This window comes from Amycolatopsis sp. La24 (assembly GCF_029087445.1).
GTDB classification, from domain to species: domain Bacteria; phylum Actinomycetota; class Actinomycetes; order Mycobacteriales; family Pseudonocardiaceae; genus Amycolatopsis; species Amycolatopsis nivea.
Window position 1 is genome coordinate 57191 of record NZ_JARACH010000029.1, and the last position, 56803, is coordinate 113993.

Genomic DNA, 56803 nt, shown 5'->3' on the forward strand with positions numbered 1-56803 from the left:
GGCAGCAGTTCGCGGTACGCCTCGGTCATCCGCGCGATGACATCCGGTTCGAGCATCGTCGATCCGGTGCCGAGCAGTTTCGCGCCGCCGGTTTGCAGCCAGGAGAACAGATCCTGCTCGTCGGCCGTGGTGCCGGTGAGGATCCGGACTTCCCGGGCCGCGCCGTCCGCGACCGCTTCGCCGGGCCGCTGCGGCAGGAGATCTCCGTCGACCACCACCCGGTACGTCACGAGCGTGCCGAGCTGGGCCGTGACCCGTTGCTGCGCGGTCAAAATCTCCGTGACCGGCAGCGTGCGCAGGTCGCCATCGCCTAGTTCGGCCAGCACCGCCTCGCCGACTGCTTCCGCCTCGGCCGGAGTGTGCACGACGGAACCGACGCCGGTGCCGCTCTGCACGATCGCCTGGCTGAACAGCCCTTTCGCGGCCGGAACCGCCAGCAAGGTCCCCACCGTGCGGCCGCCGTTGGACTGCCCGGCGAGCGTCACGCGCCGCGGGTCGCCGCCGAACGCGGCCACGTTGTCGCGGACCCATTCCAGCGCCAGCACTTGGTCGTGCAGCGAGAGATTCCCGTCGGAAACGCCAGGCAGCCGGAGCATGCCGAGCACCCCGAGCCGGTACGCGACAGTCACGACGACCACGCCGCGGCGGGCGTACGCGGACGCGTCGAACTGGTGCGGCGCGCCCATCACCCCGCCCCCGCCGTGGATCCACACCAGCACCGGGTACGAACCGGGTGCTTCAGGCGCGTAGACGTTGACGTACAGGCAGTCCTCATCGCCGACGAAGCGTTTCCCGGTCACGTCGGGCTGCGGGGCCTTGGCCGCGAATTCCGTCGCGTCGCGCACCCCGGTCCAGGACACCGCCGGCACCGGCGGGCGGAACCGCAGCTCCCCCACCGGCGGCTCCGCGAACGGCACCCCCAGGAAAAACCCGACTCCGTCCCGCACCTCGCCGCGGACGGCACCGGCCCGCGTCTCCACCGTCGTCACGAACCGCAGCCTAACGCTGGCCCCCGCGCGTGCTCCGGGACCGCAGGCGATGATTGTCCGGTGGAAATCGCAGCGGAATTGGTGGCGCTGGTCCTGACGGTTCTCCTGGTGACCGTCGTCGCGCGCCGGATGGACTGGTCGGCTCCGCTGTGCCTGGTCGCGGTCGGCGTCGGGGTGTCGTTCATCCCCGGGGTGCCGCAGTACGAACTGGACCCGGAGATCGTCCTCATCGGGCTGCTGCCGCCGCTGCTGTACTCCGCGTCGATCCAGACGTCGCTCGTCGCGTTCCGCAAGCTGCGCGGGCCGATCGCGCTGCTGTCGGTCGGGCTGGTGGTGTTCACCGCGTTCGGCGTCGGGCTGGTCGCCTGGCTGGTCGTGCCGGGATTGCCGCTGGCCGCCGGGATCGCGCTGGGCGCGGTCGTCGCGCCGCCGGACGCGGTGGCGGCGAGCGTGGTCGCCCGGCGGGTCGGGATGCCGCGCAAGCTCGTCCGGCTGCTGGAGGGCGAAAGCCTCTTCAACGACGCCGCCGCGCTCGTCGCGCTGCGGACCGCGATCGCGGCGATCGCCGGCGCGATCAGCCTCTGGCAGGTCGGTCTCGACTTCCTCCTCGCGGCCGTCGGCGGGATCGTCGTCGGCTTCCTCGTCGGGCTGATCGTGACGTACGTGCGCGCGAAGCTGGAAGACACGATCACCGACACCGCGCTGTCGTTCGCGGTTCCCTTCGCGGCGTACCTGCTCGCTGAGGCGGTGCACGGATCCGGCGTGCTGGCGGTGGTCGTCACCGGGCTGATCCAGGGGCACCAGACGCCGCGGATCCAGTCCGGGCCGTCGCGGCTGGCCAGCAGGCTGAACTGGGAGACCGTCCAGTTCCTGCTGGAGAACATGGTCTTCCTGCTCATCGGCCTGCAGGTGCGGGGCATCCTGCACGAGGTCGGCAAGAGCGGGCTGTCGGTGTGGCAGCTCGCCGGGATCTGCGCCGCGGTGCTCGCCGCGACGATCCTCACGCGGATGCTCTGGATGGTCAGCATCGGCGTGGTGAAACGGCTCCTGAAAACCTTGGGCCTGGAACGCGGCAAGGTGTGGCCGTGGCGCTATTCCGCGGTGATCGCGTGGGCCGGAATGCGCGGCGTGGTCACGCTCGCCGCCGCGTTCGTGCTGCCCGCGGACACTCCGCAGCGCGCGGTGCTCGTGCTGGCCGCGTTCGTCGTGGTGGCCGGGACGCTCGCGGTGCAGGGCATGACGCTGCCGCCGCTGATCCGCCGTCTGCGGCTGCCCCGGCCGGACCCGGCGGAGGACGCGCTGCAGGAAGCCGCCGTGCTGCACGACATGACCCGCGCCGCGCTCGCCAAGCTGGAGGACCTGCGCCGCCCGGAAGACCCGCCCGAGGTGATCGAGCGGCTGCGCGACCGGTTGCAGGACCGGTCCGACTCCGCGTGGGAACAGCTCGGCAGGCAGAGCACTCTCGCGGAAACCCCCAGCGACGCCTACCGTCGACTGCGCGTCCAGCTGCTCGAAGCCGAACGCGACGTGTTCCTGAAGGCACGGGACCGGGGCAGTGCCGACGACGCGGTGCTGCGCCGCGTGCTGGCTCGCCTCGACATCGAAGAATCCATGCTCGACCGCGACGAGGAGGAACCCCCGGTGGCCGAACGCGAACTCAGCACGCCCGCCGCCACGGCCGGGTCCTGCAAGCACCTCAGCCACGCATGGCCGGACAAGGAGCCCAGCACCCGGGATTCCTGCGCCGAATGCGTCGAGGCCGGGATGACCTGGGTGCACCTGCGGATGTGCCTCAAGTGCGGGCACGTCGCGTGCTGCGACTCGTCGCCGGGCAAGCACGCCTCGCAGCACTTCCACGAAACCCTGCACCCGGTGATGCGCAGCTTCGAGCCGGGCGAGACGTGGCGGTGGTGCTTCGTGGACAAGCAACTCGGGTGAGCCGACCGGTTAGGGTCGGGGCATGAGCACGCCCGAACAGGAAGTCGAGTACCGCCAGCACCGCTTCAGCCCGCCCTCGGGCGCCACCGAGATTTTCCTGGTGCGCCACGGGGAATCGATGCCGCAACGGCTCAGCGAGCCGTTCGATCTCGTCGACGGGCAGGCCGACCCGGACCTCGCGCCGGAAGGCCGCGACCACGCCGCGCGCGTAGGCGAGCGGCTGGCCTCAGAACGCATCGAAGCGCTGTACGTGACCACGTTGCGGCGCACCGCGCAGACCGCCGCGCCGCTGGCGGAAAAGCTCGGCCTCACCCCGGCCGTCGAGCCGGACCTGCGCGAGATCAACCTCGGCGAATGGGAGAACGGGCTGTTCCGCAAGCACACCGCCGAGGGGCATCCGCTCGCGCGGAAGCTGTGGGAAGAACAGCGGTGGGACGTCCTGCCCGGCGCGGAATCCGACGAGGCGTTCGGCCTCCGGATCCGGGCCGCCATCACCCGCATCGCCGCGGCGCACCCGGACCAGCGGGTCGCGGTGTTCACCCACGGCGGCGTGATCGGCGAGGCGTTCGCGCAGGCGAGCCGCGCGCTGGAGCGGTTCGCGTTCCTGGGCGCGGACAACGGCTCGATCTCGCACCTCGTGGTGCACGGCGAGAACTGGCTGATCCGCGGCTTCAACGACCGGTCTCACTTGGCCGCCCCGCTCGGCTGAACCGACTCGTCGCGGCGGACGAACCCCGCCGCGACGAGCTGTACCGTCACCAGCACCGCGATCGCCTCCGCGGCCAGCAGCCCGATGAGCACCAGCACCTGCGTCGTCCCGGCTTGGAGCGGGCTCGCCCCGCCCAGCAGGACGCCGACGTACGCGCCCGGCAGGGTCACCAGGCCGACCGTCCGGGTCTGATCGAGCGCCGGGATCAACGCGTGCCCCGCCGACGGACGGCAGATCTCCAACGCGGCGTGCCGGGGCAGAAATCCCAGCGCCAGCGCGGCTTCGTACTCGCCGTGGCGTTGCTTGAGTTCGTCGAGCGCACGGCGGGCCGCCTGCGAGGTCGCGGTCATCGAACCGCCGATCACGATCCCCGCGACCGGCACGACCGCGATCGGCTTCGCCGGGACGACGCCCGACCCGAGCACGAGCGCCAGCACCGGAAGCACGCCGGACGCCAGCGAAAGCGCGACCCACCCGATCCGCCGCGGCACCCCGATCCGGCCGGCGGACGTCGCGGCGGCGATGGAGAACATCGCGAGGACGAACAGGCCGGTCAGCCAGCCCGACCGCAGGATCACCGTGATGACCAGCGAAACGAGCGCGAGCTGCCCCACTGCGCGGACAGCCGCGACGAGCACCGCCCTCCCCTGCCCGAGCTGCCCGAACCGGACGACCGCCGCGCCCGCGAGCGCCAGCACCACGAGCACGGCGATCAGCGCGGGCCCGAATCCGATCGCACCGTTCACGGAGGTGATCCTGCCGCAGAGCCGGGTTCGGGGCGGTGAAGCGGGCCGCTTTCGCTCGTCGACGCTGCGGGGCTTCCCGGGGCGGGCGCGGCGGAGGTTCGCGAGGACAGCTTGGCGTGCTGGCGATTGGACGGGCTCGCTCTGCCACCTGCGCGGCCCGGCGAGCTTCAAGCTGCCCTGGTCACACGCTTCCGCGAGAACAACTCGGCGTGCCGCACGCGGGCGGGGTCCGCTCTGCCGATCCCCCGCGGCCTTCCAGCCTGAGTCAGGCGCTGCAGCTGAGCTGCCGCCCCTCCCCGGCCACCGATTTCTCCGCGACCACCTGCCCGTCCACCCGGATCCGGCACAGCAGCGCGCCGGTGCTCTGCGCGACCAGGCTGCTGAACACCGGCTGCTCGGCGGGAGCCTTCCGCTGCACGGTCACCGACCAGGGCAGCCGCACCTCGGCCTGTTGTTCGAGGTCGCCGCCGGTCGCGACGTAGGTGAGGTTGTGCGCGACGTCCTCGCCGGCCAGTTCGTAGACGACCGTGCGGGTCACTTCGCGCACGATCGCGGGTTCGACGGTCACCGACGGCACCGACGCGGCCGGTGCGGGCCGGTCCGGGGTCGCTTTCGGCATGACGTACCACGCGACAGCGACCGCGACGGCGATGACGCCGACCACGACCACCGCGCTTCCGAGCGGCCGCAGCCTGCCCGATTCCCCCCGGGCCGCCGTGGGCCGGGTCGCGCCAGGAACACCCATGGAGAGGTCTTCTCTTCTCGAGCGCACTTCCCGCGAGTGCGACGTCTGGTTCTTCGCCAGACCGTTACACGGCGTTAGCCAACCCGAGAAAATCAGCTCCATTTCACCCTGATGGGGGTAGGGGACGTGCGCGTACGAGCACGATCACCACGCACGATGCCGATGACGCTCGCGCATCCCCCGGTTGACGCAGGGTGATCAGTCGACGAGCCCGGCGTCGGCCAGCATCCGCAGCACGCGCTGTCCGGCGGGCGGGCAGGCGGCGGCGTCCGCGGCGCGCAGCCAGGCGGCCTCGGCGATCTCCGCCGACGGCTCCGGTTCGCCGGCGTGGTCGGCGGTGTAGCAGGTCATCCGGACGCGGCGGCCGTCGGCGAATCCGTCCGCCTGCTCGTCGAGCAGCGCGAAGAAACGGAAGCTGAGCGGGTCGAGCGCGACGCCCAGTTCCTCGCGGATCTCCCGGCACAGCCCCTCGACGTCGCCCTCCCCCGGTTCGCGCTTGCCGCCGGGGAGATAGAACTTTTCCTTGCCGGTCGTGCGGACGGACAACAGCCGCCGGTCCCGCACGTGGACCCAGGCCAGGGCATCGATCGGGGTCATGGGCGCCATTTTGTCGTACCCGCGAGGGATGATCGCGGGGTGTACTCGGAAAGCCCGCCGCCGCACTCGCTGCGCCGCCTCGCGCGGTGCCGCTGGGAGTCGGCCGAGCCCGGCCCGAAGCGGATCGTCCCGGACGGCTGCGTGGACCTGGTCGCCGGCGCCGGCCAGGTTTTCGTGGCCGGGCCGGACACGACTGCGTGGACGTCGGTGTTCCCGCCCGGCACGCGGCTGCGCGGCCTGCGCTTCCGGCCGGGAGCGGCGGCCGCGATGCTCGGCGTGGGCGCGGACGAACTGCGCGACAGCCGCGTCTCGCTGCCGGACCTGTGGAACCGCCGCGGCGCGGCTCTCGCGGACGAAATCCTCAGCGGCCGCGACCTCGCCGACGCGATGGCCGACATCGCGACGGAGCAGGCAGCTGCCGCGGATCCGGTGGTGGAGCGGATGCTGGCGCGACTCGCCGCCGAGTCTGCCGGGGTTCTGGGCCAAGGCGAAGGAGAAGCACCCGCCGCGGGGCAATCGACGCACCCAGGCATGCGACCTTCATCGAAAGCCGCCGACCACTCTGACTGGTCTCCGGCTCAACCGAGCCGAAGCGAACGGCAGGCACGTCGGCTTTTCACTCTCGCGGTCGGCTATGGACCGGCCACCTACCGGCGCATCCTGCGCCTGCAACGAGCCATCGCACTGGCACCGGCCACCGCGACTCTCGCCGAGCTGGCCGTCGCAGCCGGGTACTCCGATCAGCCGCACCTCACCCGCGAATGCCGCGCCCTTACCGGCCTCACCCCGGGAGCCTACTTCGCCGGGCGACTCACTCCGCCGCCAAATCCTGTTGGCGCGCAAGGAAATGCGCCGTCTCCGCGGTAGCCGGATACAACGCCCGGTAATGCGCGTAAAACTCGTCGTACCGGTCCGCCCGGCCCGGATCCGGCTCGATCACCTCGGCAACCGGGTTCCACGCCTCGATATCCGGCTCCAGCCCGATCGCCACCGCCGCCAGGTACGCGTCCCCGAAGCACGCGCCGACAGTTTCCGTCGGAAGATGCTGCGGCGTCCGGGTCACGTCGCTGACGATCCCGGTCCACACCCGCCCTTGCGTGCCGCCGCCGACCGCCACCAACCGGCGCGCGGGAGCGCCCATCGCGGAAAGGTTGTGCCGCACCCCGTAAGCCGTCCCCTCCAACGCCGCGCGGTACAGCTCCGCCCGGCCGTGCGAGGTGGTCAGCCCGGCGATCAGCCCGCGCGCCAACGGATCCGGCACCGGAGTCCGCTCGCCCGCGAAGTACGGCAGCATCAGCAATCCGCGGCTGCCTGCCGGAACCCGACCGGCCGAAGCGACCAGCTCGGCGAAATCTCCGTCGAAGAGTTCCCGCAGCCAGTCGGTGATCGCGCCGGACGTCGCCATCCCCGCCGCCAGCGAAAAGCTGCCCGGGAAAACCCCGCGCGTCGCCCACAGCCCGGACACCGGACGGGCCTCGGCGACGGCCTGGACGAGGAACATCGTGGTCCCGTACATGACCATCGTGTCGCCGGGGTCGCGCACCCCCGCGCTGGTCGCCTCGGCCCACGCGTCGATCGTGCCGCAGGTGACCGGCAATCCCGCCGGCAATCCGGTCTCGGCGGCCGCCGCGGCGGTGACCGTGCCGACGACCTCGGTCGGCCAGGCGAGCCGCGGCAGGTCGATCCCCGGCGCGACGAGCGCGGACCAGTCCTCCGCCCAGCCGCCCGCGCGCAGGTCGTACATCGGGTCGCACTGGCTCGCCGAATGGTGGTCGAGCACGTATTCGCCGGTCAGCCGCTGCACGAGGTACGAACTCGCCATCAGGAACTGCCGGGCCCGCGCGGCGACGTCGGATTCGTGCCGGTACAGCCACCGCCACTTCGGGCCGACCGCCTGGCTCGAGAGCGCGCTCCCGCAGCGTTCCACAATGGACTCTTCGCCGAGTTCGGCGGTCAGCTCGGCGATTTCCGCACCCGCCCGCGTGTCGACGCCGTAGAGAATCGCCGGGCGCAGCGGACGGCCGTCGGCGTCCGCGGGCAGCAGGACCGGGCCGATGCCGCTCACCGCGAGCCCGGCGGGTTTCTCGCCGCCGGCCAGCAATTCGCGCACCAGCTCGGCGAACCCGGCCCACCACACGGTGTCGGCGTCGTGCTCGAACCAGCCGGGGCGCGGGCGGGAGGTGCTGTGCGGGCGGGCGGCGCGCGCCAGTACAGTGCCGTCCGCACCCACGAGGACGCCTTTCGAACTGGACGTGCCGATGTCGATGCCGAGCAACGGGCCCGGTTGCATCGCAGCACCCCCGGCAATCGGACGGTAAACGATTACCGGGACGGTATTCTGCGGTCACCGGGGTGTCAAGGAAGCCAGGACGAGGAGGCTCGGTGGCCACGATCAGCGACGTCGCCGCCAGGGCAGGCGTCTCAACCGCCACGGTGTCGCGGACCCTGAACGGCAAGTCCACAGTGGACCCGGAGCTGGCCGCCCGGGTGCTCGAGGCCGCCGAGGAGCTCGGCTATCACCCGAACGGACTGGCGAGAAACCTGCGCCGCCAGGAAACCGCGGTGCTCGCGCTGATCATCTCCGACGTCGAGAACCCGTTCTTCACCTCGATCGCCCGCGGAGTCGAGGATCTCGCGCAGGTGTCCGGGTATTCCGTCGTGCTCTGCAATTCCGACGAGAACGAGGACAAGGAGCGCCGGTACCTCGACGTCGCGCTGCAGGAACGCGTCGCGGGCGTGCTGCTCTCCCCCACCGGGCCGACCACGAGCGTCACGCGGCTGCGCCGGCTCGGCATCCCGGTGGTCGCGGTCGACCGGCCGCTGCCCGGCACCGACGGCGACCAGGTGCTCGTCGACACCCGCCGCGCCGCCCGGCAGGCGGCCCGGCATCTCGTCGCGAACGGCTACCGGCGGGTGGCGTGCCTGACCGGGCCGTCCGGCGTGCGCACCGCCGACGACCGGCTGTCGGGCTACCTCGACGCGGTCGGCGAGGAGAACGCGGTCTTCCGCCGCGCCGAATACCGCGCGGAAGGCGCCCGCCACGCCGCCGGGGACCTGCTGGACCAGCCGGAGCCGCCGGACGCGCTGCTGGTCGCCAACAGCACGATGGCGATCGGCGTGCTGGAGGCGCTCGCGGAACGGCGCCTGCGGGCCGGGCGCGACATCGGCATCGTCTCGTTCGACGACGCCCCGTGGACCACGCTCATCGACCCGCCGCTGACGGTCGTCGCGCAGCCCGCGTACGAGATCGGCCGGGTCGCCGCGCAATTGCTGCTGGCCCGCATCGCCGACAGCACCCGCGAGCCGGTCACCACGACCCTGGACGCGCAGCTGATCGACCGGCAGAGCTCGCACCGCTGACCGGGCTCCCGCGCAACGGCGGCACCCGGCGGGTCCTCGTGCGTGGCAATGCCGGTGAGAACCGGCCTTGCCGTTCACGAGAAGCCGCAGGAGGCCGGAGAATGGGACCGGCGTCCGAGACGTCCGAGGGCAGCGGACGATCCGGCGAGCCGGGAAGACCCGGCGAAACCCGCCGCAGACGTCCGAGGCGAGAGCGCGATCCGGGGGAAACGACGTGCCTGGCGGCCGGGCGGAGGTCCGCCGAGCCGCCAGGCACGCCCCACCCCCTGTCCCCCCAGCGTCCGCCGCGGACGGCGGAGCACGGGCCGCACCCGAGGGCGGGAAACCGATTACTCGTTCGCAACGTAAATCGGCGGTCCGGGAGTGTCAAGCACTCGAAAGCCTGGACAAGCCACCCGGTGCGGGGCAGACTGGCCCGAACTCGCCTACCCATCGTGTTGACTTCTGTGCGATGCGTGTCGATCTTTGGTGAATTCACCCACAAAAAGGCGAGAAACCGCACGAACCCGCACACACGCGCTAGGCTGAGCGTATGTCGATAGCGCTGGAGAACGTTCTCGCAAGAGCCGGCCTCAAAGCCGACGCGAACGAGTTTCTCACGCTCGTGGAGGACGCGGCCCGAAGGCTGTCGCCGCCCAACCCCGACCCTTCGCACTACTTCTCCCCCGACCAGCGCGCCGCGCTGACCGACGCGGGGCTCGACCTGAGCCCGCGCGACGAGGGCGAACCGGACTTCCGCGCGCGCACCGTCGCCGCGCACGCCGTGCTCGCCGATTCCGCGCTTTCGGTCGGCCAGGCCGCCGAGATGCTGAACGTCGACGACAGCCGGATCCGGCACCGCCTCAAGGAAGGCAGGCTCACCGGCTGGAAGGACCAGGGCTGGCGGCTGCCCGCGTGGCAGTTCAACGGCGCGGGCGTGCTGCCCGGCCTCGAAACCGTGCTGCGCGCCGTCCCCGAGGACCAGCCCGCGCTGGTCGTCGCCGCGTTCATGAACACCCCGCAGTCCGACCTGGTGATCAGCGACCGGCCGGCCACGCCGCGGCAGTGGCTGCTCGCCGGCGGCGACCCCGAGCAGGTGGCCCGGCTCGTCGCCACGCTCGGCTCGCCGTTCTGACCCGCTGACCTTCCCCGCCTGCGCGCCGCCCGCCCACCGCGGCGCAGGCCCGCCCCCTGCCCCGACACAGGACGGACGACCTCCCCCGCATGGCCCGGCTCCCCTCGCCTCCGGCGCGGTCTGCTCTGGTCAAGGGGCTGGACCGCAGCCACGACGTGGTTTCGGTGCAGCCCGAGACCCGGCTGGTCCGCATCTTCACCGCGCACGGCAACCATCCGCAGCAGTGGAACACCTTCCGCTACACCGGCCCGCTCCCGCACGGCCGGTTCGACCAGCAGCAGCCCGGCCGCGGCGGCCGTCCGGGCACCGACCCGGGCAACGGCGTGCTGTACTTCGGCCTCACCGTGCGCACGAGCGTCGCCGAGGTGTTCCAGACGACCTCGACGGTCGACCGCACGACGCGCGGCCCGCGGCTGGTCGTGGTGCGCCCGACGCGCGTGCTGCGGCTGCTCGACCTCACCGGGCTGTGGCCCACCCGGGTCGGCGCGTCGCAGGAGATCTCCAGCGGCCCGAAAAAGATCACCCAGGCGTGGGCGCGGGCGATCCGCGGCGCGATGCCGGACCTCGACGGGCTCTGGTACCGCTCGTCGATGGACGCGGGCAAGCCCTCGCTGTGCCTGTGGGACCCGCCCGCGGGCGCGGCGCTGCCGATCGCCCCGGACGTCCTGCTTCCGCTGGACCATCCGGGGCTCGACGTGCCGCTCGGGCGGGTGTGCGAGGAGCTGAACTACACGCTGCTCAGCTGAGGTGCCGGGCCCACCAGGCCAGCACCGCCTCGAACCGCTGCACCCGGTGCCGCGGCTTGCCCGAGCGCGTCAGCTCGTGCCCCTCGCCGGGGAACAGCAGGAACTCCGTCTCGACGCCGGCCTGGCGCAGCGCCACGAACTGCCGCTGCGCCTGCTCCAGCGGGCACCGCCAGTCCTGCTCGGAATGCACGACGGCGAACGGGATCCGCACGTCGGCGGCGTAGCTGAGCGGGCTGCGGCGCCGCTGCTCGTCGGGATCCGCGCCGACGTAGCCCTCGGTGAAGTAGTAGCCGATGTCGGAGCTGCCCGCGAAGGAATCCCACGCGTTCACCGCGCGCTCGCTCCACGCCGCGCGGAACCGGTCCGGGTGCTTCGCGGCGACCCAGCTCGTCATGAACCCGCCGTAGGAACCGCCCATGATCCCGGTCCGCGACGCGTCGAGGTCCGGCCGCTCCAGCGCCTTGTCGAGCAGCGCGAGCACGTCGTCGACGTCGACGGTGCCCATGTTGTGCACGACCGAAGTACCGTGCGACTGCCCGTATCCGGCCGATCCGCGCGGGTTGCCGAGCACGACCGCGAACCCGGCCGACGCGTACACCTGCGCCTCGTCGAACACCGTCCATTCCTGCTGGGCGAACGGCCCGCCGTGCACCACGCGCAGCACCGGGTGCGGGCCCTCGCCGTCGGGAAGGACGAGCCAGCCGTGCACCGGGTAGCCGTCCGGCGCGGTCGTCTCGAGCTCCACGACCTCGCAAAGACCCTTGTCCCGCAACGGCTTCGAGTAATCGGTGAGCACGCGCGGACCGTCCGAGCCGAGCACCACCAGCTCGCCCGCAGTGTCCAAATCGGCCACTACCGCGACAACCGTGTCGCCGTCCGCGGCGAATCCGTGGACCGCCGAGTGCCCGGCGTGCAGCACACGCAAGTCGTCGAGCTTCGCACCGTCGGCGTCCGTCGGGATCGCCCGCAGTTCCACCGCACCGCGGTTGCGCACCGCGACCAGGACCTCGTCGCCGAGCGGAAGCGCCGGGCCGGAGCCGGGCTCGACGTCGACGGTCTCCACATCGGTCAGCCGCCGCGGTTTCCCGTCCGGCACGACCGCGTACAGCCCGATGTTGGAAGCGACGACGACACCGTCTTCATGGGACGTGCCGAAGAAGTAGAGCGTGCCGTCCGGCGCGTACACCGGCTGGTCGGCGTACCCGGCGCAGGCGGCCAGCACCTCGGGGGCGCCACCGTCGACCGGGAACGCGACGAGGTCGTGCTCGCGCGTTTCCGTCCGGTCGAAGTCGTGCGGCACGGTCACGACCACCCGCTCGCCGTCCGGCGTCCAGACCGGCTGGTTCACGCTGTAGTCGCGCGGCGTCACCGCTTCCGGCTCGCCCTCTTCGAAGGTGTCGAGCACGTACAGCCGCTTGGGCCGGTCGCGCAGGAAGCCGACGTTGTCGATGCGGTAGTCGAGCCGCGTGATCAGCCGCGGCGCCTCGGCGGCGGGCTCCGGCGTGCGCTCGTCAGCGTCCTCGGTGCCGTAGCGGCCCGGCTCGGCTTCCCGCGCGGTGAACGCGAGCCAGCGCGAATCCGGGGCCCACACCGGCGCGTCCGCACCGAGGTGCAGCGACGTGAGCTTCCGCGATTCGCCGCCGTCGACGGGCATCACGTGCACCTGCGGACTGCCTTCCGCGCCCTTCCCGTCGCCGGCGCGCAGGAACGCGACCCACCGGCCGTCCGGCGAGATGGCCGGCGACGAATCGCGCGGACCCTGCGTCCACGGCGATTCGCCTCCGGACAGCGAGATCCGCCGGATCGCGCTGCGGTACTGATCGGTTTCCAGGTCGGGACTGCTCACCGCGGCGAGCAGGAGATCACCGCGCAGCGCGGGACGGCCGGGGACGGCGAGGACTTCGATGTCGGCAGGACGCATGCCGACGACCGTACCCGATCCTTAGCAAGGCAAACGACCTATTTCGCCTCTACCGCCCGGCGTTCGTCGCGCTTGGCCTTCGCCAGGCTCAGCACCGTGGTGACGGTGAGGACCACGACGATCACGCCGAGGGACATCCAGTTGTTGATGTCCAGCCAGTCCGGCGCGAGGTGGTACTCGTGCAGCGCGTGGATCACGAGCTTCGCCCCGATGAAGGCGAGGATCACCGCGAGGCCGTAGCTGAGGTACACGAGCTTCGTGACCAGCCCGCCGAGCAGGAAGTACAGCTGCCGCAGGCCCATCAGCGCGAACGCGTTGGCGGTGAAGACCAGGAACGCCTCCTGGGTGATCCCGAAGATCGCCGGGATGGAGTCCACCGCGAACAGCAGGTCGGCCGAGCCGATCGCGACGATCACCAGCAGCATCGGGGTGATCTTCCGCTTGCCGTCTTCCTTCACCAGGTACTTGTGGCCGCGGTAGTCGTCGGTGACCGGGTAGAGCTTGCGCACCCAGCGGGTGAGCGCGTTCTCGTGGTACTCCTCCTCGTCGCCGTTGCCGCGCAGCATGCTGATCGCGGTCCAGACGAGCACCGCGCCGAAGACGAAGAACACCCACACGAACTGGTTGATCAGCGCCGCGCCGACCGCGATGAACACGCTCCGCATGCCCAGCGCGAGCAGGATCCCGACGAGCAGCACGCGGTGCTGGTGGATCGCGGGCACCTTGAACGAGGTCATGATGATCATGAAGATGAACAGGTTGTCCACGCTCAGCGAGTACTCGGTGATGTACCCGGTGAAGAACTGGACGCCGGGGTCGTGCCCGGCGAAGAACCAGATGCCCGCTCCGAACAGGACGGCGCAGGCGATGTAGAAGATCACCCAGCGAGCGGCCTCGCCGGTGGTCACCTCGTGCGGCTTGTGGTCGACGATCACCAGGTCGATGGCGATCAGCGCGAGCAGCCCGCCGACTGTCGCGAACCACAGCCACAGGGGGACAGTCATCTCTGAAACCTCCGGATAGTGCGCAGCAGCAACTAACCGGAGGTCTCTCCCGCCGGCGCGAAACCGGCCGACGGTGCCGGGGACCTCGGCGAATGACTCGCCGGGTGCACCGTGCTGACGACACCGCCGCGAAGGAATACTCCCCTCACAGCGCGTTCAGTCTGCCGGTTACGGGCTGCGAACGCCAGCCGGGGTTGCCCACATCACCGGACCGGCCGTGTTTTCTTCATCACTCCGGGCATCGGACAGGCGAACCGGCCGGATCCGGACACTCTTCGCACAGTGGGGCTCGTGAGTGGCAATGCCGGTTAGAACCGGGATTGCCACTCACGAGCCCAGCGTCCTCCGGGACCCTCGCGCGCAGTGGTCTTCGGCCCGCTCCACGACACCAAGAGGGTGAACTGTGTTTGATCCGTGTGAGGCCGCGTCCCCGTTCTCAGCAAAATCGTCATAACGTCGCGTCGTGCCCCGAATCCCGCTTCCCCGCACCCGCGGCTCCCGGCTCGCTGCCGTCGCCGCCGTGGTGCTGGTCGCCGCTGCCGCGGTGACTGTCTGGGCGACTCGCGACCGCGGTCCCGCGCCGGTCCGCACCCAGGACGCCTTCCTCTCGATGCCGGCCGCGCCGGGTTCCCCCGACCAGGTGCGGATCGACACCACCACCTATTACCCCGAACACACGCCCGCCCCCGCCGTGCTGCTCGCGCACGGCTTCGGCGGCGACAAGTCCAGTGTGGACCCGCAGGCGCGCGAACTGGCGCAGCGCGGGTTCGTGGTGCTCACCTGGTCCGCGCGCGGATTCGGGCACAGCACCGGCAAAATCGGGCTCAACGACCCCGACGGCGAGGTCGCCGACGCGCGCAGGCTGGTCGACCGGCTGGCCGCGAGCCACGACGTGGCGACCGGCTCCGACGGCGCGCCCGAGATCGGCGTGACCGGGGCGTCGTACGGCGGTTCGCTGTCGCTGCTGCTCGCCGGGACCGACCACCGGGTGCGCGCGCTCGCGCCGGTGATCACCTACAACGACCTCGGCCAGGCCCTCGTGCCGAACGCCGCGGCGGCGACTGCTCCGTCGGCGAAGACTCCGGCAGCCGGCGCGTTCTCTCCGGACGGCGTCTTCAAGAAGAGCTGGGCGGGCATCTTCTTCTCCGCCGGTTCGGGCGCGGCCGCGGCGAGCACGCCGTCCGCCGAAGCGCCGGAAGCGGGACAGAAGACCAACGACAACGGCAGCACCGCGGGCAACAGCGGCGGCACCGCGCCACAAGCCGCCGCGCCACCGGCTGGTGCCCGAGCCGAGCGGCCGTCCGCGGATCCGTGCGGCCGGTTCACCGCGGCGGTGTGCAAGGCGTACGCGGAACTCGCGACCACCGGCAAGGCCAGCCCGGAGACGGTCGCGCTGCTGCACCGCGTCTCCCCCTCGTCGGTCACCGGCAAGATCACCGCGCCGACGCTGCTCGTCCAGGGCGAGAGCGACACGCTCTTCGGGCTCGACCAATCCGACGCCACCGCGCGGCAGATCACCGCGGCGGGCGGATCAGTCCGCACGATCTGGTACACCGGCGGGCACGACGGCGGGGTCCCCGGACCGCAGCTGCGCGCGAAGATCGGCGACTTCCTGTGGTCGTCGCTCACCGGTCAGGGCGACCCCGGCCACGGATTCAGCTACGACGTCCAGGGCACGTTGCGCGCCAACGGAACCCCGTCGGTGCGCACGGTCAACGCCGCCGCGTACCCGGGCCTCAGCGGCGCGGGAACCGAGCGGAAGCAGGTGGCGCTCACCGGACCGGCGCAGCCGATTGTCCGGCCCGCAGGCGCGAATCCGGCTGCGGTGAGCGGGATTCCGGGGCTCAACGGACTCGCGGCAGGCACCTCCCGGCTGGCTCCGCTGTTCAGCAGCGACCCGCCGGGCCAAGCCGCGCAGTTCGGCACCGCGCCGTTCGACAGCCAGGTGTTGCTGTCCGGTTCGAGCACCGTCCGGCTGCAGGTCGCGACCGACCCGGCGCATCCGCAGCCGGAGGCGGTGCTGTTCGCGAAGCTGTACGACGTCGGCCAGGACGGCACCCGCGTGCTGCCCGCGAACGCGGTCGCGCCGTTCCGGGTCACCGGGCTGCCCGCGGACGGCACGCCGGTCGACGTCACGGTGACGCTGCCGGGCGTCGTGCGGCCGATCGACTCCGGGCATTCGCTGCGGCTCGTGGTGGGCACGACGGACCAGGCGTACTCGGTGCCGGCGCAGCCGGGAGTGTTCCGGGTCGGGCTCGCGCCGGGCGCGGCGCTCGCCGTCCCGGTGGTGCCCGGCGCTTCGGTCGGCGCTCCCCTGCCGGTCGGGCAGCTGATCGGCATCGGCGCGACGCTGCTGGTCGCGATCGCGCTCGTCGCGGTCGCGGCGATCCGCCGCCGCCGGGCGCACGACGTCGACCCGGAGCTCGCGGACACTCCGCTGGTGATCAAGGGGCTGCGCAAGCAGTACGCGGGCGGGTTCACCGCGGTGGCGGACCTGTCGTTCCGCGTCGAACCGGGCCAGGTGCTCGGGCTGCTCGGGCCGAACGGCGCGGGCAAGACGACCACGCTGCGGATGCTGATGGGCCTGATCACGCCGACCGCGGGCGAGATCCGCGTGTTCGGCCACCGGATCGCGCCGGGCGCGCCGGTGTTGTCGCGGATCGGGTCGTTCGTCGAGGGCTCGGGATTCCTGCCGCACCTGTCCGGCAAGGCGAACCTGGAGCTGTACTGGGCTGCGACCGGGCGGCCTGCCGAGAAGGCGCATTTCACCGAGGCGCTGGAGATCGCCGGGCTCGGCGACGCGGTGCACCGGCGGGTGAAGACCTACAGCCAGGGCATGCGGCAGCGGCTCGCGATCGCGCAGGCGATGCTCGGGCTGCCGGAGCTGATGGTGCTCGACGAGCCGACCAACGGGCTCGACCCGCCGCAGATCCACCAGATGCGCGAAGTCCTGCAGCGCTACGCCGCCACCGGGCGCACCGTCGTCGTCTCGAGCCATCTCCTGGCCGAGGTCGAGCAGACGTGTTCGCACGTGGTGGTCATGCACCGCGGGAGGCTCGTGGCCTCGGGCGAGGTCGGCGAGCTGGCGGCCTCGAGCGGCGAGGCCACGTTCCGGGTCGACGACTCGGCGGCGGCCGCGGCGACGCTCAAGAGCATCGGCGGGGTGTCCGACATCGAGACCGAAGGCGATCTGGTGCACGCGAACCTCGACGGGATGCCGCGCGCCGAGGCGGTCGCGGCGCTCGTGCGCGCCGGGGTCGCGGTCGAGCAGGCCGGGCCGCGCCGCCGGCTCGAAGACGCGTTCCTGCAGCTGGTGGGAGAGGATTCATGAGCGAGGGCAACGGTTCCGGCGGAGTGCACACCGACCCGGCCGCACTGCAGGAACTGAGCGACCTGGCCACCGCGGAACCGGCCGAGGTCGGCCCGGACGGCGCGGTCGCGGGCTACCGGGCCGACCGGACGCTGCGGCTCGGCGTGGAGCTGAAACGGCAGCTGCGCCGCAGGCGGACCCAGCTGGTGCTGGCGTTCGTCGCGGTGCTGCCGTTCATCCTCGTGGTGGCGTTCCAGATCGGGCAGGCGAATCCGAACCGCCGCACCGGCGGATTCGTGGACCTCGCGACGGCGAGCGCGCCGAACTTCGTGGTGCTCGCGTTCTTCGTGTCCGGCACGTTCCTGCTGCCGATGATCGTCGCGTTGTTCTTCGGCGACACGATCGCGAGCGAATCGTCGTGGTCGAGCCTGAAGTACCTGCTGGCGATCCCGGTGCCGCGGCAGCGGCTGCTGCGGCAGAAGGCCGCGGTGTCCGGGCTGCTGTCCATCGCCGCGCTGGTGCTGCTGCCGGTGGTTTCGCTGCTGGTCGGCATCATCTGGTACGGCGCGGGCGACGCGATCAGCCCCACCGGCGACGCGGTCAGTTTCGGCGACAGCCTGCTGGCGCTGCTGATGTCCACTGTGTACATCGTGGTGCAGCTGGCCTGGGTCGCCGGGCTCGCGCTGCTGCTGAGCGTGTCGACGGAGGCCCCGCTGGGCGCGGTCGGCGGGACCGTGCTGGTGGCAATCCTGTCCCAGATCCTCGACCAGATCACCGCTTTGGAGGGTCTTCGGAACTATCTGCCGACGCATTATTCGTTCGCCTGGATCGACCTGATCTCCACCGACATCGACTGGACGAACCTGGCCAGCGGGGTGCTGTCGTCGGTCATCTACACGACGGTGTTCCTGCTGCTGGCGGGCCGCCGGTTCGCGCGGAAGGACGTCACCAGCTAGGCGGATGTCCGGTACGGTTCGGCGCGTGACGATCCACCTGGAACTCGACGCCGGCGTCGCACTCGTGACCCTCGAACACGGGCGCGGCAACACCCTCGACACCGCCACCTGCAAAGAACTGGTGATCAGACTCGAAGAGGCCGAAGCTGCCGGGGCGCGCGCGGTCGTGCTCACCGGTGCGGGCGACATGTTCTCCGCCGGAGTGGACCTGCTCGCGATCGACGAGGGCGGCACGCGCTACGTCGGCGATTTCCTGCCCGCGCTGTCGGACGCGTTCCTGGCCGTGTTCGGCTTCCCGCGCCCGGTGGTGGCGGCGGTGAACGGCCACGCGATCGCGGGCGGCATGGTCCTGGCGGCGGCGTGCGACCACCGGATCGCCGCGGACGGCCCCGGCCGCATCGGCGTGACGGAGCTGCTGGTGGGCGTGCCGTTCCCGTTGTCGGCGCTGGAAATCCTGCGCTGCACGTACGGCACGACGCCACTGCCGTCGCTGATCTACAGCGGCGCGACGGTCACCATGGCGGACGCGCTCCCCCGCGGCCTGGTCGACGAGATCGTGCCCGCCGACGAGGTGCTCACCCGGGCACGCGAACTAGCCGCCCGGCTCGGCGAACTGCCCGCGGAGGCCTTCGCGCACACGAAGCAGCAGCTGCGGCAGCCGTACCACCAGCGGATCGCGGAGAACCGCGTGTCCGACGACGCGCAGGTAGAGCGTTTGTGGCGGTCCGAACCGGCACTCGCGGCGGTGAAGGCGTACGTGGAGAAGGTGCTGAAGCACTGACCCTTGCGGCCGTCGTTCGCCGGCGCCGACCGCGGACAGGAGACTCTCTTGCCTCGGCTCTGCCCTCGAACCCATTGCTTCGGGCGCATGTTTCTGTGAAAGTCGATACGAGGGTCCGGGAACCGGGGGTGCCTCAGCTAGGAGCGCACCCCCGGCTGGGGGGCCCGCCCGGCTGATCGCCGTCAGTTCTCCTCTAGCTTGACCAGCTCCAGGTCGGTCTGCGGGAAATCGTCGCCGATGCAGAGCAGCGGTTCTCCGGCAAGCTTGGCGGTGGCGTAGCTGTAGCAGTCGCCGAGATTCAGCTTTGCCGGATGGCGTCCCTTCCCGAACTGGCCGAAGGCGTCGGTGGCGATCTCGCTGTGTTCCTCAGTGAAAGGGACCACCGCGATGTGGTTCTCCTGCATGAACCTGGCCAGGGCCAGCCTTCCCCGGGAACCGAGCCGCACCGTCAAGACGACGCCCACCTCCACCAAGGTCGGCGCGCCGATTCTCGGCGCGGTCGCCTCGGCGAGGCGTTCTTCGAGGCGCTCGTGGCCCGGCTCGCGCAGGAGAATCGCCACGATCGCGGAGCTGTCGACGATCACACGCCCTCCGGCCCGAATCCGAGAATGTCTTCTTCCTCCTCCTTGGAGAGCGGCTTGCCCAGCTCCTCGGGCGGGATGAGCGGCCAGATCTCCTCTTCGAGCATCCGGCGCAGCCGCTTCAGCCGCTGTTCGGCGTCCTCGTGTTTGCGCAGCTGGTCCCGGCGCAGCTGAAGAGACTCGCGGACCGCGCCGGTTTTGGTGGTGCCGGTCAGCTCGGCCACCTCCGCGGCCAGGCGCTCCGTTTCCGGATCCTTGATGTTCATCGCCATGGTGTAATGGTACCGGAAACGGTGTAATTACTTGATTCCGGCCGCGTCCATCCCCCGCAGTTCCTTCTTCAGGTCGGCGACCTCGTCGCGCAGCCGGGCGGCCAGTTCGAACTGCAGGTCGCGGGCGGCCTGCATCATCTGGTCGGTCATCTGCTGGATCAGGTCGGCCAGTTCGGCACGCGGCATCGACCCCACGTTCTTGTCGGTGAGCATGCCCGAGCTGCGGACGCGGTCGCCCTGTTCCGGCTTCTTGCCGCGCGAGGCGTTGCGGCCCGAACCGCCTACCGCGACCGCCTCGTCGGAGTCTTCCGCTTCGGTGTAGACGCGGTCGAGGATGTCGGCGATCTTCTTGCGCAGCGGCTGCGGGTCGAGGCCGCGTTCCTCGTTGTAGGCGACCTGCTTGGCGCGGCGGCGGTCGGTCTCGTCGATCGCGTACTTCATCGAGTCGGTGATCTTGTCCGCGTACATGTGGACCTCGCCGGACACGTTCCGCGCCGCGCGGCCGATGGTCTGGATCAGCGAGGTTCCGCTGCGCAGGAAGCCTTCCTTGTCCGCGTCGAGGATCGCGACCAGCGACACCTCGGGCAGGTCGAGGCCCTCGCGCAGCAGGTTGATGCCGACCAGGACGTCGTAGTCGCCCGCGCGCAGCTGGCGCAGCAGCTCGACCCGGCGCAGCGTGTCGACCTCCGAGTGCAGGTACCGGACGCGGATGCCCAGCTCCAGCAGGTAGTCCGTGAGGTCCTCGGCCATCTTCTTGGTGAGCGTGGTGACCAGGACGCGCTCGTCCTTGTCCGCGCGCTCGCGGATCTCGTGCACCAGGTCGTCGATCTGCCCCTCGGTGGGCTTCACGACCACCTTCGGGTCGACCAGGCCGGTGGGCCGGATGACCTGCTCGACGAACTCGCCGCCGGTCTGCCCCATCTCGTACGGGCCCGGCGTCGCCGACAGGTACACCGTCTGCCCGATCCGGTCGGAGAACTCCTCCCAGGTGAGCGGCCGGTTGTCGACCGCGCTGGGCAGCCGGAACCCGTAGTCGACGAGGTTGCGCTTGCGGCTCATGTCGCCCTCGTACATGCCGCCGATCTGCGGCACCGTCTGGTGCGATTCGTCGATGACCAGCAGGAAGTCTTCCGGGAAGTAGTCGATCAGCGTGGCGGGCGCGGACCCCGCGCCGCGGCCGTCGATGTGCCGCGAGTAGTTCTCGATGCCGGAGCAGAAGCCGACCTGGCGCATCATCTCGATGTCGTAGGCGGTGCGCATGCGCAGCCGCTGGGCCTCCAGCAGCTTGCCCTGCTTCTCCAGCTCGGCCAGCCGCTCCTCGAGTTCGGCCTCGATGCCGCGGATCGCCTTCTCCATCCGCTCCGGCCCGGCGACGTAGTGCGTGGCCGGGAAGATCCGGACCTCGTCGACCTCGCGCACGATGTCGCCGGTGAGCGGGTGCAGGTAGTACAGCTTGTCGATCTCGTCGCCGAAGAACTCGACGCGGATCGCCAGCTCCTCGTACGCCGGGATGATCTCCACCGTGTCGCCGCGGACGCGGAACGTGCCGCGCGCGAAGGCGATGTCGTTGCGCGAGTACTGCACGTCGACCAGCGCGCGCAGCAGCACGTCGCGCTCCACCGTGCCGCCGACCTCCAGCTTCGTGGACCGGTCGAGGTACGACTGCGGCGTGCCGAGGCCGTAGATGCAGGACACCGACGCGACCACGATGACGTCGCGGCGCGAGAGCAGGTTCATCGTGGCGGAGTGGCGCAGCCGCTCGACGTCGTCGTTGATCGACGAGTCCTTCTCGATGTACGTGTCCGTCTGCGCGATGTACGCCTCGGGCTGGTAGTAGTCGTAGTAGCTGACGAAGTATTCGACCGCGTTGTGCGGGAACAGCTCGCGCAGCTCGTTGGCCAGCTGCGCGGCCAGCGTCTTGTTCGGCGCCATCACCAGGGTGGGCCGCTGGACGCGTTCGATCAGCCACGCGGTGGTGGCCGATTTGCCGGTGCCGGTGGCGCCCAGCAGCACGACGTCTTTCTCGCCCGCCTTGATCCGGCGTTCGAGATCGTCGATGGCCGCGGGCTGGTCGCCCGCGGGCTGGTACTCGCTGACGACCTCGAACCGGCCGCCGGCACGGGGCACCTCGGAGACGGGGCGGAAGTCGGACTGGGCGAGGACGGGGTGTTCGGTTGCGAAAGCCACGGGAACCAGGGTAGGCCGGGCCACCGACAATTTCCGCGACGGCCCCGCTGAGCTGGGGATCTGCCGTCCTCGCGGGCTCCCCGGACGGCGGTGCGGGGACCCCGCGGACGGCTCAGCAGCTGCAGCAGTCGCACCCGCCGCAGCAATCGCAGTCGCATCCGCCGCAATCGCAGCAGTCGCAGCTGCCGCTGTTCGGTTCGCCGCTCCAGGGGCCCGGGTACGGGTCGCGGCAGCAGAACTGGCAGGAGCAGCACATGTACGTCGCGATCGCGCAGCCCGCGAAGAAGTTCCGGCGTTTCGGCGGGACGGCGAACTTCGGCACCCAGCAGCCGCCGCCCTTGCCGTCCAGCGAATCCCCGCCTTCCGGCGGCTCGGGACCGTCCGGACCACCGGGCCCACCTGGACCACCCGGCCCGCCAGGGCCGGGAGGACCGCCGGATCCGGGCATGCCCGCAGGTCCGTACCCCGGCACCGGAGTGCCGTAGCCCGGCGGCGGCCCGTACGCGGGCGTCCCCGGCGGCGGCCACGACGCGGGCATCCCCGGCTGCCCGGGCCCCGGCCCGTACGGCGACTGCTGCGGCGTCGGCCCCGGCCCGATCCACCCGGGCGGCGGCTGCTGGCCGTGCAGGTGGTGATGCCCGAACGCCCGCCGCACCGCCTGCCGCAGCTCGTGCACCAGCAACGCGTGCACCAGCGCCGAATCGGTGAACTCGGCCTCGCGCAACGCCAGCTCGACCCCGAGCACCGCGTCCGAGCACAGCCGGTGGGCCTCGTCCAGCGCGGTTCCCGTGGCCAGCAACGGATTCCAGGACCCAGACGCGGCATCCGCGGCCAGGTCCTCCACCGCGTCGAGCAGGTGGGCCACCCGGCCGAAGAGCCGTCCGGCCTCGGCGAGCGGTGCGCGGTTGCCCGGGCGTCCGGCGATCACCGCGGTCTGCGCGAACGCCGCGGACGAAGCCAGCTCAGCCGGTTCGGTCGCCAGCAACGGCGAATCCCCGGCGCGAATCGCGCGTTCCAGCTCTCCCTGGCGGCCGACCGCTTCGGTCAGGACCGCTGTGTCGAAGCCGATGTCCGCACCGGTCCGGCCGCCCTGCGCGGCCCAGCGTCGGGCGACGAGCCGTGCCGCACCGGCGACCGGGTGCCGGGCGAAAGCGCCGTCCCGGTCGGCGACGTGGTCGTCCACCTTCGCCGAGGCCAGGACCAGCGACACCGCCGCGGCGAGCCGGGCTCCGTCGCCGACCGCGACCGACGCCGGGCGCATCGACCGCAGCGGGCACGGTCCCGCGGCCCGCCGGGGTCCGCTCGGCGTCTGCGCCTCGACCAGCGCCGACACGATCAGCGCGTCGTAGTTCGTCACGACGCGGGCGAACTGCCCGTGCTGGTCGCGCAGCGCGAGGCAGAGGCCGCACAGGTGTGCCATCCAGTCCGCGTGCAGCCGGTCGGCCAGCCGGTGCCGGCAGGGTCTGATGATCCCGAACAAGTGCGCGTCCCCCCAGGAGAACCGAATGACCCGCGAACTTTAGCCCGCCGGCCGGGCTTCCGGCGGAAGTTTCCGGCGATTCTCGCGAAGGGCGCGGGCAAGGCAGGATGGGCGGATGACCGATCTGCACCCGCCCAAGGTCGAGACGTTCGACCCGGCCGCCCGCGTGAACATCGACAACAAGGGCATCCGCCGCGACGTGGAGGAGTTCCGCGAGGAGCCGTTCGGCCTGTACCTGGCGCGCCCGGCGCCGGGGCGGGCGCAGTTCCACTACCTCGAGTCCTGGCTGCTGCCGGGACTCGGGCTGCGGATCACCGACTTCTGGTTCAGCCCCGGCCACGAACGCGACCAGGACTTCTACCTCGACGTCGTGCGCGTGCACCGCGACGGCCCGCGCTGGGTCGCCACCGACCTCTACCTCGACCTCGTGCTCAAGGACAAGATCTCGGTCCGGGTGATCGACACCGACGAACTGCTCGCCGCCGTCGCCGGGAACCTGCTCTCGCAGCAAGACGGCGAGTACGCGCTCGAAGTCGCCTACGCCGCCGTCGAGGGCCTCGCCGCGCACGGATACGACCTCGCCGCCTGGCTGTCCACAAAGGACATGACGCTCGGCTGGCGCAGGCATCCCTAACCGGGAACGGGGGATTCCCCTCCCCCGCTCGGCGGTCAGCCGGATTACCCGGGGCGGCTCGCCCGGCCACCATCAGCGGCATGGAACGAACCGCACACCAGGTGACGCTCGACCTCGTCCGCTCGTTGTATCGCGAACACACCGAAGCGTTGCGCGCCGCGAAGGACGCTCAGCGGGCGCACCGCAATGCGCATCCGGAGATGAAGATGCAACTGGACGACGTCGAGGCGGAGATCACCTACCTGCTCCTGCGGCACCTGCGCCCGGAGAAAGTCGTGGAGATCGGTTCGCTCCACGGGTGGTCGACGAGCTGGATCCTGCGCGCGCTCGCGGACAACGGCACCGGCAAGCTGACCACGATCGACCTCATCGGCAACGCCACCAAGACCGTTCCGCACGCGCTGGCGAAGGGCCGCTGGGAGTTCCGCCAGGGCGACGCGCGCACCCTCGCCGGCGCGGTGCTGTCCGATGTGGACTATCTCTTCATCGACGCCGACCACGGCGCGCGCTTCGCGAGGTGGTACCTCTCCGACGTCTTCCCGAAGATCGACGCCGCGGTGAGCGTGCACGACGTGTTCCACCGCGCCACCCCGCTGCCGTTCACCGAAGGCACCGAAGTGGTGCGCTGGCTGGAAAAAACGCAGACCCCGTACTTCACCGCGGCACGCGCCCGCGCGAAACACGCGTACGCTTGCCTCACCGAACTCAGGCGCGAACTCGGCGTCGACAGCGCCGTGCACACCGGGCGCGACAACCCGATGATCTACTTCCGCATCCACCGATCGGTGGATGCGCGGCGGACAGCCGGTGGACCGGAAGTCGCGCCGTTCCGCTGATCCGATCGGCCGCTCCGGCCGGGATTCTCGAAGGCAGCAACCGCTGCGATTCGAGAGGGGACTCCCAGGCAATGCCGGTCATCGAGGTGCGGAACCTCCATAAACGCTATCGCGAGAAGACCGCCGTGGAAGACGTTTCGTTCACCGTCGAACAGGGCGAGATCTTCGGGATCCTCGGCCCCAACGGCGCGGGCAAGACCACCACGGTGGAATGCGTCGAGGGCCTGCGCTTCCCCGACGGCGGCACCGTTTCGGTGCTCGGGCTCGACCCGCGGCGCGACGTCCGCGAACTGCGCCAGCGCCTCGGCGTCCAGTTGCAGGAAAGCCGGCTGCCCGACCGGCTGCGCGTCCGCGAGGTGCTCGACCTGTTCGCCGCGATGTACCGCACGCCGGCCGATCCGGCGCGGCTGATGGGCCTGCTCGGGCTCACCGAACAGCGGAACACCTTCTACCGCAAGCTTTCCGGCGGCCAGCAGCAGCGCGTGTCGATCGCGCTCGCGCTGGTCGGCAGCCCCGAGGTGGTGGTGCTCGACGAACTGACCACCGGTCTCGACCCGCAGGCCCGCCGCGACACCTGGGACCTCGTCGAAGCCGTCCGCGCGGAAGGCGTGACGGTCGTGCTCGTCACGCACTTCATGGAGGAGGCGGAACGGCTGTGCGACCGGATCGCGGTGATCGACGCCGGGCGCGTCGTCGCGACCGACAGCCCGGCGGGGCTGGTCGGCCGGGTCGGCGGGGAGCAGCGCATCCGGTTCCGCCCGTCCGCGCCGGTGGACCCGCAGGCGCTGACCGGGCTGCCGAGCGTGCGGAAGGTCGAGCGGAACGGCGCGCACCTCGTGGTGACCGGAGGCGACGGCGCACTGCAGGCGGTGACGTCGTTCCTCGCCCGCACCGGCGTCGTCGCGGGGGATCTGCGGGTGGAGCAGGCCAGCCTCGACGACGCGTTCGTCGCGCTGACCGGCCGGAAACTGGACTGAGGGGGACCTGGAAATGCTCTCGAAGCTGACCGTCGCCGAGGCGAAGATCTTCCTCCGCGACCCGGGCGCGCCCGCCGCGGTGCTCGGGATCCCGCTGGCGCTGCTGCTGGTGTTCGGGCTGATGCCGGGGTCGCGCGAGCCGAGCGCCCAGTACGGCGGCGAGTCGCCGCTGGCCACGGTGATCGCGCCGATGGCGGTGGCGCTCCTGCTCGGCATGCTCGCGGTGTACATGCTGCCGGCCGCGATGGCCTCGCACCGGGAGAAGGGGGTGCTGAAGCGGCTGGCCGCCAGCCCGATGCCGCCGTCGCGGCTGCTCGCCGCGCAACTGCTGGTGAACCTCGCCAGCGCCGTGGTCGCGATCGTGCTCGTCGTGGGGGTGGGCACGATCGCGCTCGGCATGGCCCTGCCGAAGAATCCGGGCGGCTTCCTCGCGGTCACGCTGCTCGGCGCGGTGTCGCTGTTCTCGATGGGCACGCTGCTCGCCGCGTTCGTCCCGAGCGCCCGCGCGGCGAACGGGATCGGCGCGGCGGTGTTCTTCCCGATGCTCGCGCTCGGCGGCGTCTGGGTGCCGAAGGAGCAACTGTCCCCGGTGCTGCAGCACATCGCTGACGTCCTGCCGCTCGGGGCGACGCTCGGCAGCCTCCGCGACACCGCCGCCGGACACGCACCGCACTTGCTGCCGATGGTGGCCCTCGCGGTGTTCGCCATCGTGTGCTCGACGCTCGCCGCCCGATTCTTCCGCTGGGAGTGAGCGCGATGACCACGACACAGGAAGAAGCCACGACAGCCCGCTCGGTCGCGCCGTTCGCCCGGATACCGGTGTTCGGCATCGCCGCCCTGATGGCGGTGCCGATGGCGCTCACCGCGAACAACTACGGCTACTTCGGCGACGAACTGTACTTCCTCGCCGCCGGACGGCATCTGGCCTGGGGCTACGTGGACCAGCCGCCGCTGCTGCCGCTGCTCGCCCGCGCGATGGACGCGATCGCGCCGGATTCGCTGTTCGTCCTGCGGCTCCCGGCGATGCTGGCGATGCTCGCCGGCGTCGTGTTCGCCGCGCTCATCGCCCGCGAACTCGGCGGGCGCACCCGCGCGCAGGCGATCACCGCCGCGACCTTCGCCGCCTGCACCCAGTTCGTCGCCAGCGGCCACTACCTGGCGACCTCGACGCTCGACCCGTTCCTCTGGACCGTCCTGCTCTGGCTGCTCGTCCGCTGGATCCGCACGCGGCGCGACGGCCTGCTGCTGTGGGCCGGGATCGTCACCGCGTTCGCGTTGTACGTGAAGTTCCTGATTGGCGGCTTCTGGATCGTCGCCGGGATCGCGTTGCTGATCTGCGGCCCGCGCGACCTGCTGCGCCGCCCGCTGCTGTGGGCCGGGGCGGCGATCGCCGCGCTGGCGCTGGTACCGACGCTCGTGTGGCAGGCCCAGCACGGCTGGCCGCAGCTGGGCATGGGCGCGGCGATCTCGCATGAGGTCGGCCAGTCCTGGGGCGGGCGGCTGACCTGGATCCCGCAGGTGCTGCTGCTCGCCGGCGTCCCGATCGGGCTCGTGCTGCTCGGCTACGGCCTGTGGCGGCTGCTGCGTTCGCCGCGGTTCCGCTCCTATCGTTTCCTCGCCTGGACGACGCTCGCGCTGGCGGTGGTGTTCATCGCGGTGAACGGCCGTTCGTACTACATCGCGGGTATGTTCGCGCCGTGCTGGGCGGTCGCGGCGGTGGAGCTCGAGAACGGGCAGGCGTCGCGGTGGTGGCGCTGGATCCCGACGTGGCCGGTCTTCGTGCTTTCCGCGCTGCTGATGCTGCCCGCCGCGCTGCCGGTCTGGCCGCACTCCTGGGTCGAGAAGAACCCGTCGCTGCCGACGCCCGCCTTCTCCTTCGGTGAGGTCGGCTGGCCGGAAGCCGCGCAGTCGGTCGCCAAGGCGTTCCGCGGCGTGCCCGACCCGGCACACACCGCGATCGTCGGCGAGACCTACTGGACGGCGAGCGCGCTCGACCGCTACGGCCCCGACCTGGGCCTGCCCGAGCCGACCAGCCCGAACCGCGGGTATGCGACATTGGCCGTCCCGCCCGATTCGGCGCGCGACGTCCTGTTCGTCGGGGCCGATCCCCGGCCGTTGCTCGGGCGCTTCGCCCACCTCGAGCCGGTCGGCACGGTCACGACCGGGACCGCGAAGCCGAGTGTGCTCGACGGCACCCCGATGTGGCTGGCCACGGCGCGGCTGCGGCCGTGGGCGGAAATCTGGCCCGAGCTGGCGAACACCGGGACTTGACCGGCGGACCCGCAGTGGGACGGCGGACGGCCTCGCCCGTAGGGTGCGGGCGAGGCCAGCCCCCCGATTCGCCGACAGGGAGCAGGATGGATGCCGTGACCACGGCCACCGCACCGAGCACGCCCGGCCGCGCGCTCGCCGGGTTCGCCCGGCGGCCGGTCTTCCTGCTCGCCGCGGGGACCGCCGCCGTACTCCTCGCCACCGCCGGCCGCTACGGCTACTTCGGCGACGAGCTGTACTTCCTCGCCGCGGGCAAGCACCTCGCGTGGGGCTACGCGGACCAGCCGCCCGTGCTGCCGTTCCTCGCCTGGCTGGCGAACACGGTCGCGCCGGGCTCGCTCGTCGTGTTCCGGATCCCGGCGATCCTGGCGACCGCCGCGGGCGTGGTGTTCACCGCGCTCATCGCCCGCGAAATGGGCGGCGAACGCAAGGCGCAGACCCGCGCCGCCGCGGCGTACGCGATCTGCGGGCAGTTCGTCGGCAGCGGCCACTACCTCGCGACGTCCACTGTGGACCCGCTGCTGTGGACGATCGTGCTGTGGCTGCTGGTGCGCTGGATCCGCACCCGCGACGACAACCTGCTGCTGTGGCTCGGCGTCGCGACGGCGGTCGGGCTGAACGTGAAGTTCCTGATCGGCGGGTTCTGGGCGGTCACCGCGATCACCGCGCTCGTGTTCGGGCCGCGGGACCTGTTGCGCCGCCCCAAACTGTGGGCCGGCGCGGCGATCGCCGCGGTCGCGTGCGTGCCGACCTTGCTGTGGCAAGCCGCGAACGGCTGGCCGCAGCTGGGCATGGGCGACGCGGTCTCGCGCGAGGTCGAGGAAGCGGGCGGCCGGGCGATGTTCGTGCCCGCGCTGCTCGCCGGAGCCGGTCTGGTCATCGGCGCGCTGGGCGTGCTGTACGGGCTGGCTGTGCTGCTCGGCAGCGCCCGGCTGCGCGCGTACCGGTTCCTCGGCTGGACCGCGCTCGGCGTCTTCGCGATCTTCCTGATCGGCAACGGCCGGTTCTATTACGCCGCGGGCACTTTCGGCATCCTGTGGGCAGCCGCCGCGGTGCACCTGCAGGACCGGCGGCCCGCGTTGTGGTGGCGCTGGGTTCCGACGTGGCCGCTGTTCGTCCTCTCCGCGCTCTACAGCCTGCCCTACGCGCTCCCGGTGTGGCCCGAGCAGTGGCTGGTCGAGCATCCGACCGCGCCGCGCCCGGCGTACGCGATGGAGGAATACGGCTGGCCGGACCTGGCCGCGTCCGTCGCCAAGCAGTACCGCGCGCTGCCGCCGGAGGAACGGACCCGGACCGCGCTCGTCACCGGCGGGTACTGGCAAGCCGGCGCGCTCGGCCGCTACGGGCCCGAGCAGGGCTTGCCCGAGGCATACAGCGCGAGCCGCGGATTCTGGTACTTCGGCCGCCCGAACGACAACGCCGACACCGTGCTGTTCGTCGGCCGCGAACCGGCGAAGCTGGCCGCGCACTTCCGGTCCGCGCGCGTCGTCGGCGAGGTCGACAACCGGCTCGGCGTCCCGAATTCCAGCCGGCACATGCCGATCTGGCTGCTCGAGGGCCGGATCGGCTCCTGGGCCGGGATCTGGCCGCAGCTGAAGGACCTCAAGGCGTGAGGCTCGAAGACCTCCGGGGGGTCAAACTCGACTGGCGGGGCTCGCTGACGCCTCCGGCGGTGGGGTGGAAAGAAAGGACGCCGGTGCGGTGGCACCGGTGGTTCAGCCAGGCCGAGACCGTGCTCGCGTGGCTCCTGCTGGCGGTCTCCGTCCTGCTCACCGTGCTGGGCAGCGACCGGACGAGCGACTACCGGACGGTCACCCTGCTGATCGCCGCCGGCGCCGCGGTCTGGCTGCTGCTGACGACCGTCGTGCTCAGCCCGAAGCTCCGCGATCACCCGGTGACCGCCGCGGTGGCGTTCGCCGGGGTCGTCACGTTCGGCGCGATCCTCGAAGCGCGCGAAACGTACTTCGTCATCTTCATGATCTACGCGTTCTTCGCCGCCATGCGGATGAAGCCGATGGTGCTGGCCGTGCTCGGCATCGGCGTCACGTCGCTGCTGATCAACACCATGACGCTCGGCGGGCCGATCCACGCGCTGTCGGACTCGCCGGGGATCTGGATCGCGCTGGTGACCGTGCAGACCGCGGCGATCAGCGGCGGCGGCGCGGTCTTCGCCGCCGTGGGCAGGCAGAACGCCGAACGCAAGCGGATGCTCGACCAGCTGGCTGCGGCCGAGGCGGAGAACCGCGGGCTGCAGCGGCAACTGCTCACGCAGGCGCGCGAAGCGGGCGTGCTCGACGAGCGGCAGCGGCTGAGCCAGGAAATCCACGACACGCTCGCACAGGGATTCACCGGGATCATCACCCAGCTCGAAGCCGCCGCCCAAGCCCGCGGCGACACGGCCGAATGGGAACGCCACCTCGCCGCGGCCACCCAGCTCGCCCGGGAAAACCTCACCGCGGCCCGGCGTTCGGTCGCCGCGCTGCGCCCGGAACCGCTCGAAACCGCGACGCTGCCCGAAGCGCTGGCCGAGGTCGCGCGGCTGTGGAGCGAACGCACCGGCGTGCCCGCGGAATTCTCGACCACCGGGACCGCCGTCCCGCTGCATCCGGAGCTGGAAGCCAGCCTGCTGCGGATCACCCAGGAAGCACTGTCCAATGTGGCCAAACACGCGCGGGCCAGCCGAGCCGGGATCACCCTGTCGTACATGGGCGACGAGGTGACTCTCGACGCGCGCGACGACGGCGTGGGCTTCGATCCCGCGCACCCGCCCGCGCCGCCCTCGGCGGAAGGCGGGCACGGCCTGCCCGGCATGCGGCGGCGCGCCGAACGCCTCGCCGGCACCCTGCACGTCGAGTCCGAACCGGGCGGCGGCACCGCGATCTCGGCGCGCCTGCCCGCGATCCCGGCTGCGACACTGGATCCGACCGAGGGGGCCTCATGACCATCACGCTGCTCATCGCCGACGACCACCCGATCGTCCGGGACGGGCTGCGCGGCATCTTCACCGGCGAGCGCGGCTTCGAGGTGCTGGGCGAGGCCGCGCACGGAGCCGAGGCGGTCACGCTCGCCGAGGCCCTTCGCCCGGACGTCGTGCTGATGGATCTGCGGATGCCCGGAACCGACGGCGTCGCCGCGATCACCGAACTCGCCCGCCTCGGCAACCCGGCGCGCGTGCTCGTGCTGACCACGTACGACACGGATTCCGACGTGCTGCCCGCGATCGAAGCGGGCGCGACCGGCTACCTGCTGAAGGATTCGCCGCGCGAGGAACTGTTCCGCGCCGTCCGCGCCGCCGCCCGCGGCGAGGCAGTCCTCTCCCCCGCGGTCGCGAGCCGGATCATGGGCCAGATGCGCGCACCGGCCCAGGAACCGTTGTCGCAGCGGGAAATCGAGGTGCTGAACCTCGTCGCGCGCGGGTCGACGAACAAGGAAGCGGCGAAGAAGCTGTTCATCAGCGAGGCGACGGTGAAGACGCACCTGCTGCACGCGTACGCGAAGCTCGGCGTGAAGGACCGGGCGGCCGCGGTGGCGGTGGCTTTCGAGCGCGGGTTGATCGGGTCCTAGCCCCACAGGTCGCTGCTGCGGGACGCCACCTGGGCCACCACCGCCGCCACGAACTCCTTGCCCGGCAACGGATCCAGCTTCCGGCCGTCCCGGAGCCGAGGCGCGATCAGCCCCTCCGCAGCCTCCCGCGGGCCGAGCACCGCCTGGTACGGCACCAGCCGCCGGTCACGGATCCGCGCGCCCAGGCTCCCCCGGTCCGCCGGAACGACCTCGGCGCGCAACCCGGAGTCCATCGCCTCCTCCGCGACCGCTTCGGCCGCCGCAAGTTCCGCGTCGCCAACCGGAAGCACCGCCACTTGCACCGGTGCCAGCCACGGCGGGAACGCGCCGCCGTGTTCCTCGATCAGTTGTGCCAGCACGCGTTCCAGGCTGCCGAGCACCGCGCGGTGCACCAGTACCGGCCGGTGCGCGCGGCCGTCCGGGCCGACGTATTCGAGCCCGAACTGCTCCGGCTGGTGCAGGTCGACCTGCACGGTGGACAGGGTCGATTCGCGGCCGGAACTGTCGGCGATCTGGATGTCGATCTTCGGGCCGTAGAACGCGGCCTCGCCCGGACCGCGTTCGTACTCGATGCCGTCGAGCGCGTCGACGAGCACCTCGGCCGCCTGCTCCCACGCCTCGGCCGCACCGGCGTACTTGCCGCGGTTGTCCGGCAAGGAAAGGCGATAGCGCGCGGGTTTCAAGCCAAGATCCCGGTACACGCGGCGAATCAGCGCGAGCGCATCCCGCACCTCCGCGCCGACCTGCTCGGGAAGGCAGAAAATGTGCGCGTCGTTCAACTGGATCGCCCGCACCCGGCTGAGCCCGCCGAGGACGCCGGACAGTTCGGCGCGATACATCCCGCCGAGTTCGGCCAGCCGCAGCGGCAGTTCGCGGTGGCTGCGGGCGCGGGAACGGTAGATCAGCGCGTGGTGCGGGCACAGGCTCGGCCGCAGCACTACCTGCTCGCCGCCGACATCCATCGGCGGGAACATGTCGTCGCGGTAATGCGCCCAGTGGCCGGAAAGCTCGTACAGCTCGCGTTTCCCCAGCACCGGCGACGCCACGTGCCGGTAGCCGGCCCGGCGTTCGATCTCGCGGACGTACTCCTCCAGCACGTGCCGCACGGCGGCGCCGTCGGGCAGCAGATACGGCAGTCCCGCCCCGATCAGCGGGTCGCTGCCGAACAGGCCGAGTTCGCGGCCGAGTTTGCGGTGGTCGGGCATGGCGGTCTCCTCACGGAAGGCGAGGCGAGCGCACGACGAAGCCCGGGGCGCTCGCCCCGGGCTCGAATGGCAGTGTTCAGCGCGCCGGGACGGGATCCGGCGTCGTCGTGGACTGGGCGCGCTTCATGCCGCGAACGGTAACCCGCACCCGGCGGATCCGCATCCGGTTTTCCGGCTCAGGGCTTCCAGCCGCTTTGCCCGGCCCACTTCTCCGCGCGCACGAACGCCTCGTTGACCCAGCCCTGCTTCTCTTCCGCGTACTGCTCGACCGTGCCGTCCGCGGAGTGCTTGCGCGCCAGTTCTTCCTTCACCTGGGCGTAGCTGTCGCGCTCGTCCGGGTGCGCGCGGATCCAGTCGCGGAACAGCAGCGCGAGCCGCCACGCCGGGGTTTCGGTGGACCGGACGTGCAGGTTGACCGGCCGCTTCGGGTCGGCGCTCTGGTGGAACCGCTTGAGCCACTTCCCGTCGCCGCCCTGCGGGTCGTCCCACCATTCGCCTTCGCGGCGCGGGAAACCGGCGTCGGCGAGCGCCTCGGCGAGCGCGTCCGCATCGTCCAAAGAGGACACCGTGAGCTGCAGGTCGAGGACGTCCTTGGCGGGCAGGCCCGGCACCGCGGTGGACCCGATGTGGTCCGCGCGCACCAGCCGCGAACCCGCGATCTGCCGCAGCCGCGCCAGCCGGCGTTCGGCCTGCAGCGGCCAGCTCGAGTCGTACGGCGAGATCACCGGCGAGGCGGGCGGACGCGGTTTGCGCAGCCGGAGGTTCGCCTCGAACGGCACCAGCCGGTCCGCCCACAACGCGTCCACTTCGGCGAGCACGACGTCCGGCGTGCCGCCGTTGTCGAGCCAGACGTCCGCGACGGCGCGCCGCTGTTCCTCCGCGGCCTGCGCCCGGATCCGCGCCCGCGCGTCGGCCTCGGGCATGCCGCGCACCTCGACCAGCCGGCGCACGCGCACCTCCACCGGCGCGTCGACCACCAGCACCAGGTGATACGCGGGCGCGAGGTCGTTCTCCACGAGCAGCGGCACGTCGTGCACCACCACCGCGTCGTCCGCCGCCGCGGCCATCAGCTCGCCGGTGCGCTGCCCGACCAGCGGATGCACGATCGAGTTCAGCCGCCTGCGCGATTCGTCGTCCGCGAACGCGCGCGCGGCGAGCGCGGGACGGTCCAGCGAACCGTCCTCGGCGAGGATTTCCCCGCCGAACGCCTCGGCCAGCGCGGCCAGCCCGGGCGTGCCCGGCTCGACGACTTCGCGCGCGATGCGGTCGGAGTCGATGACGACGGCCCCGTGTTCGGCCAGCCGGTTCGCCACTGTCGACTTCCCAGCACCGATCCCGCCCGTCAGGCCCACTCGCAGCATGGCCACACCCTACTGTGCCGATTGTCGGCCATCCGACCACCGCCACGGCCGGACGACTTCGCCGCACCGAGGCGTCGCTCCGCTCGCGGCCGGATGCGCAATGAGCCCCGCCGTCACCCGCTCAGGCGACACCGGATGCCCTGCACGTGCAATCGCACACGTACCCGCACACCCTCCGCGCAAACGCAAGCACTTTTTCGGGCGTAGCCGAACTGATGTGGGTGACACGCCGCGTGCTTGCGCTGTTTTCGCGGGTCGAGTGCGTACCGTGCGCGGCGGAAGGGTCGCCCACACGGAGGAACAATGGCGGAGAAGCACGTCGGGAAGCACCGGCTCGGCACCCCGGGTCTGGTGCACTGCGTCTCCTATCGCCAGGTCTCGGACGCACTAGCGGAGTACCGGCGCACGTGGTTCAGCGCGCTGCTCGTGCCCGCGAAGCACAGCCTGGCCGGCCTCCGCCGCCGCGCCCGCGAAGCCGCACTCGAACGTGCTTGGGTCCCCTCGGTTTCGCTGGAACGCGCCTGACCCGCCGCTCTCACGACAGGGTCCGCGAGGTACCGACGAAGGACGTCAACCTCGGCGCAATACGGCGAGTACGTGAGGGGAACCCTGAGGGACTCTGATTCCCTCAGGGTGGCCCTCACGGACGAACCTCGCTCACGCCACCCGCGTCAGCCTTGCGGACACGCTTCAGCTGCGCCCGCAAGGCTCTGCTTGAGTCCTCGGCGTTGGTGCTGAAGTCCGTGAAGGACTCCCCGCGGGACTCTGAATCCCTCAAGGAGCCCTTCACGGACCGGTCGGGGTCAGACCGCGTGGGTTTCGATCGCGATCTCGTGGCTCAGCGTGCGGTGCACCGGGCATTTGTCCGCGATCTCCAGCAGCCGCGCGCGCTGAGTGTCGTCGAGGTCGCCTTCCAGGGAGATTTCCCGGGTGATCCGGCTGATCAGCCCGACCTCGGTCTCGCAGCGTTCGCAGTCGCGGGCGTGCACGCGGTCGTGCCGGAGCCGGACGGTCGTGCGGGTCAGCGGGATCCCCTTGCGGTCGGCGTACATCCGCAGCGTCATCGAGGTGCAGGTGCCGAGCGCGGACAGCAGCAGGTCGTACGGCGTGGGACCGGCGTCCGCGCCGCCCACGCTCTCCGGTTCGTCGGCGAGGAATTCGTGGCCAGCGGTCGTGACGCGCTGTGCATAGCGGCCGCTCCCGGCATCGGTGACGACGACAATGCCGGGTTCCGGCTGGGTCATGGGGAGGGATTCCTTCTGCTCGGCACCGCCCGCCCGGTCCGGGCGGTCGCTTGTGGACGGTCCGGGAACGACGTTCCCAAGAAGCCGTGAATATCGTATCTTCTGCTTGCGAGAAGCGGACGCGCTTCCCGCGGAGCACGGGCAAAAGGGGGTGGGAGATGGCCACCCGGCATCTCTCGACACGGCCGGCGGAGCAGCACAACCGCGGCCGGTTCCTCGACGCGGCTTTGACCGTCCTCAGCGAACGAGGCGTCGCCGGATTGACCGTGCGCGCGGTGGCGGAACAGGCCGGGGCGTCCACGATCACGGTGTACACGCGCTTCGGCGGCCGCACCGGCCTGCTGGACGCCTTGTACGAACGGGCTTTCGACCTGCTGGGCGAGGAACTGCGCACCGTTCCGCAGGACGACGGGATCGCCGAGCTGGTCGAGGTCGCCCTCGCCTACCGCCGATTCGCCCTGGAGAGCCCGGCCCGCTACGGCCTGATGTTCGAGCGCTCGGTGCACGACTACGACCCCGACCCGGCGCTGCGGTCGGGAGTGCTGCGCACGAGTTTCGCCGAGTTCGTCGCGAAAATCGACCGGGTCTGCCCGCCGGACGTCGTCGCGCAGGAATGCGGCTACCTGCTCTGGACCTCGATGCACGGGCTGGTGAGCGTCGAGCTGACGATCCGCTCGCAAAGCCCGCTCGACGACTGGTTCCTCAGCTCGGACGAATCCGCGCACGAAACCATCTACCGCCGGGGGGTCCACGCGACGATCGACGGGCTCGGGCTGCGCAACTGACCCGCGCCCGGTGCGTCGAGCCTTGGAGAACGGCTCGGCGCGACGTCCGCGGCTGGATGTTCGAGCCTTCGGCGCACGACTACGCCCCGGCTCGCTGCGGTCGGGGTGTGCCGCGCACGAGGTTCGCCGCGAGAACCGACCGGTTCTGCCCGCGCGACTACTGGCTCTCAGGCCCGGCGAATCCGCACACGAACCACCTACCGCCCGGGCGCCCACGCGACGCTCGACGGGCTCGGGCTTGCGCAACTGACCCGCGCCCGGTGCGCCGAGCCACGGAGAACAGCTCCGCCCGACGTCCGCGGCCCGGTGTTCGAGCCTTCGATGCACGACTACGCCCGCGGGCCCGCGCTGCGGTCGGGATGTGCCGCGCACGAGATTCGCCGATTTCGCCGCAAGGCCCGACGCCGCCCCGCAGCACTGCGGCCAGCCCCAAGACCCAGAAAAACAGTTCGGCCCCGGTCCACCAGGACCGGGGCCGAACTTGTCAGAGACTCAGCGAGTCAGTCGCTCACGCGCCGCCCGACAGCTTCTCGCGCAGGGCCGCGAGCTGCTCGTCGCTGGCGAGCGTGCCGCCGCTCTTCGCCTCGACCGGGGCGGACGAGGTGTAGCTCTGGTCGCCGCCCTCGATGCCGGTGGCGGCGTCGGCAGCGGCTTCGGCGTCGGCCTCGGCGGCCTTCTTGACCTGGGCCATGTGCGCCTCGTAGCGCGTGTGGGCCTCGGCGTACTGCCGCTCCCACTCCTCGCGCTGCTTGTCGAAGCCTTCCTGCCACTCCTGCGTGTCCGGGTCGAAGCCTTCGGGGTAGATGTAGTTGCCCTCGGCGTCGTACTCGGCGGCCATGCCGTACTGGGTGGGGTCGAACTCGGTCTCCGGCGTGACGCCCTCGTTCGCCTGCTTCAGCGACAGCGAGATGCGGCGGCGCTCGAGGTCGATGTCGATGACCTTGACCATGACGTCGCCGTTGACCTGGACGACCTGCTCCGGGATCTCCACGTGGCGCTCGGCCAGCTCGGAGATGTGCACCAGGCCCTCGATGCCCTCTTCGACGCGCACGAACGCACCGAACGGAACCAGCTTGGTGACCTTGCCCGGCACGATCTGGCCGATCGCGTGGGTGCGGGCGAACTGGCGCCACGGGTCTTCCTGGGTCGCCTTCAGCGACAGCGAGACGCGCTCGCGGTCCATGTCGACGTCCAGGACCTCGACCGTGACCTCCTGGCCGACCTCGACGACCTCGGACGGGTGGTCGATGTGCTTCCAGGACAGCTCGGAGACGTGCACCAGGCCGTCGACGCCGCCCAGGTCCACGAAGGCGCCGAAGTTGACGATGGAGGACACGACGCCCTTGCGGACCTGGCCCTTGGCGAGCGCGTTGAGGAACTCGCTGCGCACCTCGGACTGGGTCTGCTCGAGGTAGGCGCGGCGGGACAGGACCACGTTGTTGCGGTTCTTGTCCAGCTCGATGATCTTCGCCTCGAGCTCGCGGCCCACGTAGGGCTGCAGGTCGCGCACCCGGCGCATCTCGACCAGCGACGCGGGCAGGAAGCCGCGCAGGCCGATGTCCAGGATGAGGCCGCCCTTGACGACCTCGATGACGGTGCCCTTGACGGGCTCGTCCTTCTCCTTGAGCTCCTCGATCGTGCCCCAGGCGCGCTCGTACTGCGCGCGCTTCTTGGACAGGATCAGACGGCCTTCCTTGTCCTCCTTCTGGAGAACGAGGGCTTCGACCTCATCGCCGACGGCGACAACCTCGGCCGGGTCGACATCGTGCTTGATGGACAGCTCGCGCGAGGGGATGACGCCCTCGGTCTTGTACCCGATGTCGAGCAGGACCTCGTCGCGGTCGACCTTGACGATGGTGCCCTCGACGATGTCCCCATCGTTGAAGTACTTGATCGTCTTGTCGATAGCCGCGAGGAAGTCTTCCTCCGACCCGATGTCGTTGATGGCGACCTGCGGGGCCCCGGTCGGGGCGGTCGGGGCGGTGGCGGTGTCGGTGGTCATTAGGCGGGTTGCTCCGGTGGATGGGTGTCGTAGGTGGATGTGAAGTTGGCTACCGGCAGTGCACGCGGCGGGCTCGCAACCGGCATGCGACGACCCTGCTCAAACGTCCGGCGACCAAACGTTCCACCAGTGAACGACCGCGGCATGACCCGCTGACGATGCGCGGCCCCGGTGGGTAGTCACCCAGGCAGCGCGAACCCCACTGCGCTAACACGTATCGTACGCGGGCCTGTCCGGGGGACACAATCAGGGTCGCCCTCGGCTCCCGGTACCTTCCTCGCAACGTTTCCGCCGGTCCGGGCATTCCCCGCGCCCAGCCGGCCGCACCCGGGAGAGGAGACCGGCATGCCCGAGCCCGCCGCGGCCCCGGCGGACCGCCACGCGAGCGCCGAGGAACGGCTCGGCACGGTCGGCGTCGCCCATCGCGAAGTCTCCGGGAACGAGGCGGAAGCGGCGAATCTGGCCTGGTGGGACGCGGATGCCGACGACTACCAGGCTACCCACGGCGGATTCCTCGGCGACGCCGATTTCGTCTGGTGCCCGGAGGGCGTGCGGGAGGACGACGCGCGGCTGCTCGGCGACGTGCGCGGCAAGCGGGTGCTCGAGGTCGGCTGCGGACAGGCCGCGTGCTCGCGCTGGCTCGCCGCCGCCGGAGCCGAACCGGTCGCCACCGATCTGTCCGGCGGCATGCTCCGGCACGCCCGCGAAGGGAACGCCCGCACCGGCGCGGCGGTCCCCCTCGTGCAGGCGAACGCCGAGCGGCTTCCGTTCGCGGCGGCGAGTTTCGACATCGCGTGCTCCGCGTTCGGCGCGCTCCCCTTCGTGCCGTCGCTGGAGACCGTGTTCGGCGAAGTGCGCCGGGTGCTGCGCCCCGGCGCGCCGTGGGTGTTCTCGGTGACCCACCCGATGCGGTGGATCTTCCCGGACGATCCCGGCCCGCAGGGGCTCACCGCGACCCAGCCGTACTTCGACCGCACGCCGTACGTCGAGGTCGACGACGACGGCACCGCGACGTACGTCGAATACCACCGCACGCTCGGCGACTACGTGCGCGCGCTCGCCGCGTCGGGCTTCGCGCTGGAGGACCTCGTCGAGCCGGAATGGCCGGCGGGCCACACGCGCACCTGGGGCCAGTGGAGCCCGCTGCGCGGCAGGCTCTTCCCCGGCACCGCGATCTTCCGCACGCGCCGCGACTGACCGGCTACGCTGCGGCGGTGAGCTCCGCAGGCCGATTCGCCGAACTCGACCCGCTCCTGCCGCCGCCCGTCCCGCTCGCGGGCGGCGAGCGGCTGCGCGCGGTGACGGCGTCCGGCACGCGGGTTTCCGCGATGCTCCAGCGCTACCGGCACGGTCCGGGCGACGCTCCCCTGCTCTGGTCGGCGGCCGAGGTGTGGCAGCTGTTCCCGGATCCGGAAACCGCGGGCACCGAAGCGTTCGACGCGCTGCTCGGCGCGCTTCGGTCCCAAGTGGACACTGAAGCGCCGGGCGCCGATTCGGCGTGCGTGGTCAACTGGCCGAGCCGCGACGCCGAAGCGATCCGGGCTTTTCTCGACCACGGACTGGTTCCGCTGGCCGCACTGGCGGTTCGCCCCGCCGTCGCACCGGAAGAAACCGCCGCGGACGCGTCGATCCGCCTCGCCGGACCCGACGACTACCCGGCGGCGCTGGCGCTGTGCACCGCGACCTTCGACTACACCGGCCTTGTCGCGCACCGGAAACGCGAGCAGACCGCGGAGCTGCTCGGCCCGGCGCTGCGCCGCGCGCTCGGCGAGAAGGCGACCTGGCTCGCCGAGGCCGACGGCGAAGTGGCGGCGCTCGCGCAATGCGACTGGGTGGAATCCGCGCCCGGGAACGAGGCCGCCGAACTGCTGCCGACCGGGCGCTGGGGGTACGTGAACAACGTCGTCACCGCCCCGGGCAGCCGCGGCCGCGGGATCGGCCGCGCGCTGATGGCCCGCGCGCACCGCGAGCTGCTGAACCAGGGCGCGACCGGCACCTACCTCTATTACAACCCGACCAATCCCCTGTCGTCGGTGTTCTGGCACCGGCAGGGCTACCGGCCGCTGTGGACGTCCTGGGAGGCACACCCAGCGTGGGCCTTGCGCTGAGCCCGCCGCTCTTTGGTGTGACGTCCGGCGAGCCGCCTTGCCGACCTCGCCAGGTCAGGTCTAACTTTTGAACTGACTAGTCAGTTCAAAATCCGTGGAGTGTGTCCTGTGCAGGTCCGTGCCGACCGGGTGTCCCTGAAGGGTCCCCACGGCCCCTTGTTGCCGCCTACCTCGCTCACCGTCGAGGAGGGCTGCCTCACCGTCGTGCACGGCGAACCGGGCGTCGGCATCACCGCGCTGGCGCTCGCGCTGGCCGGGCGGTTGAAGCCGACCACCGGGACCGTGACCGCCGAACCCGAGGGCGACCTGCGGCGGCTCGTAGCCGTCGTGGACTCGCCGGGAGTCAGCGAGCCGGACGAGGCCTTGTCGCTGCGCATCGTCGCCGGCGAAGAACTGGCGCTCGCACACCGTCCTTCCAGCAAGGATGCTGTCACAGCTTGGCTCTCCCAGCACGACGCGGCTCCGTACGCCGACAGCCGGTTCGAGAATCTCGAGCCCGCGCTGCGCATCCGGCTGCTCGCCGCGCTGGCCGCCGAACGCGACGGCGTGCGCGTGCTCGTCCTCGACGCGCCCGACCGGCACACCAGCAACGTCGAGACCTGGGCCGCGGTCGCGAAGGAGCACGCCGCCCGCGGGTTCGCGGTGGCCGTGCTGGCCGCGACGACGCCCGAGTCGGCGCTCCCCTTCCCGCCCGCCAAGGTCGGCGAGGTCGAGCAGCCGGACCCGGTCCGGCTTTACGCCCCGCCGGAACCCGCCGAGGCCGAGCAGACCCAGCAACTCACGGACACCGCCGAACTGACCGCCGAAACCGAGAACTCCGAGGGAGACCGGGCATGACCACCCCCCACAAGCGGGCCGGCGGACTGAACGCGTTCCGGATCGCGCGCAACGAGCTGCGCAGACTGTCCACCGGGACGCTGCCGAAGCTCGCCATGTTCGCGCTCGTGATGGTGCCGCTGCTGTACGCGTCGTTCTACCTCTACGCGAACTACGACCCCTACGGCCGCCTCGACAAGCTGCCCGCCGCGGTGTTCACCGAGGACGCCGGCGCGAAGGACTCCGGCGGGGCCGAGCGCAACGTCGGCCGCGAGGTGACCGACGAACTGGTGAAGTCCGGCACCTTCCAGTGGCATCAAGTGTCCGAAAAGGACGCCCGGGACGGCGTGCGCGACGACAAGTACTCGTTCGCCATCGGCATCCCGCACGACTTCTCGAAGGCGCTGCTGTCGTCCGGGAATTTCGAGCCGCAGCAGGCGACCATCACGCTCACCACCAACGACGCCAACAACTACCTGTCCGGCACCATCGCGAAACAGGTGGCCGACCAGGTCCGCAAGACGATCGCGGAGAAGGTCGGCAGCGAGGCGGCGGACAAGTTCCTCGTCGGCTTCTCCACCATCTACGGCAAGATCTCCGAAGCGACCGACGGGGCCAAGCAGCTGGCCGACGGCGCGGCGAAACTCCAGACCGGGCAACATCAACTGTCCGACGGCGCGGGCCAGCTCGCCACCGGGTCGAGCAGTCTCGCGACCGGGCTGGGCACGCTCAAATCGAGCACCGCGCAGCTGCCGAGCCAGACGCAGAAGCTCGCCGACGGGGCGGGCCAGGTGGCCGACGGCAACCAGAAGGTGGCGAACGCGGGCTCGCTGGCCGCGTCCGCCTCGTCCGACGTGATGGGCCGGATCGACAGCTACCGCAGCCAGCTGGCCGCGAAGCTGCAGGAATCCGGGATGTCGGAAGATCTCAAGAACGCGATCCTGGCCGACTACGACAAGCTGCGCACGGACGCGAACCAGGCGAACGGGAAGATCCAGTCCGCCAACGGCGACCTGCAGAAGCTCTCCAGCGGCGCCCGGCAGGTGTCCGACGGGGCGCACCAGCTCGCGTCGGCCTCGCCGCAGCTGGCCAACGGGATCGCGCAGGCGTCCGACGGCGCGAACCAGCTGCGCGACGGCGCGGCGAAGCTCAACGACGGCGAGAAGACCGCCGTCACCGGCACCGACCAGCTCGCCGACGGTTCGGCGAAGCTGCGCGACGGGCTCGCCGCCGGGCTGAAGCAGATCCCGAACCCGGACGACCCGACCCGGACCGCCACCGCGAACACGATCGCCGACCCGGTCGCGGTCACGTCGAACGGCGTCGCGTCCGCGGGCACCTACGGCGCCGGGCTCGCGCCGTTCTTCATCTCGCTGGCCACCTGGATCGGCGCGTTCGTGCTGTTCCTGCTGATCCGCCCGTTGTCGACGCGCGCGCTCACGGCCGGCGCGTCACCGCTGCGAGTGGCGCTCGGCGGCTGGCTGTCCTCGGCCGTGCTGGGGCTGGGGCAGGTGATCGTGCTGTTCGCCGCGGTGACCTGGCTGGTCGGCATCCACGTGGCGCATCCGCTGGGCGCGATCGGCTTCGCCTGTCTGGTGTCGCTGGCCTTCACGTCGATCGTGCACGCGCTGAATGCGCTCTTCGGCGCGGTCGGCAAGTTCCTCGGGCTCGTGCTGCTGGTGCTGCAGCTGGTGAGCGCGGGCGGCACGTTCCCGTGGCAGACCATTCCGGACGCGCTCTATCCGCTGCACATCGTGCTGCCCATGGGCTATGCCATCGACGGGTTCCGGCACTTGCTGTATTCCGGCGCGTCGCTGCAGATCCTCGGTGACGTAGGGGTGCTGGTCGCGTACCTCGTCGGCGGGATCCTGCTGTCCACCCTCGCGGCGCGCAAACACCGGGTGTGGTCGGTCTCGGCGCTCAAGCCCGAGCTGAGCCTGTGAGGGAAACGACCAAACGGAAGCTCTTCGAGGCCACCTTGCGGCTGTCGGCCAGTCGCGGGCTGGTCGGGCTGACTGTGGACGACATCGCGGCGGAGGCCGGGGTCGCCAAGGGGACCGTTTACTACAACTTCGGGTCCAAGGACGGGCTCGTCGACTCGCTGCTGCGGTTCGGCGTGGATCTGCTCGCCGGGCGGTTGCGGGCTGCCGGGTCGGACGACGATCCGTTGGCGGTGATCGAGGCTCAGGTGGATACGACGCTGGAGTTCATCGCGGAGTATCCGGGGTTTTCGCAGATCGTGGTCAGCGAGTTGTGGCATACGCCGGGGCGGTGGCACGACACGTTGGCGTTGCTGCGGGAAGAGCTGATCGCTGTCGTGAAGGCGCAGCTGGAGCGCTTGGACGCGGCTGGGCGGTTGCCGGAGGGGCTGGACATCGCGACGGCCGCGGCTGGGTTGTTCGGGACGATGCTCGTGGTGGCGTTGGATTGGCAGGTTTTTCATCCGGCGCGCGATCGGGCGGATGTGCTGGGGTCGGTGATGTTGCTGATTCGCGGGGTCAAGAGGTGAAGCTCGGGGGTGACCTTCCCTGGGCGACGTGGTGGGGCCCGGCGTTCGGTGCCGGGCCCCTGGGGGTTAGTGGCAGTTGGCGCAGCAGCCGCAGCCCTTGCCGGTGCAGGCGGAGCAGCATCCGTGCCGCAGGACGGTCTGGAACAGGCGTTTGATCATTGCTCGGTCCTTCCGGGTTGGTTCTTCCTGCGTGGGTCACGCTAAGTGGGGTCGTGGTTACTGGGGTACCGCTGACTGGGCTTGGGGGCGGGTGAATCCTCCCTCGGGGTGTCTCGGCTCGTCGCCTGGCGGCGACATTGCGCTCTGGCGTGCGTGGGGCACCCCGAAGCTTGATTGTGCTGACGGTCTGAGGGTGCTTGTCAAGGCGGGAAAGATGCCTTGACAAGCACCCTCAGACCGCAGGAGAGCTTCGTATCGGGGTGCGGGGGTGGTGTGGGTGCACCGACAGTTGGGTGCATCGGTGGCGGTTTCGTTCGTGGCGGGGCTAGCGCCCCAATGTGGCATTGGGTGCATGCGACGCACCCAATGTGGCGTTCGTTGCGTCTGACGCACCCAATGCCGCATTGGGGCGCATCGCGGGCGGGTGGGGCGCTGGCGGGTGGGGCGTGAAGGGCTCCTTGAGGGAATCCACGTCCGTGAAGGAGCCCTTCACGGACCGGCGAACGGTCGTGAGGGCCACCCTGGGGGAATCAGAGTCAATGAGGGTTCCCCTCACGGCTTCACTGTCCACAGGGGACGTTGAGCCAGTCTGCGTTCGGGATGCTTTTTCTCGTGTCTTCTAGGCGGGTCAGCAGCGGGTCCAGTTGGGTGGGGTCTGCGGTGTATTCGAGGATTGCTCGGTAGAAGGCGCCGGTCATGGTTTTGGGCATCAGGTCGGAGGCGTCGAAGCAGACGGGTTTTCCTGAGGTGAGGGTGTCGGCGACCTTGCGGCGCACTGGGTCGCGGTAGACGTTCTTCGCGACGGCGGTTCCTGCAGAGAAGGCGGTCGCGTTGGGGTTGCCTGCCCAGATTTGCTGGGCTTCCGGCGAGACCAGGAACTCCAGGAACTGGCGGGCTTGCGGGGTGTCGGCGAACATCGCGGCCAGGTCTGCCGAAACCTCCGACGCGCCGGAGCCGGGGAACGGGAAGAAGTCGTAGTCGGTTCCCGGTTGCGGACGGGGGCCGGCCGGGGTGTGCAGGTGCATGGTTTGGTAGCTGCCCATCGCGAACGAGCCCTGGTGTTCCATTCGGCAGCCTGGCGGGTCGGCGAAGAGGGGGCGGGCTGCGTCTCGGAAGTCGGTGAGCAGGGCGGAGGGGGCGCCGCCTTGGATGCCGCCGGGGTGTACTGCCAGGGCGCCCCAGTCTTGGAACGCTTTGCGTACTGGGTCTGAGGTCCACGGGAGGGTTCCGGCGGACCATTGGCGGTAGATCTCCGGGCCCGCGGAGTGCAGCAGGATGTCCTCGATCCAGTCGGTGCCTGGCCAGCCCGAGGTGGGAGGGGCGGCTAAGCCTAGGCACCATGGGGTGTTCTGGCTGTTCGCCAGGGTTACCAGCTGCGGCCAGGTGGCGGGTTTCGGGCCGGGCAGGGTTGCCGGGCGGTACCAGATCGCGCTTTTGAGGTCGGCCTTCACCGCGACGGAGTAGAGCTTTCCGGTGCCGAGGCGTTGCAGGTTGACCCATTGCCTGCCGTAGAAGGATTCGGCTTGGGGTTCCAGGAAGTCGAGGGGTTTGATTTCCTGGCGGCGGGCGTAGTCGGCCAAGAGGCCGGGGCTGGACAGGACTGCGATGTCGGGGGCGGCGCCTTGCTGAACGTCGGCGGCCAGGACCTGCTCTACCGCGCGCGTGCCTTGATAGTGGACTTCGATGCCGGTCTTCGCTTCGAAGCGTTGCTTGACCTGGTTGAACGCGGCTTCCTCACCTTCGGTCCATACGCCGATCACCTGGAGCGTGTTGCTACCTGCGGCGACTCCGCACGCCGACGAAGCCGCTACCAGCGCGGCGGCGGCCAGCAGGAGCAAGTTTTTCCACAGTGGACGGTTCATGGGCGGTACCGGTATTCGTCGATCCTTCGGTACAAGCCGACGACAGTCAGGGCTCCGGCGAGGATCAGGGCGGCCGGGACCAGCACTGGCAGGCCGCCGGATTCGGTGGCTGCGGCTCCGGCGGACGTCACGGCGCGGGCGGCGGACGTGATGGCGTTCTGCGCTGGAGCGGCGGTCGAGGCGGACAGGGTTTGGCGGCGGAAATCGTCCACAGTGGACCCGCAGCCGGGTGGGCCGCAGCGTTGGTACAGGAGGGCGGCTAAGCGGGCGTGGCCGTCGGCGTCGGCGGCTTCGATGCTTTTCTCTCGGACGGCGACTGCTTCGTCCACGCTGCTGCGCACGGTGTCGAGGCGTCCGGCGAGGGCGGCGGCCAGCAGCAGTCCCGCGATGACGCCCAGGCCTAGGGCGGTCGCGCCCAGCAGAGGCAGGTTCAAACGGCGGCGGAAGCGTTGGCGGAGGAAGACTTGCGTCGACACCAGCAGGGCGAGCAGGACGAGCGGCGGCAGGAGCCAGAGGATCAGCGGGCCCGCGCTCATCCTCGTGCCGGAGATCTGGGTGTCCAGGGCGGCGCGTTCGTCTTTTTGCAGTTTGCCCAGCAGGTCGAGGACGTTGTCGGGGCCGTGCAGCAGCAGCGAGGCGTACCAGAGGTCGGCTAATCCGACTAGTTCCCCGCCTGGTTGCCGGAAGTGTGCGTCCGCTTGGCCCATGGCACCGGAGTACGACGCGACCAGGCCTTCGACGGTTTGCAGGGTTCCGGTGCCGGGCTCGCCTGCCTGGTTGAACTCCGCGACGCGCGCGAGGCTTTGGCTCGCCGACGCCATCCGGTTTTCGTACTCCTGTCCCGGACCGGCCAGTTTCGCCTCGCCGGAAGCGAAACTGGCGATGGCGGCGGCGTCGGCGGACACGAGGGCGTCCCGCGCGGCCGCGACCTCGAGGATCGCCCGGCTGGTCGCGGACGAGATCTGGTCGGCTGTCCGGACCACGCCGCTCACCGCGAGGTACGACGTGACCAGCGCGAGCACGGTCCCGGCCAGCAGCACTGCCCGGATCCGCACGAGTGCTTGCCGCGTCCGCAGCGTCACGCGGCACCTCCGTCGAACCGTTCGCCGCACTCCTCGCAGAATCGCGCGTCGGACGGGTTCGGGTTTCCGCACTGCGGGCAGATCGCCGGTTCGGCGTCCGGAAGGGGCACGGCGCGGGTGTCGCGAGGTTCGCCGCCGACGTTCGAGACCGTGGAGACCAGCAGGTTGAGCAGTTCGCTGCGGGTGACCTCGGGACGCAGGCGCACGTCGTCGCCGTCCGTTTCGACTACCCGGGCGAGCCGGCGCAGCACCTCCGTGTTGCCGGTCCGCGTGGCGATTTCGACGGCCTGGCCCCATTCCCGCGCCGCTCGGGCGTGGTCGCCCGCGGCGTAGGCCTCGTCGGCGTTGACCAGTGCCTCGCTCAACTCGGCGTGCATGGTGTAACGGCGCACCTTCGGGTCGACCAGTGTCGGTGCGACCGGGTCGCGGGTCCAGTGCGCCAGAACGGGCACCGCCGAATCCGGTGAGCCGTCGACCTCGACCCAGGCGAGCATCCGGTCGGAGCCGTATTCCGGTGGAGCGTCTGCCGAAACCTCGACCGCGAGCTGGAATTCCCGGGTCTCGCCGGCGCTCCAGGAGCCGAGGGAGAGGACCGTTTTCCGGTCGCCGTCGGGGACGCAGCGCGAGGTCAGGTCGTATTCGCTCGGCCAGACCTGTTTCACGAACCGGAGCGTGGTCTGCTCGGTGACGCCGATCCGCAGCCGCGCCGACGGGATGACCTTGGCGAGCGCCGCGGCCATCAGTGCGCGGAAGTCGTCGACCAGGTCTTCGTCGCGCACCACGGAGTCGACGGAACCGCGCAGCACCCGGCCGATCTCGACCAGCTCGGCGCGTTGCCAGCCGTCGCCGATTCCCCTTGCGTCGCAGACGAATTGGCCTTCGCAGGCGTCCAGCTCGCGACGCAGTGCTTCCGGGGATTGCGACTGGTTGTTCCCATCGGTCAACAGGATCGCGTGGCGCACTGCGTCCGGCACCGAAGCGAACAGGTGCCTTGCGCACTCCAGCCAGGTGCCCATCGCGGTGCCGCCGACCGCGACGAACCGCTCCACTGCGGCGACTGCGGCTGCCCGCGTTTCGTTCGACGCGACCGCGAGACCGAACGGGTCCGGATACGCCAGGTCGGCGCGCTCGGTGCCTCGGACGACGGCGAAAGCGACGCCGTCCGGGAGGGCCCAAATCGCCGCTGCTGCGGCCCGGCGCGCGGCGGCGATCTTCGTCGGCGGGTAGCGCATCGAGGTCGAGCAGTCGACCAGGAGCACTTCCGCGCCGGGCGGCCGAAGAGCGGCGTCGCCGTCGTCGCGCGCGGAAACGGTGACCACGGCCTGCATCGCGGTGTCGCCTTCGCCGAGGTAGCGGTTCTGATGGACCTCGACGTCCCAACCCCTGCTCATCCCTCGCCCCTTCGCCGCCTACACCCAGGTCGTCGGCCTCGTCTCGTTCGCGCGGTCGACCAAAGCGTCGTGGTACTCAGCCGAACCCGCCCGGCGCGCGATCCGCCGGTACGACTGCTCCACCAGCAGCCGCAGCCCGTGCTCGTCGAGCCGTTCGCCGAGCACCGGACCCGGCGGCATCCCGCGCATCCCGGCCAGGAAGCACCGCAGCGCGCTCTCCCGGACCTCGGCGGTGAGCCGGTCCGAGGTGTCGCTGTCGACTTCCAGCGCGGACAGCCGGTCGATCGACTCGGCCAGGTCCTCGATGTCGGGCAGCGCGTCGCCCACCGGCAGGATGCCCGCGCGCACGCGGATTCCGGCGATCCGGGCCGCCTCGTCGTGCCGCGAGTACTCCGGGACCTGGTCCAGCAGTTCCACCGCGGCCGTGCGCTCGTCCAGCTGCAGATGCCCGCGAGCCAGCCCGAAAACGGCGTTGACCTGCAGATGGTCGCGCACCCACAGCGCGTCGTAGTAGCGCGCCGCCTTCTTCGGGCCGCCGCAGTGCTCCGCGCACAGGCCGAGCGCGAGCTTCGGCGTCTCCTCCCCCGGGATGTCGCGGTGGACGCGCTCGAACCAGGTCTGCGCGCTCTCCACCGCGCCCGCGGCGAGCGCGACCAGCCCGCGATGCCAGGCGATCCGCCAGTCGTGCTTCGCCCGGGCGCCGAGCAGTTTCTCGGCCGCGTCCACTCGTCGCGCGGCTTGCTCCGTGCCAGTTGAGTCCACTTGGGACAGTTCGAGCCAGGCCCGGCAGCGGCGCAGCTCGACCTCGACCGTCGAGTCCGCGCGTTCGAGTTTCTTCAGCAGCCGAGCGGGATCCGGCGCGCGGACGGTGCGCAGGAAGGTGACCGCCGGATCGTGCGGATCCTCGTGCGGCACCGGCAATCCGAGCGCGATGTCGAGCGGTGCGGGCAGCGCGCCGAGCGGGCCCGCGGTGCGCCGGGCGCGACGCACCCACTCCCCGACCGGCCGCGGCTGGCCGAGCCCGGCGTCCAGCAGTACCGCCGCTTCGGTGAACAGGGTGGAGATCGACGGGCGCGACTGACGATCGCGCAGCGAAAGGATCTCGTGCAGGACGCCGTCGAGCTGCACGAGCATTTCGCCGGTGGTGGCGAACCGGTGCTCGTACGGCCCGGTCGCGCGGTCGAGCACCTGGGTGAAGGATTCGACGCCGAGCGCGATCCGTTTGTCGGCCGGACGCGGCCAGCCGTCGCTGCAGCGGAACAGGTCGCGCAGCGTCGCGCCGACGGTGTGGATGTCCGAGCGCACGGTGAGGCCGTGCTCGTCCAGTTCGGTCGCGCCGATCTGGAACCGCGGATTGCCGACGATCGGGCTGGTCTGGTCGCCGATCTTGCGGATCGCGCCGAAATCGATCAGCTTGACCCGCCTCTCGCCGTGGATCACGTTCTGCGGGCTCAGATCGCAGTACAGCAGCCCCTGTTCGTGCAGGTAGCCAAGCGCGGTGAGGATCTCGCGGCCGTACGCCACGACGTGCTCGACCAGCAGCTTGCCCTCGGGCCCGTCGAGCATCGCGCGGCCGCGCCGCATCACCTCGGCGAGCGGGAGGCCGTCGACGAACTCCATGACGATGTAGCGCGCGTCCGGCCCGCCGTGCGGATCGGGATGCGTGGCGACGTCGTGGATCCGGACGATGTTCGGGTGGTCGAGCGAGGTCAGCACCTGGCTCTCGGTCTCGGCGATCCGCACCGCGGCTTCGTCGCCGGTGTTGAGCAGGCCTTTCAGCGCGACGTACTGCTTCAGCCGCAGGTCGGTGCCGAGGTAGACGTACCCGAGGCCGCCGCGGGCGATGCAGCCGTGCACCTGGTAGCGGCCGTCGACCACGTCGTCCGGAAACAGCTTGGGAGAGAAGGAAAACGGCGTCCCGCACTGCGAGCAGAAGCCTTCGGTGCGCGCGGGACGGCCACCCGCCGAGCGGCCGACCGGCGCGCCGCAACCGCGTTTGCCGCAGTACCGTTCGTCCTCGGCGACGTGCGGATCAGCGAGGACACGCCCGGCGATGTCCGGCAGGACGACTACCGGGAGCGGGATGTAGTCGTCGCCGGTGCCGTGCCCGGCGGTCTGCTGCTCCCGAGTGACGACGGTGTCGGCGATCCGACTCGCGCCCGGAGCGGGGATGACGAGCGTCGCGTCGGCTTTCGGCGGCGGCTTCTTCGGCTCGGATCCCGGCGCCCAGCCGCATTTCGCGCAGAACCCGGCGCGGCTGATCGTGCCGGAGCAGTCCGGGCGGGCGCAGGCGGTCATCGATTCCCCTTGCGCACCGCGGCACCGAACGCCTCGACGGCCGCCGCGGCCTCCTCCGGATCGCACGCGCCCTCGTACAGCAGATGCCAAGCGTTGGCGTACAACGAATCCAGCAGCGGATCCTCGACCCGGCCGGCTGCGCGGGCACGCTCTCCGTAACCGTCGAGACGAAATCTCAACTCGGTACGGCGGTCATGTGCCGCGTCCAGGCGATCGCGCGCGCTTTTCGCCGCGGCCAGATCGGCGGCCACCACCCCGGCGACTTCCTCGACGTGTCGTTCCGCCCACGCGACCTCACCGAGATCGGCGGCTTCCTGCAACCGGCTCACCGCGCCACGCCGGCGACGCACTCGCGGCGGCGGAATGTCGCTCACCGCGAACCGCGGAGCCAGTTCGGAGAGGTGTTCCTCGATCGCGGCGAGTTCGTCGATCTGCTTGTCCAGCGCGGAAATCCGGCGCGCCAACCCGTCCGGGCGCGCTCCGTTCCGGCGCGACCGCAACTCCGTCAGCCCCGGCGACGACTCGCGGCGGAACCCGAGCGCGAGCCGGATCCCCAGCCCCGCGGCGCGGTCCGCGAGCGGCGCGAGCACCTCGCCGATCAGCTGTTCCGGCTCGGCCGCGTCGTCGATCGCGTTCACCACCACCGTGCGGCCGACGCCCGAATGCGTCACCCCGTTGTCCAGCGTGAGGTCAAGCCGCTCGGCGAGCCGCTGCCGCACCTGAGCCGAGGTTTTGCCCGCCGCGTCCACCGCGAGGTCGACGCTTCCCGCCGGCGGCAAGGTTTCCTTGGCCAGGGTGTCGCGCAGTGCGTTCGCCGCCGCCGAACGCTCCCGGTCGGCGAGCACCACCGCGAGATCCAGCGCGGCGGCCTTCGCGGACCCGGCCTCGCCGGTCACGACGATCCACACGCCGTGCCCCTCGCCGAACCAGCCCACGACCTCGCGCGCGAACTGCGGGTCGTAGGCGACCCGGTCGAGTTCGCGGCCGAAGGTCTGGTCGACGGCCGGGCTCCCCCGCCCCCACCGGTCCGCGCCGAGGTAGCCCAGAATCGTCTCGACCGGGATCATCCACGCGACCCGCTCGCCCTCGGCCTGGTAGCGGGACACGACCATGCCGACCACGCGGCCGGTCTCCTCGTCGAGCACGGCGGTGCCGCTGAACCCGCCGGTGATCGGCTGGTCGTCGTTCTTCCGGCCCAGCTGCACCCATTCGCATCCGGGCCCGCCCTCGCCGGCGAGCTCGCCGAACGTCCACAGCCCCTCGTCCGCGCCTTCCGGAAACCCGTAGGCGCGCACGGCCTGCCCGTCGGACAATGGCATCCGGTACAACGGCGCGCCCTTGGCTCCCGGCACCCGCTCGGCCAGCCGCAGCACCGCGATGTCGCCGCGCTCGTCCGGCCCCGGCGGCACCCACGCCCCCGGCACGACGCGGCCGGAACCGACCGGGGTGCCGGGCAGCCCGACGAAATCGACCAGGACGTCCGCGTCCGGCCCGCCCGCCCGCTCGACGACGTGCGCGCAGGTGAGCACATGGTCCTCGTCGAGCATGGTGCCTGCCCCGCGGATCCCGCCGGTGCGGTCGCGCAGGCGAACCCGCCAGCGTCGACGCTCGGCCTGGTACCCCACGAGGGGACCCTACGCCGCGCGATCGGCGGCCCGGGCGGCGTTCGCGGAAAGTGGCCCACGCTGGAGCAGCAAGCTCACCCGTTCAGCGGCGTGCAGACACTTCTCGTGGGTGACACCGGTTTCGGGGAGTCGCATCGTGTTGGCGGGCAGTCAGATCGCCGCGACGGTGGTGGCGATCTTGCTTGGGTTGTCGGGCAAGGGTTCTGGGCCTTCCGCGCCGGGTTCGACGCGGGTTGGCCGAGGCGGACGGCGGATCTGCGGAGGCTGCTGATTCGGGTTTGCTCGGCCGGATTCGCTACCTATTCCGATGCCCGCGCGGGTTTGCTCGGCTGGATTCGCTACCGATTCCGTTGCCCGCGCGGGTTTGCTCGGCTGGGTTCGCTACCGATTCCGTTGCCCGCGCCGGTGTTCGCCTTCGGCGCAGAGCTGTCGCCGGTGCCGCCGATTCGCGCGCGTGCCCGGATGTGCCGCCGATTGCCTTGCCCGCGGCGAAGATCCGTGAATCCCCGCCCGTGCTCGTCCGAACGGGCGAGCCGCCGATTTCTTTCGTCCACGCCGACGAACCGCGATCGCTGGCCGGACGCCCTCGCCCGCACGGCCGACTCGTGCCTGCCCGTTCGGACTCGCCGAGTCCGTTCCAGCCTCGCTGTGCCTGAGTGCCCGGGGCCTGTCGCCGACCGGCCCCGGGCGTGCCTCAACTCAGTGCGCGGCCTCGTTCCACGAGCGTCCGTACCCGACCGAAACCTCCAGCGGCACGGTGAGTTCCGCGGCCGAGCCCATGCCCTCGCGGACCAGTTTCTCGACGTCCGCACGCTCGCCGTCGGCGATTTCCAGGACCAGTTCGTCGTGGACCTGGAGCAGCACGCGGCTGCGCGAGCCCGCTTCGGCGAGGGCGCGGTGCACGTTCAGCATCGCCACCTTGATGATGTCGGCCGCGCTGCCCTGGATCGGGGCGTTGAGCGCCATCCGCTCGGCCATTTCGCGGCGCTGCCGGTTGTCGCTGTTCAGGTCCGGCAGGTAGCGGCGGCGGCCGAAGATCGTCTCGGTGTACCCGCGCTTCGCAGCCTCCCCGACGACCGACTGCAGGTAGTCGCGCACCCCGCCGAACCGCGAGAAGTACGCCTCCATCTGCTCTTTCGCGTCTTCCGTCGAGATCTTCAGCTGCTGCGACAGCCCGTACGCCGACAGGCCGTATGCCAATCCGTACGACATCGCCTTGACGCGGTAGCGCTGTTCCGCCGTGATTTCCGCGGCGGGCACGGAAAACGCACGCGACGCTACGAACGTGTGCAGGTCCTCGCCGCTGTTGAAGGCTTCGATGAGGCCCTCGTCCTTCGACAGGTGCGCCATGATCCGCATTTCGATCTGGCTGTAGTCCGCGGTCATCAGCTCGACGTAGCCGTCGCCGACCACGAACGCGTCGCGGATGCGCCTGCCTTCCTCGGTGCGCACCGGGATGTTCTGCAGGTTCGGCTCGATCGACGACAGCCGTCCGGTGGCCGCGATCGTCTGCTGCAGCGTGGTGTGGATGCGCCCGTCGTCGGCGACCGATTTGATCAGGCCCTCGACCGTGGTGCGCAGCCGCGTCGCGTCGCGGTGTTCCAGCATGTGCTGCAGGAACGGGTGCTCGGTCTTCTCGAACAGCGACTGCAGCGCGTCCGCGTCGGTGGTGTAGCCGGTCTTGGTGCGCTTGGTCTTCGGCATGCCCAGCTCGTCGAACAGCACCACCTGCAGCTGCTTCGGCGAACCGAGGTTGATCTGCTTGCCGATCACCTCGTACGCGGATTCCGCGGCCTGTGTGACCCGGCTGAGGTAGTGCGCCTCCAGCTCGGTGAGCTGGTCGACGTCGACCGCGATGCCCGCCGCTTCCAGTTCGGTGATCACTTCGAGCAGCGGGAGTTCCAGCTCGGCCAGCAGCTTCGCGCCGCCGAGCTCCTCCAGCTCGGTGGCGAGCGCGCCGGCCAGCTCGAAGACCGCGCGGGCCTTCACCAGCTCGGCGGAGATTTCCTTCTGCTCCAGCTCGTCCGCGCCGCCGTCGAGCAGCGACAGCTGGCCGTCGCCGTCTCCCGCTTCCGAGCGCAGCTCGCGGTGCAGGTAGCGGAGGGCCAGGTCGTCGAGCCCGAACGTGCGCTGCCCCGGCCGCGCGAGGTACGCGGCGAGCGCGGTGTCCATGCTGAGCCCGCCGAACGTCCAGCCGCGGGAGCGCACCGCGTGCAGCGGCACCTTCAGGTCGTGGCCGATCTTGCGGATCTTCGGGTCCGCCAGCCACGCCGACAGCGCCCGGTCGTCCGCCTCGTCCATCGCCGTGACGTCGACGTACGCACCCTCGCCGTCAGCCGTGGCGAAGGCGACCGCCTTGAGGTCGGAACGGACCGACGAACCCGTGGTCCGGAACGACAGCGCGACCGGCTCGGCCGCACCGGCGTGCGCTTCGAGCCACGCGCCGAGCGCACCCGGCGCGAGCGCGGAGCCGGACACCTCGAAGCCTTCCTCGGCCTCCGGTTCGGCGCTGCTCAGCGTCTCGAACAGGCGGTCGCGCAGGACGCGGAACTCCAGCTCGTCGAAGAGCCGGTGCACTGCCTCGCGGTCCCACGGGCGCAGCTCCAGCTGGTCCGGCACGGACTCCAGCGGCACGTCGCGGACCAGCTCGGTGAGCTGCCGGTTGAGCTGGACCGAGGACAGGTGCTCGCGCAGCGCGTTGCCGACCTTGCCCTTGACCTCGTCGACCCGGTCGATCAGGTCGGCCAGGCTGCCGAACTGCCGGATCCACTTGGCCGCGGTCTTCTCCCCCACGCCGGGGATGCCGGGCAGGTTGTCCGACGGGTCGCCGCGCAGGGCCGCGAAGTCCGGGTACTGGGTCGGCGTGAGGCCGTACTTCTCTTCCACCGCGTCCGGCGTGAACCGCACGAGGTCGGAGACGCCCCGCTTCGGGTACAAAACGGTCACCCGATCGGTGACGAGCTGCAACGCGTCGCGGTCGCCGGTGCAGATCAGGACGTCGTAGTCCTCGCCCGCCTGCGTGGTGAGCGTGGCGATGACGTCGTCGGCCTCGTAGTTCTCCTTCGTGAGCGAAGGGATGCCGAGCACCTCGAGCACCTCTTTGACCAGGTCGACCTGGCCGCGGAACTCGTCCGGCGTGGCGCTGCGGTTTGCCTTGTAGTCGGCGTACGTCTCCGACCGGAAGGTCTTGCGCGAGAGGTCGAAGGCGACCGCGAGGTGCGTCGGCTTCTCGTCGCGCAGCAGGTTGATGAGCATCGAGGTGAAGCCGAAGACCGCGTTGGTGACCTGCCCGGTCTTCGTGCGGAAATTCTCCGCGGGCAGGGCGAAGAAGGCGCGGTAGGCCATCGAATGGCCGTCGATCAGCAGCAGCCGGGGTCGTTCCTGCGCACCGGCGGCGCCTGTGGTCTTGGCAACGGTTCGGTTCTCACTCGGGCTCACGGGGGCGAGTCTAGGGTGAGGGTCTGACACTCTTGCGTGTCGCATAGGTTGAGGAGCAGAGAGTGACCGAGCAGACGGCGGAAATCACGCCGGGCCAGTTCGCGGGCATGGACCCCGCGGCCGCGGACCAGCAGCTGAACGACAAGATCGGGCTGAAGCTCGTGGAGCTGACCCCCGAGCGGGTCGTCGGCACGATCCCCGTCGAAGGCAACCTCCAGCCCTACGGCCTCCTGCACGGCGGCGCGAACGCCACCGTCGCCGAAGCCCTGGGCTCGGTGCTGGCCGCACTGAACGCAGGCCCGGAACGCGCCGCGATGGGTCTTGAGCTGTCCTGCACCCACCACCGCGCAGTCCGCTCCGGCACCGTGACCGGAGTCGCGACCCCCCTGCACGTCGGACGGGGCACCATCACGTCGGAAATCGTGCTCACCGACGACGAAGGCCGCCGCACCTGCACCGCCAGGCTCACCTGCGTGGTCCGGGACCGCCCGCCAGGCGCCTAGTCCCATGGAGAGGCGGTCGTGAGGGGAACCCCGAGGAACTCTGATTCCCTCAGGGTTCCCCTCACGACCGTCCGCGCCCAGGATCGACACACCCGCGCCCGCTGCTGAGAAACCCCAATGCCACATTGGGTGCATCCCACGCACCCAATGCGGCATTCGGTGCGTCACATGCACCCAATGCCACATTGGGGCGCTAGCCCCACCACTCACCCACCCGCAGCCAGCGCACCCACCCAACCAGGCACCCACACCTCCCCCACCCCCGATACGACGCCAAAAACACGGCGCGGGGGTGCTTGTCAAGGCATCTTTCCCGCCTTGACAAGCACCCCCGCGCCGTAGTGACTGAGGTTTCCCCCGGGTGCCGGTCACCGGGTTTATGCCGCGTGGGCGTGGTGGTGATGGTAGTTCAGGCGGGTTTCGTGGGGTGTGCGGTAGTCGAGGGTGGAGTGCAGGCGGTGGTGGTTGTAGTAGGCGAGGTAGGCGAAAACCGCTTGCCTGGCTTGGTGTCGGGTGGTCCAGGAGCGGGCGCCGATCTCGGTTTTGAGGGTGGCGAAGAAGGATTCGGCGGCGGCGTTGTCGTAGCAGGACCCGGTCCTGCCCATCGAGGGCCGGATGCCGTGCGCGGTCAGGGTGTCGCGGAACTCGGTTGATGTGTATTGGGTGCCGCGGTCGGAGTGGAACACCGCGCCCGGGG

General features: G+C 70.9%; 47 protein-coding genes (1 of these 47 only partly in view). 25 read left to right on the plus strand and 22 right to left on the minus strand.

Annotated features, from left to right (window positions below):
* Positions 1-989: the 5' portion of a carboxylesterase family protein gene (locus PUT80_RS25690; RefSeq protein WP_275293747.1), read on the minus strand. 421 nt of this gene lie to the left of the window's left edge; the window shows 989 of its 1410 coding nt (coding positions 1-989); it begins with the start codon at positions 987-989; the stop codon falls past the left edge of the window.
* Positions 990-1049: 60 nt separating this feature from the next.
* Here PUT80_RS25690 and PUT80_RS25695 point away from each other — a divergent pair, with 60 nt between their 5' ends.
* Positions 1050-2927 carry a Na+/H+ antiporter gene (locus tag PUT80_RS25695; RefSeq protein WP_275293748.1) on the plus strand — a complete coding sequence of 626 codons (1878 nt, stop codon included), beginning with the start codon at positions 1050-1052 and terminating at the stop codon, positions 2925-2927.
* 22 nt (positions 2928-2949) lie between these two features.
* Complete coding sequence (locus PUT80_RS25700; protein ID WP_275293749.1) at positions 2950-3636, plus strand: histidine phosphatase family protein; 687 nt, start codon at positions 2950-2952, stop codon at positions 3634-3636.
* On the opposite strand, the gene PUT80_RS25705 is transcribed toward PUT80_RS25700, so the two are convergent.
* From PUT80_RS25705 to PUT80_RS25715, 3 genes are all read right to left on the minus strand, one after another.
* Complete coding sequence (locus PUT80_RS25705) at positions 3612-4382, minus strand: ABC transporter permease (RefSeq protein WP_275293750.1); 771 nt, start codon at positions 4380-4382, stop codon at positions 3612-3614. The two genes, PUT80_RS25700 and PUT80_RS25705, sit on opposite strands and share 25 nt — an antisense overlap.
* A gap of 265 nt (positions 4383-4647) precedes the next feature.
* On the minus strand, positions 4648-5127 hold the full coding sequence (locus tag PUT80_RS25710; RefSeq protein WP_043828531.1) for an MmpS family transport accessory protein: 480 nt from the start codon (positions 5125-5127) through the stop codon (positions 4648-4650).
* A 198-nt stretch (positions 5128-5325) separates the two neighbouring features.
* Entirely contained in the window at positions 5326-5724 is a 399-nt protein-coding gene (locus PUT80_RS25715; RefSeq protein WP_037818130.1) for an NUDIX domain-containing protein, read from the minus strand.
* A gap of 39 nt (positions 5725-5763) precedes the next feature.
* Here PUT80_RS25715 and PUT80_RS25720 point away from each other — a divergent pair, with 39 nt between their 5' ends.
* On the plus strand, positions 5764-6591 hold the full coding sequence (locus PUT80_RS25720; RefSeq protein ID WP_275293751.1) for a helix-turn-helix domain-containing protein: 828 nt from the start codon (positions 5764-5766) through the stop codon (positions 6589-6591).
* On the opposite strand, the gene PUT80_RS25725 is transcribed toward PUT80_RS25720, so the two are convergent.
* Entirely contained in the window at positions 6536-8014 is a 1479-nt protein-coding gene (locus tag PUT80_RS25725) for an FGGY family carbohydrate kinase (RefSeq protein ID WP_275293752.1), read from the minus strand. The two genes, PUT80_RS25720 and PUT80_RS25725, sit on opposite strands and share 56 nt — an antisense overlap.
* Before the next feature lie 92 nt (positions 8015-8106).
* On the opposite strand from PUT80_RS25725, the gene PUT80_RS25730 reads away from it, so the two are divergent.
* From PUT80_RS25730 to PUT80_RS25740, 3 genes are all read left to right on the plus strand, one after another.
* On the plus strand, positions 8107-9084 hold the full coding sequence (locus PUT80_RS25730) for a LacI family DNA-binding transcriptional regulator (protein ID WP_134667988.1): 978 nt from the start codon (positions 8107-8109) through the stop codon (positions 9082-9084).
* 532 nt (positions 9085-9616) lie between these two features.
* Positions 9617-10198, plus strand: a complete 582-nt coding sequence (locus tag PUT80_RS25735; RefSeq protein WP_037818127.1) for a hypothetical protein — start codon at positions 9617-9619, stop codon at positions 10196-10198.
* An 89-nt stretch (positions 10199-10287) separates the two neighbouring features.
* Complete coding sequence (locus PUT80_RS25740; RefSeq protein ID WP_275293753.1) at positions 10288-10944, plus strand: RES family NAD+ phosphorylase; 657 nt, start codon at positions 10288-10290, stop codon at positions 10942-10944.
* Here PUT80_RS25740 and PUT80_RS25745 read toward each other — a convergent pair.
* Positions 10937-12865, minus strand: coding sequence for a S9 family peptidase (locus PUT80_RS25745; RefSeq protein ID WP_275293754.1), 1929 nt, complete (start codon positions 12863-12865; stop codon positions 10937-10939). The two genes, PUT80_RS25740 and PUT80_RS25745, sit on opposite strands and share 8 nt — an antisense overlap.
* Positions 12866-12903: 38 nt before the next feature.
* Positions 12904-13869: a TerC family protein gene (locus PUT80_RS25750; protein WP_037818122.1), complete on the minus strand. Its 966-nt coding sequence runs from the start codon at positions 13867-13869 to the stop codon at positions 12904-12906.
* 463 nt (positions 13870-14332) lie between these two features.
* Here PUT80_RS25750 and PUT80_RS25755 point away from each other — a divergent pair, with 463 nt between their 5' ends.
* Genes PUT80_RS25755 through PUT80_RS25765 form a run of 3 tightly spaced genes read left to right on the plus strand, consistent with a single transcriptional unit; the run spans position 14333 to position 18916 of the window.
* On the plus strand, positions 14333-17200 hold the full coding sequence (locus tag PUT80_RS25755) for an alpha/beta fold hydrolase (protein WP_275293755.1): 2868 nt from the start codon (positions 14333-14335) through the stop codon (positions 17198-17200).
* Positions 17197-18135: an ABC transporter permease subunit gene (locus PUT80_RS25760; protein ID WP_134729128.1), complete on the plus strand. Its 939-nt coding sequence runs from the start codon at positions 17197-17199 to the stop codon at positions 18133-18135. The genes PUT80_RS25755 and PUT80_RS25760 overlap by 4 nt, the downstream gene beginning before the upstream one ends.
* 4 nt (positions 18136-18139) lie before the next feature.
* Positions 18140-18916: an enoyl-CoA hydratase/isomerase family protein gene (locus tag PUT80_RS25765; protein WP_275293756.1), complete on the plus strand. Its 777-nt coding sequence runs from the start codon at positions 18140-18142 to the stop codon at positions 18914-18916.
* 182 nt (positions 18917-19098) lie between these two features.
* Here PUT80_RS25765 and PUT80_RS25770 read toward each other — a convergent pair whose 3' ends face one another.
* The 4 genes from PUT80_RS25770 to PUT80_RS25785 all read right to left on the minus strand — a co-directional run bounded on the left by PUT80_RS25770 (position 19099) and on the right by PUT80_RS25785 (position 23436).
* Entirely contained in the window at positions 19099-19476 is a 378-nt protein-coding gene (locus PUT80_RS25770) for a type II toxin-antitoxin system VapC family toxin (protein WP_275293757.1), read from the minus strand.
* Between the two features lie 20 nt (positions 19477-19496).
* Positions 19497-19769, minus strand: a complete 273-nt coding sequence (locus tag PUT80_RS25775; RefSeq protein WP_037818117.1) for a type II toxin-antitoxin system VapB family antitoxin — start codon at positions 19767-19769, stop codon at positions 19497-19499.
* A 27-nt stretch (positions 19770-19796) separates the two neighbouring features.
* A complete protein-coding gene (gene uvrB / locus PUT80_RS25780; RefSeq protein ID WP_167754127.1) occupies positions 19797-21956 on the minus strand; it encodes an excinuclease ABC subunit UvrB in 2160 nt (719 codons plus the stop codon).
* A 112-nt stretch (positions 21957-22068) separates the two neighbouring features.
* Complete coding sequence (locus PUT80_RS25785) at positions 22069-23436, minus strand: DUF5685 family protein (protein WP_275293758.1); 1368 nt, start codon at positions 23434-23436, stop codon at positions 22069-22071.
* A gap of 115 nt (positions 23437-23551) precedes the next feature.
* Here PUT80_RS25785 and PUT80_RS25790 point away from each other — a divergent pair, with 115 nt between their 5' ends.
* From PUT80_RS25790 to PUT80_RS25825, 8 genes are all read left to right on the plus strand, one after another.
* Positions 23552-24070 (plus strand): DUF402 domain-containing protein, encoded by a 519-nt coding sequence (locus PUT80_RS25790; RefSeq protein WP_043828546.1) that lies wholly within the window; start codon positions 23552-23554, stop codon positions 24068-24070.
* A gap of 80 nt (positions 24071-24150) precedes the next feature.
* On the plus strand, positions 24151-24906 hold the full coding sequence (locus tag PUT80_RS25795) for a class I SAM-dependent methyltransferase (protein WP_275293759.1): 756 nt from the start codon (positions 24151-24153) through the stop codon (positions 24904-24906).
* A 71-nt stretch (positions 24907-24977) separates the two neighbouring features.
* Positions 24978-25883, plus strand: a complete 906-nt coding sequence (locus PUT80_RS25800; RefSeq protein ID WP_275293760.1) for an ABC transporter ATP-binding protein — start codon at positions 24978-24980, stop codon at positions 25881-25883.
* 13 nt (positions 25884-25896) lie between these two features.
* Positions 25897-26634 (plus strand): ABC transporter permease, encoded by a 738-nt coding sequence (locus PUT80_RS25805; RefSeq protein WP_275293761.1) that lies wholly within the window; start codon positions 25897-25899, stop codon positions 26632-26634.
* A gap of 5 nt (positions 26635-26639) precedes the next feature.
* A complete protein-coding gene (locus tag PUT80_RS25810; RefSeq protein WP_275293762.1) occupies positions 26640-28154 on the plus strand; it encodes a glycosyltransferase family 39 protein in 1515 nt (504 codons plus the stop codon).
* 86 nt (positions 28155-28240) lie between these two features.
* Positions 28241-29767 carry a glycosyltransferase family 39 protein gene (locus PUT80_RS25815; protein WP_134729112.1) on the plus strand — a complete coding sequence of 509 codons (1527 nt, stop codon included), beginning with the start codon at positions 28241-28243 and terminating at the stop codon, positions 29765-29767.
* An 83-nt stretch (positions 29768-29850) separates the two neighbouring features.
* Positions 29851-31095, plus strand: coding sequence for a sensor histidine kinase (locus PUT80_RS25820; RefSeq protein ID WP_275293763.1), 1245 nt, complete (start codon positions 29851-29853; stop codon positions 31093-31095).
* Positions 31092-31718, plus strand: coding sequence for a response regulator transcription factor (locus PUT80_RS25825; RefSeq protein WP_037818105.1), 627 nt, complete (start codon positions 31092-31094; stop codon positions 31716-31718). The genes PUT80_RS25820 and PUT80_RS25825 overlap by 4 nt, the downstream gene beginning before the upstream one ends.
* Here the strand turns inward: PUT80_RS25825 and thrS are convergent.
* Both thrS and coaE read right to left on the minus strand, forming a co-directional pair.
* A complete protein-coding gene (gene thrS, locus PUT80_RS25830; RefSeq protein ID WP_275293775.1) occupies positions 31715-33019 on the minus strand; it encodes a threonine--tRNA ligase in 1305 nt (434 codons plus the stop codon). The two genes, PUT80_RS25825 and thrS, sit on opposite strands and share 4 nt — an antisense overlap.
* Positions 33020-33099: 80 nt before the next feature.
* On the minus strand, positions 33100-34284 hold the full coding sequence (gene coaE / locus PUT80_RS25835) for a dephospho-CoA kinase (protein ID WP_037818103.1): 1185 nt from the start codon (positions 34282-34284) through the stop codon (positions 33100-33102).
* A 303-nt stretch (positions 34285-34587) separates the two neighbouring features.
* On the opposite strand from coaE, the gene PUT80_RS25840 reads away from it, so the two are divergent.
* Complete coding sequence (locus PUT80_RS25840; RefSeq protein ID WP_037818102.1) at positions 34588-34809, plus strand: hypothetical protein; 222 nt, start codon at positions 34588-34590, stop codon at positions 34807-34809.
* Positions 34810-35087: 278 nt separating this feature from the next.
* On the opposite strand, the gene PUT80_RS25845 is transcribed toward PUT80_RS25840, so the two are convergent.
* On the minus strand, positions 35088-35528 hold the full coding sequence (locus PUT80_RS25845; protein WP_037818100.1) for an OsmC family protein: 441 nt from the start codon (positions 35526-35528) through the stop codon (positions 35088-35090).
* A 158-nt stretch (positions 35529-35686) separates the two neighbouring features.
* Between PUT80_RS25845 and PUT80_RS25850 the strand changes: the two genes are divergently transcribed.
* Entirely contained in the window at positions 35687-36313 is a 627-nt protein-coding gene (locus PUT80_RS25850; RefSeq protein ID WP_037818099.1) for a TetR/AcrR family transcriptional regulator, read from the plus strand.
* A 508-nt stretch (positions 36314-36821) separates the two neighbouring features.
* Here the strand turns inward: PUT80_RS25850 and rpsA are convergent.
* Positions 36822-38315, minus strand: a complete 1494-nt coding sequence (gene rpsA, locus PUT80_RS25855; RefSeq protein WP_037818097.1) for a 30S ribosomal protein S1 — start codon at positions 38313-38315, stop codon at positions 36822-36824.
* Positions 38316-38660: 345 nt separating this feature from the next.
* Here rpsA and PUT80_RS25860 point away from each other — a divergent pair, with 345 nt between their 5' ends.
* From PUT80_RS25860 to PUT80_RS25880, 5 genes are all read left to right on the plus strand, one after another.
* Positions 38661-39512, plus strand: a complete 852-nt coding sequence (locus tag PUT80_RS25860) for a class I SAM-dependent methyltransferase (RefSeq protein WP_275293764.1) — start codon at positions 38661-38663, stop codon at positions 39510-39512.
* 17 nt (positions 39513-39529) lie between these two features.
* The gene (locus PUT80_RS25865; protein ID WP_275293765.1) at positions 39530-40423 is read left to right on the plus strand and encodes a GNAT family N-acetyltransferase; all 894 of its coding nucleotides are present in this window, start codon (positions 39530-39532) and stop codon (positions 40421-40423) included.
* 108 nt (positions 40424-40531) lie between these two features.
* On the plus strand, positions 40532-41260 hold the full coding sequence (locus PUT80_RS25870; protein ID WP_275293776.1) for an ABC transporter ATP-binding protein: 729 nt from the start codon (positions 40532-40534) through the stop codon (positions 41258-41260).
* A 26-nt stretch (positions 41261-41286) separates the two neighbouring features.
* A complete protein-coding gene (locus tag PUT80_RS25875) occupies positions 41287-43182 on the plus strand; it encodes a YhgE/Pip domain-containing protein (RefSeq protein WP_275293777.1) in 1896 nt (631 codons plus the stop codon).
* Positions 43179-43748: a TetR/AcrR family transcriptional regulator gene (locus tag PUT80_RS25880; RefSeq protein WP_037818094.1), complete on the plus strand. Its 570-nt coding sequence runs from the start codon at positions 43179-43181 to the stop codon at positions 43746-43748. Before PUT80_RS25875 ends, PUT80_RS25880 begins: the two co-directional genes overlap by 4 nt.
* 719 nt (positions 43749-44467) lie before the next feature.
* Here the strand turns inward: PUT80_RS25880 and PUT80_RS25885 are convergent.
* The 6 genes from PUT80_RS25885 to polA all read right to left on the minus strand — a co-directional run bounded on the left by PUT80_RS25885 (position 44468) and on the right by polA (position 55603).
* Positions 44468-45769 carry an extracellular solute-binding protein gene (locus PUT80_RS25885; RefSeq protein WP_275293766.1) on the minus strand — a complete coding sequence of 434 codons (1302 nt, stop codon included), beginning with the start codon at positions 45767-45769 and terminating at the stop codon, positions 44468-44470.
* On the minus strand, positions 45766-46851 hold the full coding sequence (locus PUT80_RS25890; RefSeq protein ID WP_275293767.1) for a hypothetical protein: 1086 nt from the start codon (positions 46849-46851) through the stop codon (positions 45766-45768). Before PUT80_RS25890 ends, PUT80_RS25885 begins: the two co-directional genes overlap by 4 nt.
* On the minus strand, positions 46848-48242 hold the full coding sequence (locus PUT80_RS25895; RefSeq protein ID WP_275293768.1) for a zinc-ribbon domain-containing protein: 1395 nt from the start codon (positions 48240-48242) through the stop codon (positions 46848-46850). Before PUT80_RS25895 ends, PUT80_RS25890 begins: the two co-directional genes overlap by 4 nt.
* Before the next feature lie 18 nt (positions 48243-48260).
* Entirely contained in the window at positions 48261-50540 is a 2280-nt protein-coding gene (locus PUT80_RS25900) for a serine/threonine-protein kinase (protein WP_275293769.1), read from the minus strand.
* Positions 50537-52165: a trypsin-like peptidase domain-containing protein gene (locus tag PUT80_RS25905; RefSeq protein WP_275293770.1), complete on the minus strand. Its 1629-nt coding sequence runs from the start codon at positions 52163-52165 to the stop codon at positions 50537-50539. Before PUT80_RS25905 ends, PUT80_RS25900 begins: the two co-directional genes overlap by 4 nt.
* A gap of 699 nt (positions 52166-52864) precedes the next feature.
* The gene (gene polA, locus PUT80_RS25910) at positions 52865-55603 is read right to left on the minus strand and encodes a DNA polymerase I (protein WP_037818090.1); all 2739 of its coding nucleotides are present in this window, start codon (positions 55601-55603) and stop codon (positions 52865-52867) included.
* A 62-nt stretch (positions 55604-55665) separates the two neighbouring features.
* Between polA and PUT80_RS25915 the strand changes: the two genes are divergently transcribed.
* On the plus strand, positions 55666-56106 hold the full coding sequence (locus tag PUT80_RS25915; protein ID WP_037818089.1) for a hotdog fold thioesterase: 441 nt from the start codon (positions 55666-55668) through the stop codon (positions 56104-56106).
* Between the two features lie 377 nt (positions 56107-56483).
* Here the strand turns inward: PUT80_RS25915 and PUT80_RS25920 are convergent.
* Positions 56484-56803, minus strand: a 320-nt coding sequence (locus tag PUT80_RS25920) for an integrase core domain-containing protein (protein WP_275293771.1), incomplete at its 5' end; no start/stop codon positions are given.

Bases quoted from the DNA above. Each gene is read 5' to 3' on its own strand.
- PUT80_RS25700 (WP_275293749.1), top strand. From the start codon at position 2,950: ATGAGCACGCCCGAACAGGAAGTCGAGTACCGCCAGCACCGCTTCAGC.
- PUT80_RS25710 (WP_043828531.1), bottom strand. From the start codon at position 5,127: ATGGGTGTTCCTGGCGCGACCCGGCCCACGGCGGCCCGGGGGGAATCG.
- PUT80_RS25715 (WP_037818130.1), bottom strand. From the start codon at position 5,724: ATGACCCCGATCGATGCCCTGGCCTGGGTCCACGTGCGGGACCGGCGG.
- PUT80_RS25725 (WP_275293752.1), bottom strand. From the start codon at position 8,014: ATGCAACCGGGCCCGTTGCTCGGCATCGACATCGGCACGTCCAGTTCG.
- PUT80_RS25735 (WP_037818127.1), top strand. From the start codon at position 9,617: ATGTCGATAGCGCTGGAGAACGTTCTCGCAAGAGCCGGCCTCAAAGCC.
- PUT80_RS25740 (WP_275293753.1), top strand. From the start codon at position 10,288: ATGGCCCGGCTCCCCTCGCCTCCGGCGCGGTCTGCTCTGGTCAAGGGG.
- PUT80_RS25745 (WP_275293754.1), bottom strand. From the start codon at position 12,865: ATGCGTCCTGCCGACATCGAAGTCCTCGCCGTCCCCGGCCGTCCCGCG.
- PUT80_RS25750 (WP_037818122.1), bottom strand. From the start codon at position 13,869: ATGACTGTCCCCCTGTGGCTGTGGTTCGCGACAGTCGGCGGGCTGCTC.
- PUT80_RS25760 (WP_134729128.1), top strand. From the start codon at position 17,197: ATGAGCGAGGGCAACGGTTCCGGCGGAGTGCACACCGACCCGGCCGCA.
- PUT80_RS25765 (WP_275293756.1), top strand. From the start codon at position 18,140: ATGTCCGGTACGGTTCGGCGCGTGACGATCCACCTGGAACTCGACGCC.
- PUT80_RS25775 (WP_037818117.1), bottom strand. From the start codon at position 19,769: ATGGCGATGAACATCAAGGATCCGGAAACGGAGCGCCTGGCCGCGGAG.
- PUT80_RS25790 (WP_043828546.1), top strand. From the start codon at position 23,552: ATGACCGATCTGCACCCGCCCAAGGTCGAGACGTTCGACCCGGCCGCC.
- PUT80_RS25795 (WP_275293759.1), top strand. From the start codon at position 24,151: ATGGAACGAACCGCACACCAGGTGACGCTCGACCTCGTCCGCTCGTTG.
- PUT80_RS25800 (WP_275293760.1), top strand. From the start codon at position 24,978: ATGCCGGTCATCGAGGTGCGGAACCTCCATAAACGCTATCGCGAGAAG.
- PUT80_RS25805 (WP_275293761.1), top strand. From the start codon at position 25,897: ATGCTCTCGAAGCTGACCGTCGCCGAGGCGAAGATCTTCCTCCGCGAC.
- PUT80_RS25810 (WP_275293762.1), top strand. From the start codon at position 26,640: ATGACCACGACACAGGAAGAAGCCACGACAGCCCGCTCGGTCGCGCCG.
- PUT80_RS25815 (WP_134729112.1), top strand. From the start codon at position 28,241: ATGGATGCCGTGACCACGGCCACCGCACCGAGCACGCCCGGCCGCGCG.
- PUT80_RS25825 (WP_037818105.1), top strand. From the start codon at position 31,092: ATGACCATCACGCTGCTCATCGCCGACGACCACCCGATCGTCCGGGAC.
- coaE (WP_037818103.1), bottom strand. From the start codon at position 34,284: ATGCTGCGAGTGGGCCTGACGGGCGGGATCGGTGCTGGGAAGTCGACA.
- PUT80_RS25840 (WP_037818102.1), top strand. From the start codon at position 34,588: ATGGCGGAGAAGCACGTCGGGAAGCACCGGCTCGGCACCCCGGGTCTG.
- PUT80_RS25845 (WP_037818100.1), bottom strand. From the start codon at position 35,528: ATGACCCAGCCGGAACCCGGCATTGTCGTCGTCACCGATGCCGGGAGC.
- PUT80_RS25850 (WP_037818099.1), top strand. From the start codon at position 35,687: ATGGCCACCCGGCATCTCTCGACACGGCCGGCGGAGCAGCACAACCGC.
- rpsA (WP_037818097.1), bottom strand. From the start codon at position 38,315: ATGACCACCGACACCGCCACCGCCCCGACCGCCCCGACCGGGGCCCCG.
- PUT80_RS25860 (WP_275293764.1), top strand. From the start codon at position 38,661: ATGCCCGAGCCCGCCGCGGCCCCGGCGGACCGCCACGCGAGCGCCGAG.
- PUT80_RS25885 (WP_275293766.1), bottom strand. From the start codon at position 45,769: ATGAACCGTCCACTGTGGAAAAACTTGCTCCTGCTGGCCGCCGCCGCG.
- PUT80_RS25895 (WP_275293768.1), bottom strand. From the start codon at position 48,242: ATGAGCAGGGGTTGGGACGTCGAGGTCCATCAGAACCGCTACCTCGGC.
- PUT80_RS25900 (WP_275293769.1), bottom strand. From the start codon at position 50,540: ATGACCGCCTGCGCCCGCCCGGACTGCTCCGGCACGATCAGCCGCGCC.